The 57,671-nt window shown below is 67.9% G+C and carries 45 protein-coding genes and 1 riboswitch (2 of these 46 cut by a window edge); of the genes, 10 read left to right on the top strand and 35 right to left on the bottom strand.

All coding sequences use genetic code 11. The features are described 5' to 3' along the window. The 3 genes from QSJ34_RS10145 to QSJ34_RS10135 all read right to left on the bottom strand — a co-directional run. Window positions 1-316 carry the 5' portion of a methylglyoxal synthase gene (locus QSJ34_RS10145; RefSeq protein ID WP_285574678.1) on the bottom strand. It extends 164 nt beyond the left edge of the window, so only the first 316 of its 480 coding nucleotides appear in the window; its start codon is at window positions 314-316; its stop codon lies beyond the left edge, outside the window. Between the two features lie 67 nt (window positions 317-383). Then, the gene (locus tag QSJ34_RS10140) at window positions 384-1,157 is read right to left on the bottom strand and encodes an alpha/beta fold hydrolase (protein WP_285574673.1); all 774 of its coding nucleotides are present in this window, start codon (window positions 1,155-1,157) and stop codon (window positions 384-386) included. Further along, a complete protein-coding gene (locus tag QSJ34_RS10135; protein WP_285574668.1) occupies window positions 1,154-2,203 on the bottom strand; it encodes a M14 family zinc carboxypeptidase in 1,050 nt (349 codons plus the stop codon). The genes QSJ34_RS10140 and QSJ34_RS10135 overlap by 4 nt, the downstream gene beginning before the upstream one ends. 167 nt (window positions 2,204-2,370) lie before the next feature. On the opposite strand from QSJ34_RS10135, the gene QSJ34_RS10130 reads away from it, so the two are divergent. Further along, window positions 2,371-2,517 carry a hypothetical protein gene (locus tag QSJ34_RS10130; protein WP_285574665.1) on the top strand — a complete coding sequence of 49 codons (147 nt, stop codon included), beginning with the start codon at window positions 2,371-2,373 and terminating at the stop codon, window positions 2,515-2,517. A gap of 13 nt (window positions 2,518-2,530) precedes the next feature. Here the strand turns inward: QSJ34_RS10130 and QSJ34_RS10125 are convergent, their stop codons facing one another. The 15 genes from QSJ34_RS10125 to QSJ34_RS10055 all read right to left on the bottom strand — a co-directional run bounded on the left by QSJ34_RS10125 (window position 2,531) and on the right by QSJ34_RS10055 (window position 22,643). Continuing rightward, the gene (locus tag QSJ34_RS10125; protein ID WP_285574661.1) at window positions 2,531-3,379 is read right to left on the bottom strand and encodes an RMD1 family protein; all 849 of its coding nucleotides are present in this window, start codon (window positions 3,377-3,379) and stop codon (window positions 2,531-2,533) included. A gap of 50 nt (window positions 3,380-3,429) precedes the next feature. After that, window positions 3,430-4,032 carry a DUF4337 domain-containing protein gene (locus QSJ34_RS10120; protein WP_285574653.1) on the bottom strand — a complete coding sequence of 201 codons (603 nt, stop codon included), beginning with the start codon at window positions 4,030-4,032 and terminating at the stop codon, window positions 3,430-3,432. Window positions 4,033-4,055: 23 nt separating this feature from the next. Continuing rightward, complete coding sequence (locus QSJ34_RS10115; protein WP_285574651.1) at window positions 4,056-5,351, bottom strand: sensor histidine kinase; 1,296 nt, start codon at window positions 5,349-5,351, stop codon at window positions 4,056-4,058. Continuing rightward, complete coding sequence (locus QSJ34_RS10110; RefSeq protein ID WP_285574650.1) at window positions 5,348-6,700, bottom strand: sigma-54-dependent transcriptional regulator; 1,353 nt, start codon at window positions 6,698-6,700, stop codon at window positions 5,348-5,350. The genes QSJ34_RS10115 and QSJ34_RS10110 overlap by 4 nt, the downstream gene beginning before the upstream one ends. 42 nt (window positions 6,701-6,742) lie before the next feature. Beyond that, window positions 6,743-9,130: an ABC transporter permease gene (locus QSJ34_RS10105; RefSeq protein ID WP_285574648.1), complete on the bottom strand. Its 2,388-nt coding sequence runs from the start codon at window positions 9,128-9,130 to the stop codon at window positions 6,743-6,745. A 2-nt stretch (window positions 9,131-9,132) separates the two neighbouring features. Then, window positions 9,133-11,544 (bottom strand): ABC transporter permease, encoded by a 2,412-nt coding sequence (locus QSJ34_RS10100; protein ID WP_285574645.1) that lies wholly within the window; start codon window positions 11,542-11,544, stop codon window positions 9,133-9,135. Window positions 11,545-11,578: 34 nt separating this feature from the next. After that, complete coding sequence (locus QSJ34_RS10095; protein WP_285574642.1) at window positions 11,579-12,283, bottom strand: ABC transporter ATP-binding protein; 705 nt, start codon at window positions 12,281-12,283, stop codon at window positions 11,579-11,581. A gap of 56 nt (window positions 12,284-12,339) precedes the next feature. Continuing rightward, entirely contained in the window at window positions 12,340-14,715 is a 2,376-nt protein-coding gene (locus QSJ34_RS10090; protein WP_285574639.1) for an ABC transporter permease, read from the bottom strand. Between the two features lie 11 nt (window positions 14,716-14,726). Next, window positions 14,727-17,108: an ABC transporter permease gene (locus QSJ34_RS10085; RefSeq protein ID WP_285574635.1), complete on the bottom strand. Its 2,382-nt coding sequence runs from the start codon at window positions 17,106-17,108 to the stop codon at window positions 14,727-14,729. Window positions 17,109-17,118: 10 nt separating this feature from the next. After that, the gene (locus QSJ34_RS10080; RefSeq protein WP_285574633.1) at window positions 17,119-18,339 is read right to left on the bottom strand and encodes an efflux RND transporter periplasmic adaptor subunit; all 1,221 of its coding nucleotides are present in this window, start codon (window positions 18,337-18,339) and stop codon (window positions 17,119-17,121) included. Window positions 18,340-18,478: 139 nt separating this feature from the next. After that, window positions 18,479-19,273: a subclass B1 metallo-beta-lactamase gene (bla, locus tag QSJ34_RS10075; protein WP_285574630.1), complete on the bottom strand. Its 795-nt coding sequence runs from the start codon at window positions 19,271-19,273 to the stop codon at window positions 18,479-18,481. Window positions 19,274-19,345: 72 nt separating this feature from the next. Then, window positions 19,346-19,552 carry a hypothetical protein gene (locus tag QSJ34_RS10070; RefSeq protein WP_285574627.1) on the bottom strand — a complete coding sequence of 69 codons (207 nt, stop codon included), beginning with the start codon at window positions 19,550-19,552 and terminating at the stop codon, window positions 19,346-19,348. A 127-nt stretch (window positions 19,553-19,679) separates the two neighbouring features. Continuing rightward, window positions 19,680-21,521: a chloride channel protein gene (locus tag QSJ34_RS10065; RefSeq protein ID WP_285574625.1), complete on the bottom strand. Its 1,842-nt coding sequence runs from the start codon at window positions 21,519-21,521 to the stop codon at window positions 19,680-19,682. Beyond that, the gene (locus QSJ34_RS10060) at window positions 21,514-22,026 is read right to left on the bottom strand and encodes a MarR family winged helix-turn-helix transcriptional regulator (protein ID WP_285574623.1); all 513 of its coding nucleotides are present in this window, start codon (window positions 22,024-22,026) and stop codon (window positions 21,514-21,516) included. The genes QSJ34_RS10065 and QSJ34_RS10060 overlap by 8 nt, the downstream gene beginning before the upstream one ends. A gap of 98 nt (window positions 22,027-22,124) precedes the next feature. Then, window positions 22,125-22,643 (bottom strand): bifunctional adenosylcobinamide kinase/adenosylcobinamide-phosphate guanylyltransferase, encoded by a 519-nt coding sequence (locus QSJ34_RS10055; RefSeq protein ID WP_285574618.1) that lies wholly within the window; start codon window positions 22,641-22,643, stop codon window positions 22,125-22,127. 34 nt (window positions 22,644-22,677) lie between these two features. Between QSJ34_RS10055 and bluB the strand changes: the two genes are divergently transcribed. From bluB to QSJ34_RS10040, 3 genes are read left to right on the top strand one after another with little or no spacing between them, the layout of a single operon-like run. Further along, entirely contained in the window at window positions 22,678-23,310 is a 633-nt protein-coding gene (gene bluB / locus QSJ34_RS10050) for a 5,6-dimethylbenzimidazole synthase (RefSeq protein ID WP_285574614.1), read from the top strand. Next, window positions 23,307-24,809, top strand: coding sequence for a cobyric acid synthase (locus QSJ34_RS10045; RefSeq protein WP_285574609.1), 1,503 nt, complete (start codon window positions 23,307-23,309; stop codon window positions 24,807-24,809). The genes bluB and QSJ34_RS10045 overlap by 4 nt, the downstream gene beginning before the upstream one ends. 14 nt (window positions 24,810-24,823) lie before the next feature. Next, entirely contained in the window at window positions 24,824-26,176 is a 1,353-nt protein-coding gene (locus tag QSJ34_RS10040) for a cobyrinic acid a,c-diamide synthase CobB (protein WP_285574604.1), read from the top strand. Here QSJ34_RS10040 and QSJ34_RS10035 read toward each other — a convergent pair. The 12 genes from QSJ34_RS10035 to QSJ34_RS09980 all read right to left on the bottom strand — a co-directional run bounded on the left by QSJ34_RS10035 (window position 26,173) and on the right by QSJ34_RS09980 (window position 37,433). Beyond that, window positions 26,173-27,240, bottom strand: a complete 1,068-nt coding sequence (locus QSJ34_RS10035) for an aminotransferase class I/II-fold pyridoxal phosphate-dependent enzyme (protein WP_285574601.1) — start codon at window positions 27,238-27,240, stop codon at window positions 26,173-26,175. The genes QSJ34_RS10040 and QSJ34_RS10035 overlap by 4 nt on opposite strands. Continuing rightward, window positions 27,233-28,174 (bottom strand): adenosylcobinamide-phosphate synthase CbiB, encoded by a 942-nt coding sequence (gene cbiB / locus QSJ34_RS10030; RefSeq protein WP_285574597.1) that lies wholly within the window; start codon window positions 28,172-28,174, stop codon window positions 27,233-27,235. The genes QSJ34_RS10035 and cbiB overlap by 8 nt, the downstream gene beginning before the upstream one ends. A gap of 27 nt (window positions 28,175-28,201) precedes the next feature. Further along, window positions 28,202-28,801, bottom strand: a complete 600-nt coding sequence (gene cobO, locus QSJ34_RS10025) for a cob(I)yrinic acid a,c-diamide adenosyltransferase (protein WP_285574594.1) — start codon at window positions 28,799-28,801, stop codon at window positions 28,202-28,204. A 28-nt stretch (window positions 28,802-28,829) separates the two neighbouring features. Next, entirely contained in the window at window positions 28,830-29,681 is an 852-nt protein-coding gene (locus QSJ34_RS10020; RefSeq protein WP_285574589.1) for an ABC transporter substrate-binding protein, read from the bottom strand. Beyond that, window positions 29,659-31,608 (bottom strand): TonB-dependent receptor plug domain-containing protein, encoded by a 1,950-nt coding sequence (locus tag QSJ34_RS10015; protein ID WP_285574587.1) that lies wholly within the window; start codon window positions 31,606-31,608, stop codon window positions 29,659-29,661. The genes QSJ34_RS10020 and QSJ34_RS10015 overlap by 23 nt, the downstream gene beginning before the upstream one ends. 67 nt (window positions 31,609-31,675) lie before the next feature. Then, window positions 31,676-31,876: riboswitch (cobalamin riboswitch) on the bottom strand. After that, the gene (locus tag QSJ34_RS10010) at window positions 31,857-32,486 is read right to left on the bottom strand and encodes a histidine phosphatase family protein (protein WP_285574585.1); all 630 of its coding nucleotides are present in this window, start codon (window positions 32,484-32,486) and stop codon (window positions 31,857-31,859) included. It overlaps the preceding riboswitch by 20 nt. Further along, a complete protein-coding gene (gene cobS / locus QSJ34_RS10005; protein WP_285574582.1) occupies window positions 32,483-33,214 on the bottom strand; it encodes an adenosylcobinamide-GDP ribazoletransferase in 732 nt (243 codons plus the stop codon). The genes QSJ34_RS10010 and cobS overlap by 4 nt, the downstream gene beginning before the upstream one ends. Next, a complete protein-coding gene (gene cobT / locus QSJ34_RS10000; RefSeq protein ID WP_285574579.1) occupies window positions 33,211-34,278 on the bottom strand; it encodes a nicotinate-nucleotide--dimethylbenzimidazole phosphoribosyltransferase in 1,068 nt (355 codons plus the stop codon). Before cobT ends, cobS begins: the two co-directional genes overlap by 4 nt. Before the next feature lie 83 nt (window positions 34,279-34,361). Next, a complete protein-coding gene (locus QSJ34_RS09995) occupies window positions 34,362-35,612 on the bottom strand; it encodes an RNA polymerase sigma factor (protein WP_285574576.1) in 1,251 nt (416 codons plus the stop codon). A 19-nt stretch (window positions 35,613-35,631) separates the two neighbouring features. After that, window positions 35,632-36,192 (bottom strand): dihydrofolate reductase family protein, encoded by a 561-nt coding sequence (locus QSJ34_RS09990; protein ID WP_285574569.1) that lies wholly within the window; start codon window positions 36,190-36,192, stop codon window positions 35,632-35,634. Window positions 36,193-36,246: 54 nt separating this feature from the next. Further along, window positions 36,247-36,687, bottom strand: coding sequence for a YciI family protein (locus QSJ34_RS09985; protein WP_285574567.1), 441 nt, complete (start codon window positions 36,685-36,687; stop codon window positions 36,247-36,249). 92 nt (window positions 36,688-36,779) lie between these two features. Then, window positions 36,780-37,433, bottom strand: coding sequence for a cysteine hydrolase family protein (locus tag QSJ34_RS09980; RefSeq protein WP_285574565.1), 654 nt, complete (start codon window positions 37,431-37,433; stop codon window positions 36,780-36,782). A gap of 104 nt (window positions 37,434-37,537) precedes the next feature. Between QSJ34_RS09980 and QSJ34_RS09975 the strand changes: the two genes are divergently transcribed. Continuing rightward, the gene (locus tag QSJ34_RS09975; protein WP_285574562.1) at window positions 37,538-38,509 is read left to right on the top strand and encodes a GlxA family transcriptional regulator; all 972 of its coding nucleotides are present in this window, start codon (window positions 37,538-37,540) and stop codon (window positions 38,507-38,509) included. A gap of 38 nt (window positions 38,510-38,547) precedes the next feature. Here QSJ34_RS09975 and QSJ34_RS09970 read toward each other — a convergent pair whose 3' ends face one another. Then, the gene (locus QSJ34_RS09970; RefSeq protein ID WP_285574559.1) at window positions 38,548-40,293 is read right to left on the bottom strand and encodes an amylo-alpha-1,6-glucosidase; all 1,746 of its coding nucleotides are present in this window, start codon (window positions 40,291-40,293) and stop codon (window positions 38,548-38,550) included. A gap of 46 nt (window positions 40,294-40,339) precedes the next feature. After that, on the bottom strand, window positions 40,340-43,135 hold the full coding sequence (locus QSJ34_RS09965) for a glycoside hydrolase family 2 protein (protein WP_285574556.1): 2,796 nt from the start codon (window positions 43,133-43,135) through the stop codon (window positions 40,340-40,342). A gap of 721 nt (window positions 43,136-43,856) precedes the next feature. Here QSJ34_RS09965 and QSJ34_RS09960 point away from each other — a divergent pair. From QSJ34_RS09960 to QSJ34_RS09940, 5 genes are all read left to right on the top strand, one after another. Further along, complete coding sequence (locus QSJ34_RS09960; RefSeq protein WP_285574553.1) at window positions 43,857-46,862, top strand: TonB-dependent receptor; 3,006 nt, start codon at window positions 43,857-43,859, stop codon at window positions 46,860-46,862. Between the two features lie 122 nt (window positions 46,863-46,984). After that, complete coding sequence (locus tag QSJ34_RS09955) at window positions 46,985-48,451, top strand: aminotransferase-like domain-containing protein (protein ID WP_285574552.1); 1,467 nt, start codon at window positions 46,985-46,987, stop codon at window positions 48,449-48,451. A gap of 265 nt (window positions 48,452-48,716) precedes the next feature. After that, window positions 48,717-51,818, top strand: a complete 3,102-nt coding sequence (locus QSJ34_RS09950) for a serine/threonine-protein kinase (protein ID WP_285574549.1) — start codon at window positions 48,717-48,719, stop codon at window positions 51,816-51,818. A 70-nt stretch (window positions 51,819-51,888) separates the two neighbouring features. Beyond that, window positions 51,889-53,391: an aminotransferase-like domain-containing protein gene (locus QSJ34_RS09945; RefSeq protein WP_309568727.1), complete on the top strand. Its 1,503-nt coding sequence runs from the start codon at window positions 51,889-51,891 to the stop codon at window positions 53,389-53,391. Between the two features lie 116 nt (window positions 53,392-53,507). Then, complete coding sequence (locus QSJ34_RS09940) at window positions 53,508-54,857, top strand: TlpA family protein disulfide reductase (protein ID WP_285574543.1); 1,350 nt, start codon at window positions 53,508-53,510, stop codon at window positions 54,855-54,857. 156 nt (window positions 54,858-55,013) lie between these two features. Here QSJ34_RS09940 and QSJ34_RS09935 read toward each other — a convergent pair whose 3' ends face one another. From QSJ34_RS09935 to QSJ34_RS09925, 3 genes are all read right to left on the bottom strand, one after another. Continuing rightward, on the bottom strand, window positions 55,014-56,021 hold the full coding sequence (locus QSJ34_RS09935; protein ID WP_285574541.1) for an NAD(P)-binding domain-containing protein: 1,008 nt from the start codon (window positions 56,019-56,021) through the stop codon (window positions 55,014-55,016). A gap of 145 nt (window positions 56,022-56,166) precedes the next feature. Continuing rightward, entirely contained in the window at window positions 56,167-57,555 is a 1,389-nt protein-coding gene (locus QSJ34_RS09930; protein WP_285574540.1) for a M16 family metallopeptidase, read from the bottom strand. A gap of 95 nt (window positions 57,556-57,650) precedes the next feature. Continuing rightward, window positions 57,651-57,671: the 3' end of a M16 family metallopeptidase gene (locus QSJ34_RS09925; protein WP_285574537.1), read on the bottom strand. Its footprint extends 1,506 nt past the window's final position; only the last 21 of its 1,527 coding nucleotides appear in the window; its start codon lies off the right edge, out of view; its stop codon occupies window positions 57,651-57,653.

Genomic DNA, 57,671 nt, shown 5'->3' with positions numbered 1-57,671 from the left:
CGACATCGTGGGGCTGGGGCTCCATGGGATCCCACAGGAAGATCATCATGTCGATCTTCCCTTCGGCGATCAGCGCACCGAGCTGCTGATCCCCGCCCAGGGGGCCCGACTTGAGTTTCTGGATGGGCGGCACGGGCGCCGTGCCGAGGGCTTCCGCGGCGTTCCGCGCCAGCGCCTCCTCCACGAGGCGGCCCGTCGTGCCCGTGCAGATGAGCCGGTGCTCGGCGAGAATCGCATGATTCCAGGAGACCCATTCGATCATGTCCCGCTTGCGGTTGTCGTGGGCGACGAGGGCGATGGCCTTTTGGTGTTTCACGGAGCGCTCCCTCCTTCATCTTTCCAGAATCCGCGGGGCGCACGGAACGAAAGACGCCCCCCAGACCTCATCCGAGGAACGGAGGCGCCCAGGGATCCGTCGCCTCCATCCACTGGCGAATCCTTTCGAGGACCCAGGCGCCATCGTCCAGGGGCAGGTCATGGCCCGCCCAGGGGTGCACCGCCAGCGGACAGCCCCAGCGGCGCGCGAGGGCCTCGGAGCAGCGCGGGTCCACCAATCCGTCCCCCGCGCTCGCCAGCAGCAGTGTGGGCACCGACAGCACTGAGGGCGCGCGGAGCCGGGCCGCCGCGAGCAGCTGGCGCCACGCGTTGGAGAGGCGCACGGGCCGGGACTGCCGGATGGCGGTCCAAGTCTCGATCAAGCCCGGCGGCGGTGTGCCGAGCCGGCTCGTGAGGCGGAAGATGAGTTCCTCCCGCTCCCCGGGCTTCCGGACGAACAGGAAGCGCGCGGCCAGGGGCCAGGCCCGGGGCCGCATCCGCCGGTGCGGTGCGCTGACATTCCCGAAGCTCGTGTTGACGAAGACGCAGCCCGCCATTTCTTCGGGATGGGCCTCGGCCCAGGCCGCCGCGACCATGCCCCCCAGCGAAAGGGCCAGCACCTGATAGGGCGGCTGCAGGCCGAGGTCCGCGAGTTCGGCGCGGAGGTGCGCGACCAGGTCAGCCGGGCGCGTGGGGCTGGGCCGGTCGTGATGGACGCCGTTCCCCGGCAGGTCCAGCGCAACGGCGCGGGCGCCGGGCAGGGCCTCTTCGAGCGCCCCGGGGAAAGCCCCCCAGTGCCCCCGTTCGCGCATCCATCCACGCAGCAGGATCCACGTGCTCAAGGCCGCACCTCCGGAGATGCCTGCAGATCCCAGGGGAAGCCGGGATACCAGTGGTCCATGGCCCGGGCCCGGTGCTGCTCGCGTTCCGCGCCCGTGGGCAGCCAGCGCCGGTGGCTGGCGGCGGCCCGCGCGAAGAACTCCAGCAGGGGCACGTGGCGCCTCAGCACGCGCTGCTGGCGATGCTCGATGAGCGGATTGAAGTTGCCCAGCAGGGTGAAGAACTGCCGCGGATTCTTCTTCACCCAGCTCCAGGAGCCCATCTCCAGCGTCAGCGGCAGGAACACACGGCTGGGTTCTTCGAGCGACTGCAGGTAGAGGTGGTCCCAGAGATCGCCGTGGGTGAGGTACTGCAGGCTTTGGGGCTCGAAGATGTAGCGGTAGTTGCAGAGCGTCTCCTGCAGAAGGTCCCTGAGGGCGTGCATCTCGGGCAGGTGCGGGATGGGCGCGCGGGTGTGCGCGTAGGGAAACCAGATGCGGTCGGCCATGCCGAAGCCCGAGTGGCAATCCACCGCCACGCAGCAGCGGCGGCTCAGCAGCTCGCGGGATACCACCTCGCACAGGGCCCGGCTTTCCGCCTCCATGGGCTGGTCCAGCGCCCCGCGGAACCAGGGCATGCGCGGGCTGAACCGCTGTCCGCCGATGAGCCAGGGCACGCGCTCCTTCGACTCCACCGGCGCGTTGCGCATGAGGTCCACGCCGCTGGGGTTGGCCCGGGTGCCCAGCCAGGTGCCGCCCGGATTCACGAGGGGCATGAACACCATGCGCACCGAGGCCAGCAGCGCCTCGACGGTGTCGTCCCAGCGCAGGCGGCCCGCCAGGTTCTGCAGGTAGGCCAGCACGACTTCGGCGCCGATGCGCTCCAGACCATGCACGCCGCCGAAGAAGCCCACTGCCGGCGCCTGGGGATCGGGGTTGCCCACCAGCACCACGTAGACCGGCATCCGGTCGCCGCGGCATTCCACCTCGCACACGCGACGCGCCTCGAATCGGGCGCCGCCGGCCTCGATGGTGCGTTCAAGATCCTCAAGAAGCGGCAGGCGCGGCATGGTCCCGATCAGGTGGGGGATGGCTCTGAAGCCTAGCCCGGAACGCTCCTTCCGCGCCCGGCGATTTCACCCGGTTACACAAGCTTCACAGCGCGGACACAAGCCTCCGGGACGCGGCGCCTATAGTCGCCAGGTCCGTCGATGTGGACCCTCCGGGAGACCCCACCATGCGATCCCCCTCCGCCCGAGCCACCCTCCTCTCCAGCCTGGCCCTCGGCGCCGCCGTCCTCTGGGGCACCCGCGAATGGATCGCCCTTCTGAAGGCGCACCTGGGGGATCGGGTCCGCTTGGGGAAAAGGGCCCGGGCCGTCTGAAGCGGGACCTCCCTCAGGACCACAGCCCCAGGCGCGCCAGCAGGGGCTTTCCGAAGGCCAACAGGATTTCCGCCAGGATGAGCAGGATGATCACCCATTCCAGGCGCTGGTTCTTCCGTGTGTCCTGCAGGCCGAGCAGGGTCATCCCCGCGTCGTGGAGGTAGGCCAGCTTCTCCCGGATGGCACTCACCCGTTCATCCAGGTCGAACTGGTCGTACAGCGCACTGTCGAGGTGGGCGAGGGATTCGCTCTCCCAGGTTTCCGGTGGATCATCGAAGAGGGTGAGGTTGTCCAGCACGGCGGCGCGGACTTCCATGGCGAACCCCACGAGCCGGAGGACTTCCCGATGGGGGAGCAGCAGCTTGCCCGCGTGGCTGAGGGCTTCCACCACGGGCTGGAAGCGCCCCATGGCCTGGCTCACGGCCCCCTCGAAATGATCCAGCGCCACGCTCTGGGCCAGGGTGAGGCTGATGATCCGCAGCTTCTCCAGACTGAGTTCCTGCAGCCGCACCTCGCTGAACCCCACCGCGTCCTCGGGGGCCCCCACCTTCACCGCGAGGAAGTCCCGCGCCTGCTCCTCCAGGCGGTTCATCCCGGGCAGCGCCTTCAGCTCCTCGTGGATCTGGCGGATCAGCGGCTCCGGGCAATCCCAGAACACCACGCCGCCGAAGCGGGACAGGAAGACGTAGCTGCCCTTCTGGGGCTCCAGCACGAGGGGGTTGGCGCCGAGGATGGGATGGTGCGGATGCGCCGCGCAGAAGGCCTTCAGATCGATCTGGCCATCCACATAGTCCGCCTGGAGCGCGAAGGCCCTCGCCTCGCCCTCCAGGAGCATCGGATGGGATCGGAGGGTGGGGACCATGTCATCTCCAGGGGGCCCATGGAGGTTCAGGGTTCAGTGCCGGGGCACGCTCATCCGAGCACCTTCGCCATGACATCCGAATGCAGGTTCCAGTGGAGGAAGCCCGCCAGGCCGAAGAGGAAGCCGAAGCCCGCGAAGGCGCAGGCCACGCCGAAGAGCCAGCGCTTCTTCGTCAGGGCCGTCACGCCCGCCAGCGCTACGGCCACGCTCAGGCAGGCCTCGGCGAGGTCGAACTGATCGTCGTGGATGTTCATCGTGTCGTAATCCTTGGCCGCCTGCTCGGCCTCGGTCTTGATCTGCTCCTTCTCCTTTTCGTACTTCTTCGCCGCGGCCTCCAGGCCTGCGACCTTGGCTTCCACCTTGGCGCGCACCTCGGGCTTCAGCCCGGGATTCATCTCCAGCTGGGTCTTCAGCATGTCGGCGGAGTTCTCGGCGATGTGCTGCTTGGTGCCCTTGCTCTGGTAGTAGGCCCACTGATCGATGGCCTTGGCTTGGGCCTGCTGCATAGCCTGGACGACGTTGCCGTCCTTCACGTTGCACAGCGCCATGAAGGTGGCCACCACGGCCACGAAGAGCGCGATGAACCCGTTGAAGCGGCTTTCCGCCGCGTGCTCCTGAACCTCATCCTGGATCGTGTCGAGGGCTTCGGCCATGGGACCTCCTGGGCGGCATCAGTCTAGCCCTTCAACGGCAGACGCAACACCGCCCGCGCACCCCGCGGTTCGCGGTTGGCGAGGTGCAGGGAGCCCCGGTGGCCCTCGGCGACCTGCCGGGCCAGCACGAGGCCGATGCCGCTGCCGCCGGGCTTGGTGGTGAAGAAGGGCACGAAGAGGTTGCCGCTGGGGGGCAGGCCCGTGCCCTCGTCCTCGATGAGGAATTCGATCCAGCTCCCGGCCCGCCGCCAGCCGATGCGCACGCCGCCACCGCAGGTCAGGGCCGAATCCACGGCGTTGCGCAGGAGGTTGATGAGGGCCTGTTCCAGCTGATCCGCGTCGCCAGGGAAACCCATGGCGGGCCCCTCCTCCACCGCCACCGGCAGGCGCTGCTCCAGGGCCGCCAGCTTGTGGGCCAGCGCGCCGGCGTCCACCTCGCGGAGCTGCGGTTCCGGCAGACGGGCCAGCCGCGTGTAGGATTCCATGAAGCGGCCCAGGGCCTGGGCGCGCGATCCGATGATGGCGAGGCCCTGGGCGGCGTCCTCCTGCCACTCGGGCCCCTGACGTTCCAGCAGGGTGGCGATGCTGCCCGACAGCGACTGGATGGGCGCCAGCGAGTTGTTGATCTCGTGGCCCAGCACACGGATGAGGCGTTGCCAGGCCTGGCGTTCCTCCTCGCGCAGGGGCCGCGTGAGGTCCGATAGCACCAGCAGCTGATGGGGCCGGCCCGCCTGCCGGAAGGCCCCGCGGCGTCGTTCGAAGCGGCCCACGCGGCCCGGCAGCGCGAGGTCCAGCAGGCCCGGCCCCTCCTCCGCCAGGGCTTCCGCCAGACCCAGCTCCGCGGCGGGGCGCCCCAGCAGGTGAGCCTGGCGCTGCCCCAGGAAGGCTTCGCCCGCGCGGTTCACGAGCTGCAGGCGGCCCTCCTCGTCGAAGGCGAAGACCGCCACATCGATCTCTTCCATCACGGAACGCAGCAGGGCCGTGGCCTCCATGGCCTTGGTGCGCTGCTGCTGCAGCAGCTCCGAAAGCGTGTTCAGCTCGCGGAACACGTCGCCCAGCGCGTCGGCAGAGGTGGGCGTGCGCGCACGGAAGCTGTAGTCGCCTTCGCGGATGGCCGCCAGCAGATTGGAAAGGGTCTGGAGGGGGCGCTCCGCCAAACGTCCAAGCGCGCGCAGGCGCTCCACCGCGAGCAGCAGCGCGGCGCCTAGCGCGGCGCCCATCAGCCAGCGTGGCACGGGGGCCAGGCACAATCCCGCCGCCAGCAGCACCGGCAGCAGGGCCAGGAGGGCCGCGCGCTGGAGCGAGCGGGCGTGGTTCATCCCGTGATCCCGAGTTTCTGCATGCGGCGGTAGATGGCGCTGCGGCTGAGGCCCAGGGCTTCGGCCGCCAGGCTGGCGCTGCCGTGGCGGGCCAGGGCCTTGCGGATGAGCAGGGCCTCCATGTCATCGAGGCTGAGGTCGTCCAGCGAGGCCCGATTGGCATTCGGCGCGAGCAGGAGGTCTGATGCGGCCAGGGTCGACCCGGACGCCATGAGCACGGCCCGCTCCACGGCGTGATCCAGTTCGCGCACGTTGCCCGGCCAGGGCTGCTGCTCCAGCAGGCGCAGGGCGCCCTCCTCGAAGCCCGAGATGGCCTTGCGATAGCGCTTGGCGTGGCGGTCGAGGAACAGCGCCGCGAGCGGAGCGATGTCTTCGCGGCGTTCGCGCAGCGGCAGCAGGTGGATTTCGAAGGTGTTGAGCCGGTAGCGGAGATCCTGGCGGAAGCGCCCGGCGGCGATCTCGCTTTCCAGGTCGACGTTGGTGGCGGCGATGACGCGCACGTCGGCCCTCTGGGTGCGGCTCGAACCCACCCGTTCGAATTCGCCCGTCTCCAGCACGCGCAGCAGCTTGGCCTGCAGGCTCAGCGGCGCGTTGCCGATCTCGTCGAGAAACAGCGTGCCGCCGTCCGCCAGCTCGAAGCGCCCGGCCCGCCCTTCCCGCGCGTCCGTGAAGGCGCCCTTCACGTGGCCGAAGAGTTCGGATTCCAACACACCTTCAGAGAGGCCGCCCGCATTGAGCGTGAGCAGGGGCTGGGCCGCGCGCCGGGAGGCCGCGTGCAGGCACTTGGCCACCAGGCTCTTGCCCGTGCCGTTCTCACCGGTGATGAGCACGCCCGCATCCGAGGGGCCCAGGCGCTCCAGCAACTGCACCACCTGCTGCATGGCCTTGGAGCGCGCCACCAGGGGCGAAGCGCCCTCGCCCCGCAGCAGGGCGTTCTCGGCCTCCAGCCGCTTCGAGCGGTTCAGCGCCGAGGCCAGTTCCAGCTGGGTCGAGAGGGTGGCCAGAAGGCGAGCGTTCTCCCAGGGCTTGAGCACGAAATCCTTGGCGCCGCGCTTCATGGCCTCCACCGCCAGCTCCACGCTGCCCCAGGCCGTCATCACCACCACGGGCAGGGCCGCATCCACGGCGCGGATGCGCTCCAGCAGCTCCAGCCCCTCGCGCCCCGAGGTGGTGTCCTTGGAATAGTTCATGTCCATGAGCACCAGGTCCGGCGCCGCCGCCTCCAGCGCCGCCAGGGCAGCGACGGGCGTGGCCGCCAGGTCCACCTTGAAGCCCTCGGCCTTCAGCAGCAGCCGCAGGCTCTCCCGCACGTCGGGCTGGTCGTCGGCGATGAGGATGCGAAAGGGCATGAGCTAGTATCACTCGCTTCGCTTTGGCGTATCACCCGCTTATCACTCGCTTCGCAGCACGTCCGCCGGATTTACGCGGGCGGCGCGCAGGGCGGGGAGGAGGCAGGCGAGCAGCCCCGCGAGAAGCAGGGTGCCTGCGCTGAAAGCCAGGTCCAGCGCGCCGATCTGGGGCAGGCCCGGCCAGCGCCACTGGACGAGGCGCATGAGCGCCCAGACACCGGCCACGCCGATGCCGAGGCCCAGGGCCAGCAGGCGCAGGCCCAGACCCATGACGCTGGCGAGCAGGTGCTGCGCGGTGGCGCCGAGGGCGGCGCGGATGCCCATGTCGCGGCGGCGCAGGGCCACGTGCAGGTTGAGCGCCGCCCAGAGGCCGAAGCAGGCCAGCACCAGCGATCCCATGCCCAGCAGGCCGAGCAGGCGCAGGTTCTGGTGCTCCTGGTGCAGGGTCGCGGCCACGTGGTCCTCCAGCGTGATCAGCTGGTCCGGCTCGGCGCCGGGCTTCTCCTGAGCCAGGGCATCCTTCATCAGGCCGCGGAGGGCGCGGGCATTGCCGCGGCCCGCCACCAGCAGACAGCAACTGTCCATTTGAAGCCATTCATGGGTCAGCCAGATCATGGGCAGGTGGAAATCCGGATCGAAGCGCATGCGGTGATCCGCCACCACGCCCACCACCTCCAGGCGCTGGCCTCCGCCCATGTCGATGGGACGGCCCACGGCGGACCCGTCGGGAAAGAAGGACCGCGCGAGGGTTTCGTTCAGGATGACCTTGTCCTTCCCGTCCCGGTCCGTGAAATCCCGCCCCTCCACGAGGGGTACGCCCAGGGCGTGGAACCAGCCCGCGCCCACCATGGCCGCCGGAAGGTGCTCCATCTCGGTGCGATCCCCCCCGCGCAGACCGAACATCACCCGCAGGCCCCCCAGGGGCGCCGCGGCGCTCCGGGCCGCGAAGGCCACCTCGGGATGGGCCCGGAGGCGGGCCAGCACCCGCTCGGCCAGGCCCGGATCCTGAGGAGCGCTCACCTGCATGAAGGCGCGGTGGGCGGTGGGATAGCCCATCTGCGCCGCGCTCCGGAAGGCGCCGAGCGCCACGCTGGAGGCCGCCAGGAGGGAGAGGGAAAGAGCCACCTGGGTGGCCACGAAGAGGCCTCCGCCTGCCGACGTGGCGGTGCGGCCGCCCCGCGAAGCCAGGATCTGCGCCGGGTCCTGGCGGCGGGTGCGGAGCATCGGGATCAGGGCCGCCAGGAGCAGCGCGGCCAGGCTGAGGCCGAGGCCCAGGGCCAGGATGCCGCCATCCAGGGTGGGGAGGGTGGAGGCGTCGGAAGCCGCCTGGCCCGGATTCAGCATGAGCCGCCGGGCCAGGGCCAGGCCGCTGGCCAGGGCCACGGGAGCGGCCATCAGCGCGAGCAGCAACGCTTCCAGCAGCAGTCTGCGGGCCAGCGCGCCGCCACTGGCGCCGAGGGCATAGCGCATGGCGAATTCCTTTTCGCGCCGGCGGATGCGGGCCGCGAAGAGGCCCGAGGCGCTCACCACGCCGAGAAGCAGGGCCAGGCCCGACGCGGCGAACAGCAGCGTGCGCTGGGGGAGCACGCGGTTGAGCAGGGTCTGCTCACTGGCCTCCAGGCCCTCCAGCACGAAGGCGCGTCCCGAATCGCTTTCCGGATGCGCCTTCGCCAGGGCCGCACTGGCCACATCCAGCGCCGCCTGGCCTTCCGCCCGCGTGGCCCCCGCTTTCAGGCGGGCGGTGATGTGGAAGGCGGGGATCTCGCGGTTCGTGAAGAAGCCCGGTGGCAGGGCGGAACTCACGCGCATCAGGGACTTCATGGGCATCCAGAGGTCCTCCCGCTGGCCCAGCTCCAGGCCCTCGAACCCTGCCGGCCCCACGCCCACCACCGTGAACGGAACCAGTCCCCGTTCGGTGCTCACCGTGCGCCCGAGGATGGAGGGATCGCCCTGGAAGGCCGCGCGCCACAGCCGGTGACTGAGGACGGCCACCGGGGCGCCCGTGGCCTCCTCGTCGGCCGTGAAGGTCCGGCCCAGGCTCGGTCGGAGTCCCAGCGTGCGGAACCAGCCTTCGCCCACCATGGGACACGTGACGCTCACCAGCCGATCGCCCAGGCGCAGCCGGGTTTCGGACTCGTGGATGGATTCGGTCATGGCCGTGAAGGGCCCCGGGAAACCCTTCAGATCCTCGAACTGCGGATGGGAAGCGTTCCACAGTCCTTTCTCGCCCTTGGGCTGGACCTTGATCAGCAAGAGGTTCTCTCGCTCCGCCACGGGCAGCGGGCGCAGGAGCACGGTCTGCAGGATGGCGTGCAGCGCGACGTTGGCGCCCAGGCCGAGGCCCAGCACGAGCACGATGGGCAGGGTGAAACCGGGCGAGCGGAGGAGGGCGCGCAGGGTCTGGCGCAGGTCGAGCAGCAGGTTGGACATGGTCATTCCGATCGCAGGACTTCGGCGGGGTTCACGCGGGCGGCGCGCAAGGCGGGCATGAGGCAGGCGAGGAGGGCGGCGGGCACCAGCAGGGCGAGGACGCCGAGGTAGATGAGCGGCCCGGCCTGGCTGAGGCCGTAGAGCCACTGGGCCAGGGCGCGGCCCATGCCCCATCCGAAGACCGAGCCCAGGATCAGACCGAGCCCCACCATGCCGCCGGCGCCGGCGAGGATCTCCGCCACCACCTGGACGCGGGTCGCCCCCAGGGACATGCGGATGCCGATATCGCGGCGACGCTGCAGGGCGATCTGGGCCAGCACGCCGTAGAGCCCGACGGCCGACAGGAGCAGGGCCAGCACGCCGAAGGCGAAGAACAGGACGCTGGCCATGGCCTGGGTGGCCAGGTTTTCACGCAGGATGTCCTTCAGGGGCCGCGGTTCCGGCAGGGCCAGATCCAGGTCCAGGGCGCGGATGGCCGCCTTCACCTGGGCGGCGTAGCGGATGGGCGCCCCCGCCACCTTCACCACCACCACGGGCCCCTCGAAGAGCCTTTGGACTCCGGCGGAGAGGTAGAACTGAGGATCCTCCTTCTTGCTCACATCGTGCTCCGCCGTATCACCCACCACGGCCGAGACGGTGAAGGGTTCGGGAGGGCCGAAGTAGACCGGCCGCCCGATGGGATCCGCACCGGGCCAGAGCTTCGCGGCCAGGCTGCGGCTGAGGATGCAGCCCCGGGGCTCGGCCGGCTGGAAGGTCCGGCCCGTGAGGATGGGAATGCCCATGGCCTGAAAATAGCCCGGCGACACCACGTGGGCGCGGCTGTGGATGGCGCCGTCGGTGCTCGAGCCGTCGGGCCCGGGCGGAACAAGCCGGGCATAGCCCGCGTTGACGGCCTTCACGAAGGGCAGCGTGTCGTTGACGCCCACCTCCTGCACGCCGGGGATGGCCTTCAGGCTGAGCTCCAGCTGCTCGAGGAAGATCTTCTGGAGATCCTGCGTGTACTTCTGCGGCGGCAGGGGCACGTTCACGGTCAGGACGTGCTCGGCCTCGAAACCGGGGTTCGTGTTCCGCAGATTCAGCAGGGTGTGGATGAGCAGCCCGGCGCCCATCAGCAGCATCACCGACAGGGCCACCTCGGCCACCACCAGGCCCTTGAGCATGCGCCAGTGGCCGCGGGCGTGGCCTCCGCGGGATCCGGCGCGCAGCGCTTCCATCAGGTGCGAACGCCGGGCCATGAACCAGGAGAGGAAGGCCAGGCCGAGGCCCGTGAGCAGGCTCAGCGCCAATGCCGCGACCACCAGGGCCGGGTAGAGCTGGGCCTCCACGGGAATGGGGGAGATGTCCTTCATCAGCCAGCCGAGGGCCTGCTGCAGGTAGTAGCTGAGCCCGATGCCCAGGCCGCCGCCCAGCCCCGCGAGGACCAGGCTTTCGGCGAGGAAGAGCCGGCCCAACTGGCCCTGCCCCGCACCGAGGGCCTGGCGGATGGCCAGTTCCCGGCGCCGGGCCATGTCGCGCACCAGCTGCAGTCCCGCGACGTTGAAGCAGGTGATGAGGAGCACGACGGCCACGGCGCCCTGGAAAGTCAGCAGCACCTGTTTGAATTCGGCGGCGGCCTGCTCGAGCAGGCTCGACACCCGGAGGTCGAAGCGGGGGTTGCCCACGGAGGCGCCGATGCGCCCCGCGGCCACGTGGGCTTCCGTCTGCGCCTGCTGGAACGGCACGTCCGCACGCAGGCGGCCGATGGCCAGGAAGGTGCCCATGCCGCGGTTGTTCCGCCCCGCGAAGGGCGTGGCTTCAGGCGTGAAGATCTTGGAATCCTGGATGCGCTCATGGAACCGGAATCCTGCAGGCAGCACGCCGACCACCTGCACGGCCTTGCCGTCCAGCACCACGGTGCGTCCCAGCGCGCCGGGATCCCCGTGGAAATGGCTCATCCAGAAATCGTGGCGGAGGATGCCCACGGTGGCCGGCAGCACTTCCTCGTCGGGCCGGAAGACGACGCGCCCCAGAGCGGGCTTCACGCCCAGCAGGCCGAAGAAGTCTGCGGTCACCATGCCCACGTCCACGCGGAGGGGCTCGCCCAGGCCTGTGAGCGTACGGTTGCGCGAGGTGCAGGCCGCCATGGCCTGGAAGCCCTTGCCCGGGCCCCCCGTCGTCTGGGCCTGCACGTCCAGGAAGTCGGCCATGGTCATGGGACCGATCTCGCCCGTCTGGTTGTCCATGGGCTGGATCACCGCCAGACGCCCGCTGTCCGGGTAGGGCAGCGGACGCAGCACCAGGCGGTCCACGTGCGAGATCACGGCGAGGTTGGCGCCGATGCCGAGGGCCAGGCACAGGGTGGTGGTGATCAGGAAGCCCGGCGAGCGCAGGAGGCTGCGGAAGGATTGGCGGAGGTCGAAGAGCAGGGTGAACATGGGAGGCCTTTCGAGGAAAGGGCAGCGGAATGAGCTAGGCGGTGTGCTGCTTGCGGGCTTCCTCTTCGCTGACGACGCGGCCGTCGAAGAGGTGCACGGTGCGATCGGCCACGCCGGCGAAGCGGCTGTCGTGGGTCACCATGCAGATGGTGGAACCGCGCTGGTGGAGCTCCTTCAGCAGCTCCATGACGGATTCGCCGTTGGCGCTGTCGAGGTTGCCCGTGGGCTCGTCCGCCAGGAGGATGCTGGGTTTGCCCGCCAGGGCGCGGGCCACGGCCACGCGCTGCTGCTGGCCGCCGCTGAGCTGGCTGGGCAGGTGCCGCGCGCGGTGGCTCATGCCCACGTCTTCGAGCACGTTCAGGGCGCGGGTGCGCCGCTCCACCGCCGACATGCCGCGGTAGACGAGAGGCAGCTCCACGTTCTCGAAGACCGTGAGATCGCCGATGAGGTTGAAGCTCTGGAAGATGAAGCCGATCTCGCGATTGCGGATGCGCGCGCGGTCCGCCAGCTTCAGCCCCGAGGCGGGCTTGTTGTTGAGGACGTAGGTGCCACCGGTGGGCGTGTCCAGCAGACCCAGGATGGAGAGCAGGGTGGACTTGCCGCAGCCCGAGGGGCCGGCGATGGATACGAACTCGCCCTCGCGGATGTCGAGGTGCACGTCGGACAGGGCGTGGGTCTCCACCTCGTCGGTGGTGAAGACCTTCTTGATGGATTCGAGGTGGATGATGGGGTGGGACATGGGGACTCCGTGAAGAGGGAAGAGGACGAGGAAGGGGATCGTGGTGAATGCGCGGTCTAGTCGTCCCGCAGGGCCTCGGCGGGCGACATGCGCGCGGCGCGAAGGGCGGGCAGGAGGGCCGAGGCGAGCGCGGCGCCCACGAGGGTGCCTAGGGCCAGCAGGCTGAGCTGAAGGGGCGGGCTGGGCCAGGCGCCCAGGGCCTCGCGGCCCAGGCGTTCCAGCAGCCCGCCAAGGAGCACGCCCGCCAGGCTCGCCAGCAAGGCCAGGCGCACCGTTTCCTTCAGGATCTGACCGAGGATCGCCAGCGGCGACGCACCCAGCGCGGAGCGGACGCCAAACTCGGCCCGGCGCGCCGACACCGAGGCCGCCATGATGCCGAAGACGCCGCCCGCCGCCAGCAGGAGGGCCAGGGCCGCGAAGGCGCCGATGAAGGCGAGGGCCATGCGCTGGGGGCCCAACTGCGCCTTCAGGAGGTCTTCCATGGGCAGGTAGCGGTCCAGCGCGAGACCCGGTGCCGCCTCGCGCAGCAGGGCCTGCAGCTGAGCTCCGGTGGGCGCCGGGCCCAACGTGCGGAACACGAGGTAGAGATCCCCGTGCCAGACCATGCCCGACTGGGCCAGGGGCACGTAGAAGAGGGGCGGCGCAGGCTGGGCCGGGCCGAATTCCCGCAGATCCGCCAGCACGCCCACGATGGTGAAGGATTGGTCGCCGAAGGGGAGACGCCGGCCCACGACGTCGTCGGAACCGAAGGCCTCCAAGGCCAGGGCCCGCGTCACCAGCATCACCGGATCCGAACCCGCCTGGTCCGTGACGTCCACATCTCGGCCGCGCAGGAGGCGCAGGCCCAGGGCCTTCAGCAGGCCGGGCGTCAGGGCCCGGGCTTCGGGATCCAGGTTCCGGCCGTCGGGAAGGACCGTGTGGAGGTCGCTGCGGAAGCCGCTCATGGGCAGGCCGTTGCAGGCCCCCGCGGCCTGCACCCCGGGCAAGGCTGCGAGGCGCGCGGTGATCGCCTCGGCCAGCCGCGCGCGGGATTCCAGCGGCATCCGCCTGGCGGGCTGGATCTGGAAGCTCCAGACGCGCGCCAGGTCGAAGCCCGGATCCGCCGCCGCCAGGCGCCCCAGGCCGTGCTGCAGGGAGAGCGCTCCCAGCAGCAGCGCGCCTCCCAGCACCAGCTGCGCGCCCACGAACAGGCGCCGCGCCCGGCCCTGCCCGCCCAGCCGCGGCGCGCGTCCGCCCACGCGGAGCAGGGCCGCCAGCTGGTGTCCGGGCTGGGCCGCGAGGGCGCAGACCGCACCCAGGAGCGGGCCCAGCAGGGCCGCCCCGAGGAGCGAGGGCCCGTCGAGGGAAAGGCCGTCGAGCGCCAGGTCGGGAAAGCTCCAGCCGAGGATCCTCCCCGTGAGGCCCAGGCTCAGGTGCGCGAGCAGCAGGCCCCCGAGGGCACCGAGGCCGCCCAGCAGCGCGCCTTCGGCCACCAGCAGGCGCCGCAGGTCGGCCGGTTCGGCGCCGAGGGCGCTGCGCACGGCCATCTCGTTGCGCCGTCCCAGGCCCCGGGCCAGCAGCAGGGAGCCGGCGTTGTAGGCGGCCAACAGCAGCACGAGGGCCGTCGCCCAGCGCAGCAGGCGCAACAGCCGGAGCCCCTGCCCCAGCGCCTCGTCGACGAGGGGCGTGACGCCGTAGCGCACCTGGTCCAGCAGATCCTTCGGGGCTTCCCCAGCGAACAGCTCGCGAATGCGCCCCGCCACCTGGGCCATGGCCGCCCGGGCCTGGGCCGGGGTGGCGTTGTCCTGCAGGCGCGCGACCACCCGCAGGAAATGCGGGCCGTGGTTGTCGCGCCGCGCGGCGGTCCACTGGAAGGGCTGGAAGAGTTCGGTGCCCTGGGGCGTATGGAAGCCTTCGGGCAGCACGCCGATCACCTGGGCGCTGGCGCCATCCACGCTGAGGCTGCGCCCCACCAGGCCCGGGTCGGCGCCAAACCGGTCGCGCCAGGCGCGGTGCGAGATCAGCAGCGTGGACGGGGCGCCCGCCTCGTCGTCGGCCGCCGTGAAGCCCCGCCCCAGGGCCGGCTGCACTTCCAGCACGTCGAAGTAGTTAGCCGTCACGCGGTCCAGGCGGACGCGGACCGGCACTTCGAAGCCGAGGTTCGCGTGGGTGGGTTCCCAGGCCGCCACGCCCTTGAAGACCTGCGGAAACCCACGCATGAGCTGCAGGTCGCCCGTGGAAGGTGTGCCGTGGCGCTCCGGGACGGCCGCAGATCCGTTCCACAGGCTCAGGAGCCGATCGGGACGAGGCGCAGGCAGACTGCGCACCATCAGACTGCGGTGCAGGGCCATCATCCACGCGAAGCCGCCGATCCCCAGCGCCAGGAGGATCAGGGCCGGCAGCGCCGTGCGCGGTTCGCGGAGGAGGGATTTCAGCAGGGAAGCGGGTCGCATGGGGAATCCGTTCAGTTCTGGCGAAGGGCTTCGGCGGGCTGGATGCTCGCGGCGCGGAAGGCGGGGAGGAGACTGGCCGCCACGGAGCCCAGCAGCAGGACGGCCGCGGCGCCGAGCAGGCCGTTGGCACTGGAGGGTCGGGCCTCGGCGAGGACGGCCGCCAGCAGCCGCCCCGCGGCCAGGGCCCCGGCCAGGCCCGCCAGGATGCCGAGCAGGCTGGTCCAGAGGCCGCGTTTCAGCACCAGGCGGAAGATCTGGCCCGCGCTGGCCCCCAGGGCCGCGCGGATGCCGAATTCCCGCGTGCGCTGGGCCACGAGGTAGGCCAGCAGGCCGTGCAGTCCGGCCAGCGCCAGCAGCAGGGCCAGGCCGCCCGCGAAGCCCATCAAGCGCGTCTGGGTGGCGGTGGCTTCCAGCTTCGCGGCAATCACGTCATCCATGCGCCGCAGCCCCTTCACCGGCCACTCCGGCGCCACCTCGCGCACAGCGCCGCGGAGGGCCTGCAGGTTCATCAGGCGCGGGTTATCGAACTGCACGACGAAGGTGGTGGTGACGAATCCGGTGGGCGAGGCGAAGTAGGCGGTCATCTGGTGCCCGGCGTTCGCGGGGCCCGCGTTGCGCACGTCCGCCACCAGGCCCACGACGCGCACCCACTGGTCGTTCGGGGATTTGAACTCCTGGCCGATGGGATCGCTACCGGGCCAGAAGGTGCGGGCCATGGACTCGCTGACGATGGCCGTGCTGACCGGGGACGTGATGTCGGCGGAACCGAAGTCGCGGCCGCCAAGCAGGCGGATGCCGAGGGTATCGAAGAGCCCCGGACTCACGGTACGCATCTCCACGTACTCGTCCTGGCGCATGGGGTGCTCGTGGCTTTCGGTGGTGTAGGCCCATCCGAAATCGTCCACGGGCAGGAGGGCGATGCTGCCCACGCGGCTCACGCCCGGCACGGCCCTGAGCCGCGCCATCAGGTCCGTGGCCTTGGCCATGGCCAGCCGTTCGCCCGCCTCGTCCTTGGCGCTGGTGTCGCAGGTGAAGACCGCCACGCCCTTGGTGCGCAGGCCCAGGGGGGTTCCCGCCAGGCGCAGGAAGGTGCCTTCCAGGGACCCGAAGGAGGCCAGCAGCGTGAGGGCCAGGGCGACCTGGGCCACCACCAGGGCGACGCGCAGGCGTGGCGAGGCGCTGCGTCCCGCGCCCCGGCCTCCGGCGTTGAGGAGGCGGCCCAGGCGGATGCGGGAGATGAGCAGGCCCGGAATGGCGGCCATGCCCAGGGCCACCGCCAGGGCGGCCAGGGTGGTCCACCCCAGCAGGGCGCCGTCCAGCGCGAGGGGACGCGCCGCCTGCAGGTCCCGGCTCACGACGGGCCGCAGCAGCGAGAGCGTGGCCTGGGCCACGCCGAGGCCCGCGACGGCGCCCCCCAGGCCCAGCAGGAGCGATTCCATGAGCCGCGGCCGGATGGCCTTCCAGGCACTGGCGCCCAGGGCCAGGCGCAGGGCCGTTTCCTCCGTGGCCGCCAGGGCCCGGGCCAGCACGGCATTGGCCAGGTTGACCAGGGTGAGGATCACGAGCAGCCCCGTGGCCAGGCCGAGGATCGCGCCCAGCGTGCGCTGGGAGGCCCGCCGCACGGAGATCTCCGAGCGGCTGACCAGCTTCGTGATCGTTTCGGGCTCGCCGGGATGTTCTTCGGCCAGGCTCTGCGACAGCGCGTCCAGGCGCGCTTTGATCTGGGCCTCACCCACCCCGGGCGCCAGGCGCAGGTAGGTCGTCATGAAGCGGTTGTAGCGGCCACCCAGCTGGCTGGCCGTCGGCACCAGCGGGATGAACAGCTCGGCGCCACGGATCTGCGCAGAGGCCGGAAGCACGCCGAGAATCGGATGCTCGACGCCGTTGAGCCGCACCGTGCGGCCCAGCACGCCCGGATCGCGGCCGAAGCGCGAGGTCCAGAGCTTCTCGCCCAGCACCGCGCCGCGGGTGGTTTCCGCGCCCCAATGGAGCGAGCCCAGCAGCGGCCGGGTGAAGAAGACATCGAAGAAGCCGGGCGTCACCTTCCCCGCCATGACGATCTCGGGATCCCCCTCGCCGGCGAGGTTCATGTTCATGCTCGTGATGCCTTCCACGTCCCCGGTGCCCTGGAGCCGCGTCTTCAGTTCCTGGTAGAGGGGCCAGGAGTTCGTCACCTGCGAGCCCTTCCCCTCGCGGTCGGTCCACCACAGCGCGTGGATCCGCTGGGAATCCACGAAGGGAAGCTCCGTGAAGAAGACCGTCCGCAGGGTGCCCAGCGCGCCCGCCGTAGCGCCCAGGCCCAGGGCCAGCACGATCAGCACCGACACCGTGAACTGGGGCATGCGGCGCAGGTTGCGCAGGGCGAGGCGACATTCCTGAAGCAGGTGGTCCATAGATCAGCCCCTAGTGGATTCGGATGCGGTCGACGCCGTCCCAGGCGCTGGTGTCGCTGAGGATCACCTGGTCGCCGGGATGCAGGCCTTCGAGCACTTCGATGGTGCTCACGGAGGCCCGGCCCAGGCGGACCTTGATCCGCGTGGCCTCGCGGCCGTCGGGCGAAAGCTTGAAGAGCGACAGCGTGGCGAAGGACTGGGCCTGCACGGGTCGGCCCACCTTGATGGCGCGGTCCGCGTGATCCAGTTCGATGATGCCTTCCACGCTGAGATCGGGGCGGGCGCCCTTGGGCAGCGCGCCTTCGAGGCTCGCATCCACGGTGACGGTGCCGTTCTGCACGCTGGGGTCGATGCGGATGACGCGGCCCTGCACGATGCCGTTGCGCGTGTCCACGGCCACGGCCTGCCCCACCTGGATGTCCTTGGCCTGGGTTTCGCTGACCTTCAGCTCGGCCTTCAACGGCATGGGCTTGGCGACCTTTGCAAGGTTCGCGCCCGGCGCCAGCTGCTGGCCCACCTGCAGGGGCACCTGCTGCAGCATGCCCGCCATGCCCGCGCGCACATGCAGCGAGGCGGTCTGCGCCTGCTTCAGCGCGTACTGGGCGCGGGCCTGCTCCAGCGCGGCGCGGGCCGGCGCCAGCTGGCCACCCCGCCCCTCGAAGAGCGCCATGCGGGCCTCTTCGGTGGCGAGGCGCGCGGCGCAGTCCTCGTACTTCGCGTTGGCGCGCAGTACGTCGCTTTCGGACTGGAGCCCTTCCTTGAAGAGCTTCTGGTAGGCCTTCAGCGTGGCCGCCGCCTCCTTTTCCGCCGCGCGGGCCGAGGCCACGGTGCCCTTCTGGTTCAGGGCGCTCACGCTGTAATCGGATTCGGCGCGCTTGAGGCTCCAGAAGGCGTCCTGGGCCGACTGCTGCAGTTCGGGACTGGAGAGCTCGGCGATGATGCTGTCCTCACGCACCTCGGTGCCGGGGAAGAGGAGGATGCGCTCGACCTTGCAGGGCACCTGGGCCGTGATCATGCGCACGTCCACGGGCACCAGCGTTCCCGTGCCGCGCACCTGGAAGACCATGGCGCCCTCCTGGACCCGGTCGAGCAGCAGGCTTTGGCGGTCCACCTCCGGCGCCGCGGGCTTCAGCCGGCTCAGGCCGAAGATCAGGGCCAGCACGCCCAGGGCGGCCGCGCCCATCCAGAGGCGTTTGCGAAGGGGACTGCGCTTGGGAAGAACGATATCCATGACCGGGACTCCAGCCCGGTTCTCAGCCAAAGCGATGCCAGCTTTCAACATCCGCCATTTATGCAGTTAGCAAATCTGCCCCCACGACACCCGTCCCATTTCTGGGACGCTGTGTCCCAGGAGCGAGCTTTCGCCGAGCTCACTTCGCGGGCTGGGCTTCCAGCAGGCCGCGCGTGTGGGCGAGCAGATCCTGGCCCCCCGGGGCCCCGTGCCCGGGCACCACCCAGCGCGCCTCGGGGTAGCGGGCCTGGACCAGGGCCACGGCCCGCTTCCAGGAGACAGGATCGGCGTCCGCGAGGTTGCCCAGGCCGGTGCTGGCGGCCTCCTTGATGAGGCATCCGCCGAAGAGCACCTTGACGGAGGGCAGCCACACGACGAGGTTGTCCGGCGTGTGACCCGCGCCGGGAAACAGGGTCTGGAGCGGGATGCCGCACAACTTGCGGGTCTCCTCCGGCCCGAGGCTGCGCCGGGGCGCCTGCCGGTGATAGTCCGCCGCGAAACGCTGTGTGAGCGGAAGCCCGTAGGATTCGATGCCCCGCGCGTGGGCCGCCGACAGGCCGCCGATGCGGTCGGCATGGGCGTGGGTGCAGAGCACCGCGCCCACGGGACGCTTCAGCGTGTGGGCCGCCCAATCCAGCAGCAGCCGCGTCTGCGCCTCGGTGGCCGGCACGTCCACCAGCAGGCTTTCCCGGGGCCCGGCCACCAGCAGGGCGTTGGAGGACACGCGGCCGAAACCCTCCAGTTCGGAGGTGCTGGCGAGGATCCAGACCTTCGGGAGGAGTTCCGTCGCGCTGAGATCCGTGCCGATCTCCACCGTGGGGCCCGGGGCAGGCTGCGCCTGCGGGCTCAGGGAGGACCAGTCCTGGGGGCCTGCGGGCAGGGAGGCCGGGGCCAGGCCCAGCAGCAGCGCCAAGAAGATCCGCCTTGTGTCCACCCAGGTCCTCCGCAAGGTTGCCGAACCTCCATCCTAGGATGCGGCCGTCAAAGCCCGCGAGGGCAGTTCCGGCTACTTGCCTTCGGCCCCGAGGCGCAGGCTTTCCAGCTCCAGTTCCTTCATGCGCTGGGCGTGCTCCATCTCCTTGAGGCGCAGCTCCCGGTCATGGGCCAGTTCGGCTTCGCGCACCTTCCGCCAGATGGCGAAGCAGCCGGTGACGCCGGCCAGCAGGAAGGCGCCGAGGGGAACGATGTATGAACTCGACAGGATCTCTTGCATGGCGATCTCCGGAAAGCTCAAGGATGGCCACGTTTCGTGGGCCCCCAAAGCGGCTTCGGCCAGGCGGGGTCCCGTATCGGCGAACGGCCCGAGCCGCCCGGTGAACGGCGGCCACGGAGGTTCGCGTCTAGCCCCTCCGGGCCGGAACCAGGCTGCGCTCGGCCTTTTCGGAGGAGGCGAGCCTCGCCGCATGGGCCTCCAGCAGATCGCTGCGCGTGAGGATGCCCACGAGCTGCGCGTGCGCGTCCACCACGGGGAGACGGCCCACCTTCTCGCGCACCATGTGGTCCGCGGCCTCGCGAAGGGAATGCCCCTCGTAGGCCACGGCGAGGTCGCGATGGATGAGATCCCGCAGGGGCGAAGCCTCATCGTGTTGCGCCTCCAGCAGGTCCCGGCGCGTGAGCAGTCCGATCAGGCGGGTGCCCTCCAGGATCGGAAAGCCGTGGTGCGTCGCGCCTCCGGCGCCGGCGCCCATCCAGGCCCGCGCCTCGCCGAGGGTCTGCCGGGCGTCCAGGGTGACGACCCGCTTCGAGGCCGCCTCCTTCACGAGGACCTGGTCCAGGAAATCCGCCGAGTAGTCTTCGGGTACGCGGACGCCCCGCCGGGCCAGCTTCTCCGTCATGATGCTGTGCTTCATCAGCAGGGCGGAAATCAGGTAGGCCGCCGAGCAGCCGCCCAGCAGGGGCAGGAGGCCCAGGGGCTGAAGCGTGATCTCGAAGGCGAAGATGGCCGAGGCCAGCAGGGCCCGCGAAGCCCCGGCGAAGATCGCGGCCATGCCCACCAGGGCGCAGATGCGCGGATCCACACCCGCCTGCGGGAAGGCCGCGGCGATGAGACCTCCGGCGAGGGCGCCCAGAGCGCCGCCGAGGGTGAAGAGGGGCGCGAGCGTGCCGCCGGAGGTGCCACTGCCCAGCGAAACCGCCCAGGAGACGAACTTGGCCAGGCAGAGGGTCAGGAGGGTGACGCCGACGAGGTTCGCCGAAAGGATGGACTGGATGTTGTCGTAACCCACGCCCATGCTGCGCGGCACGAAGTACCCGATGCCGCCCACCGCCAGACCGCCGAGCGCGGGCCACCACATCCAGTGGATGGGCAGCCGCTCGAAGCTATCCTCGATCCAGTAGACGGCCCGCGTCACGCCCACGGAGGCCACGCCCACCAGCGCGCCGATGAGCACGTAGATCGCCAGGGCGATGCCACTGGGCGCCGACAGTGCGGGCATGGGAAAGACCGGCTGGATGCCCACGAGCGAGTAGCGCACACCCGTGGCCGCCACGGCCGCGAGGGCCACGGGGATGATGGAGCGCGGGCGCATCTCGAAGAGCAGCAGTTCCACCGCCAGCAACACCGCCGAGACCGGGGCCCCAAAGGTGGCCGCCATGCCCGCCGCCGCGCCCGCGGCCAGGAGCGTCTTGCGTTCCAGCGCCGTCGTGGACAACAACTGTCCAATCAGGGAACCCAGCGCGCCGCCGGTGGCGATAATGGGGCCCTCCGCGCCGAAGGGCCCGCCCGTGCCGATGGCGATGGCCGCGGACAGCGGCTTCAGCAGCGTGATGCGCGCCGGGATCCGGCTTTCATTCAGCAGCACCTGCTCCATCGCTTCCGGGATGCCGTGACCGCGGATGGCCCGCGATCCGTAGCGGGCCATGAGGCCCACGATGAGCCCGCCCGCCACGGGAATGAAGATCGCGGGCCAGCCCAGGTGATGCCCCGCCGGGGAGGCAAAGCTCGTGGACACGCGGTGGTAGTAGGCGAGGTTCGTCACGAGGCCGATGAGCTTGATCAGCACGTCCGCGAGGTAGCCCGCCACCACGCCGAGGCCCAGGGCGAGAAGCCCCAGGAAGGCCGTGCGGCCGTCGAGGACCGCCGTGACGAGAGGCACCCGGGCGTTCTTGAGGGAAGGCTCCAGACTCGGCGCCACGGGGATCCCTTCCCCGGACAGACCATAGGGTGAGGTGGGTTCAGTCACGTGCTTTCCCTTTCTTCGTCGTGCCCGCCGCTTCTTCGAAGAACATCGGCTGCGCCTCGGCATCCGCCGGCGCAAAGCGTTCCAGCAGCTCCGCGAGCTGGGCCCGGTCTCGTGTTCCCAACGCCGCCAGGCGCTGGATCAGTTGGCCCTGCACGGCGGGCGGCGCCGACTGCGCGAGGCGACTTCCGGCGGCGGTCGGGTGGATCACCAGGCGCCGCGCGTCTTCGGGGGAGGCCTGCTTCTGCACGAGCTGCTTCTCCTGGAGCTTGCGCACCACCACGGATACCGAGCTTTGATCCGTGCCCGTGCGCTCGGCCACCTCGCCCAGGCTCAGGCCCGGCTGATCCTGCAGGACCTGGAGCACGAAGAGCTGGGCGGCGCTCAGGCCGAAGCGCCTCTCGCAGGACACGGAGGCCAGGCGCAGGTCCCGCACGATGGCCCGCAGGGATTGGAGGATGCGCCGCGTGGCGGCGTCGGCCTTGGGGAGCTTTGTTTGGGATCCCATACATCTGGAATCCTAGCAGATCTCATCCGATTTCGATGTCCGGACAGAGGAACTTGTCAGAAACCCGAGAATCGGCTTCAGACACCGACTTCAAACGCCTATTTCAGGCGCAAGGGACAGCCCGCCACCAGCAGCCAGACCTCGGCGGCGGCGGCGGCGCTGCGCTGTCCCATCCAGCCCGCCAGATCGCGCCAGCGGCGGAGCTCGGCGGATTCGGGCACGGGGCTCCAACCCACTTCGTTGCCCACGAGGAGGGCGGGATAGGGCGCCTCGCGCAGGGCGTCGAGCAGTTCCTGCCATTCGCGCAGCAGAGCCTCGTCAGAACGATCCAGGCGGGCGGACAGCCAGAGGGTCTGACAGTCCAGAAGCAGGCCCGAGGGTGGCGGCTGGAGGCCCCGCAGGGCGCCGGCCACGTCTTCGGGAGCCTCCAGCGTCCGCCAGTCCGCGGGCCGCTCTTCCTTGTGCCGCCGCACCCGCTCGGTCATCTCCGCGTCGCGCGGATCGGCCAGGTAGGTGGCGGCAAACACGACGCCCGGGCCCCAGGCCGAGGCGCGCTCGACGGCGTAGCGGCTCTTCCCGCTGCGGACCGGTCCGGTGACATAGATGATCTCAGCCATGTTCCATTTAACCCTTCTCCGCGAGAATGGTGGAATGCACGCCTTTTCCGAAGCCTTCCGCGCCGAGCTGGATGCCCTTCTCAGGGCCCGCCGGGACGTGCGGCGCTTCCGGCGGGACCCCGTGCCCGAACCCCTGCTGCTGCACCTGCTGGAGCAGGCCAATCTGGCGCCCAGCGTGGGCCTGAGCCAGCCCTGGCGCTTCATCCGCGTGCAGAGCCCGAAGCTTCGCGCGGCCGTGGCCACGGCCTTCGAGGCGGCCAATGCGGCGGCGGCCTCGGGCTACGAGGGCGCCCGCGCCGAGACCTACAAGCGGCTCAAGCTGGAGGGCCTCGGCCAGGCCCCCGAGCACCTGCTCATCTGCTGTGAGACGGCGCCCGCCCAGGGTCACGGCCTGGGCCGCCAGACCCAGCCCCAGACCCTGCGCGACAGCGTCGTCTGCGCCATCCAGATCCTGTGGCTGGCGGCCCGCGCCGAGGGCCTCGGCATCGGCTGGGTGAGCATCCTCGATCCCCAGGGCCTGCGCGAAGCCTTCGACCTGCCGCCCACCTGGGAGTGGGTGGCCTACCTCTGCGTCGGATGGCCCGAGGCCTTCCTCGACATCCCCGAGCTGGAGGCCGAGGGCTGGGAACAGCGCCGCCCCCTGGCCGATGTGCTGGAGCGCCGTTGAACCCTGCCCACGATGCACAACTGGCTCGTGCGATCGCCGTGCTCGGCAGCGCCTCGGACGTGGGCAAGAGCCTCGTCGCCGCGGGCCTTTGCCGCCTCTTCAGCGACGCGGGCCTCGACGTGGCGCCCTTCAAGGCCCAGAACATGGCCAACCAGGCCGGCGTCACTCCCGAGGGGCTGGAGATGCCGCGCGCCCAGATCCTGCAGGCCCAGGCCTGCCGCCTCGCGCCCCACGTGGACATGGGGCCCGTGCTCCTCAAGCCCCTCAACCAGACCGGCGCCCAGGTGATCGTGCTCGGCCGGGCCGCGGGCATCCAGGAGGCGAAGGATTATTTCCGCGACACCTCGCAGCTGGCGGGCCTCGCGGACGCGGCCCTGCTGCGCCTGGCGGCGCGCCACGAACTCATCGTGATGGAAGGCGCCGGATCTCCCGTCGAACTCAACCTCATGGACCGCGACTTCGTGAACCTGCGCCCGGCGCGCCGCCTCGCGGGGGCCCTCGTGCTGGTGCTGGACATCCACAAGGGCGGCGTCTTCGCCCAGGCCAAGGGCACGCTGGACCTGCTGCCGCCCGAGGATCGATCCCGCGTCATCGGCCTGGTGGTGAACCGCTTCAAGGGCGACGCCTCGCTCTTCGAAGCGGGCATCACGCAGTTGGAAGCCATCACCGGCGTGCCCGTGCTGGCCGTCGTGCCCCACCTGGACCATGCCCTGGACGAGGAGGACCGTCCCTTCCGCATCCCCGTGGATGCCGCGGCACCCGCAGGCACGCTGAAGGTGGGCGCCCTGCTCTCGCCCCGCGTGAGCAACACCGAGGACCTGGCGCCCCTGCTGGCGGAGCCCGATCTCTACCTCACCTGGATCACGGATCCCAGGCGCGCGCTGGAGCAGGACCTGCTCATCCTGCCCGGATCCAAGGCCACGGTGGCCGACCTCGCGCACCACGCCTCCACGGGACTCGCCGAAGCCGTGCGCCAGGCTCACGCACGCGGCGCCTGGATACTGGGCCTCTGCGGCGGCTACCAGATGCTGGGGCAATCGCTGCTGGATGAAGCCGGCACCGAGGGCGGGCCTGCCTCGTGGCCCGGCCTCGGCCTGCTGCCCACCCGCACCGTGTTCCGCACCGAAAAGGCGACGCGGCCTTCGGATTTCGAAAGCCTCTGGCCCGAGGCGGGGCACGCGCTCTCGGGCTATGAAATTCATCATGGCCAGACAGAATTGGTGAATGCAGGCGGCTCGCCGCTGTTGATGGACATTGGCGCCGAGGCGGGCTGGCACGGCGAGCGCGCGCTCGGATCCTACCTGCACGGCCTCCTCGGCAATGATGCCTGGCGCGCCGCCCTGCTCAACCAGATCCGCAGCTCCCGCGGACTGCCCACCCGCGCCGTGTCCGTCGCCGATCCCCTGGAGAACCGCATCCAGCGCTGGGCCGAACACCTGCGTCGCAGCCTGCGGCCCGGGGCCTGGGAACGCCTGCTGGCGGCCGCGAGGCCCGCATGATGACGAGTCAACCCATGCCCGGTCTCGTACTGGCGGCGCCCAATTCCGGTTCGGGCAAGACCACGCTCACGGCGGGCCTGCTGACGGCCTTCCGGCGGCGGGGCCACGTGGTGGCGCCCTTCAAGGCGGGCCCTGACTACCTCGATCCCCTGCTGCACGGCGCGGCGGCGGGGCGCCCGAGCTGGAACCTGGATGGCTGGTTCATGGACGACGCGGGCCTGCGCGACGCCTGGGTGCGGGGCGGCGCGGGGGCCAACCTGGGCCTGGTGGAGGGCGTGATGGGCCTCTTCGACGGCGCCGATCCCGTCAGCTTCCAGGGCTCCACCGCCGACCTGGCGCGGCGCCTGGGCCTTCCCGTGGTGCTCGTGGTGGACGCCCAGAACGTCGCAGGCAGCGTGGCGGCCACAGTGCTCGGACATGCCACGTTGTGGCCCGACCTCCAATTGAAGGGCGTGCTCTTCAACCGCGTCGGCAGCGAGGGCCACTACCGCCTGCTGGCCGAAGCCGTGCACGCCCACACGGACGTGCGTCCTCTCGGCTTCGTGCCGCCGGACGCGCGCTGGCACCTGCCTGAGCGCCACCTGGGCCTCCACCGCCCCCACGATCTGCCGGATCTGGAGGATCGACTCGGTGCCCTGGCGGATCAGCTGGAAGCCACGGTGGATCTGGTCGCGATGGCTAAGCTCGCCACGCGCCCTGCTCCCGGAAGTCCCGCGCCAATCACGTCTCAAACCGGCGGCGACCTGCCCGTGGCCCTCGCTCAGGACGAAGCCTTCAGCTTCGTCTATGCCGACACACTGGACCGCCTGTCCGCCCTGGGCGTGCGCTGGGTGCCCTTCTCGCCCCTGCGCGATCCGCTGCCCGAAGGCGTGGCCGGCGTGTACCTGCCCGGCGGCTATCCCGAACTGCACGCCGAGGCCCTCAGCCTCAACCGAGCCTTCCTGGACGCCCTGCGCGAGCGCATTCACACGGGACTGCCCTGCTACGCCGAGTGCGGCGGCTACATGATCCTGGCGGACAGCCTGGAAGATGCGGAAGGCCGCGCCCACCCCATGGCGGGCCTCATCCCCGGGCGCGTGCGCATGACGTCGCGCCTGCAGCAATTCGGCTACAAGCAGCTGCGCCTCGAGCGGGACTGCCTGCTGGGCCCCGCCGGCAGCGAAGGGCGGGGCCACGAATTCCACCACTCCACCTGGGAGGGCAGCCTCGAATCGCCCGCCTATGAAGCCACGCCCCTCCGCGGCGAAGGGCGCCTCGAAGGCCACGCCGCCGGCAACTGCATGGCCTCGTACGTCCACCTGCACTTCGCCGCGAATCCTGCATGGGCCGAGCACTGGATGGCGCGCATGCGGGTCTGGCGCGGCTAGGGGCAGGTCGAAAGGAGTGCGTTCAGCCGCGGCAGCAGGCGTGCGTGGGCCGCCTCATCCTTCACGGCGAGACGGATATGATGGTCATCGAGACCGGGCCAGGCCTCGCAGGTGCGGATGAGGATGCCCTCGCGCCGCAGCGCCGACGCCAGCCGCGTGCCCCAGGGACCCGCGAGGCGCAGCAGGAAGAAAGGCGCGGCGCTGGGATGGACGAACACGCCGGGCAGGCCCTCCAACTGTTTCTTCCAGATGGGCTGGGTCTCGCGGAAAGCGGCGAGGCTGCGGGCTTCGAAGGCTTCATCTTGAAGGGCCGCCTCCGCCGCCAGCAGGGCGAGCTGTCCCACGGGCCAGCCCTCCTGCAGCGCCCGCATGCGGGCCGCCGTGGCGGGATCGGCGAAGGCATGGCCCACCCGCAGGCCCGGCATGGCGTAGAACTTCGTGAGGCTGCGCAGGACCACCGTGCGCGGGCGCGCCAGCCGACCCGGCAGCTGGGTGGCCCAGGGCGCGTAGTCCATGAAGGCTTCATCGAGCACGAGGGCGAGATGGGGATGGGCCTCCAGCCAATCGCGCAGTGCCGCGGCGTCCAACAGCTGTCCCGTGGGGTTGTGGGGATTGGTGAGGATGAGCACGTCCGCGTCGTTCAACTGGGCCGACAGGCGCACCAGATCCAGGGGCAGGCCGACACTCAACGGCAGGAGGTCGGCCCCCGCCGCCGCCACAGCCCGGGCCTGTTCGGAGAAGGCCGGAAGGGGCAGCGCCACCCGCCGCGGCGCCAGCGCGCGCAGGGCGAGATGCAGAAGGGCCGCCCCGCCTGCGCCCAGGACCAGGTGCTCCTCGCGGGCGCCATGGCGGGCGCAGAGCCGCGCCTTCAGGCCTGCGGGATCCGCGTCGGGATAGGCCAGGAGCGCTTCGGGCAGGGCCTGGCGAAGTACGCCGATCACGCCCGGCGGTGGACCCAGCGGGTTCAGGTTGGCGCTGAAATCCAGGATCGCCTCCGGTGCGACTCCCAGCTCGCGCGCGACTTCGTACACCCGGCCGCCATGGGTGGCTTGGCTCTCAGCCATGGAGCAGCCTCCCCAGCAGGGCCATCGAAAGGAGGGCCGCGAGGTTCACCCGCAGGCCCAGGGCCAGTCCCTCCCGCAGACGCGCCTCCTCCAGCGGTTTTTCGACGCGGCCGAAAGTCGGGCCCTGATGAGGCACGCCATCGTAGTGGTTGAGGCCACCAAGTTGCACGTTCAGCGCCGCGGCCAGTGCGGCCTCGCCCCAGCCCGCGTTGGGACTGGCGTGGCGCCGCGCCTCGCGCCAGGCGGCACGCAGCGGTTCCACGCGAAGGAAGACGAGCGCGATGAAGAGCGCCGTGAACCGCGCCGGCACCAGGTTCAGCAGGTCATCCAGGCGCGCCGAAGCCCAGCCGAAGTCCGTCCATGGCGCCTCGCGGTGGCCTACCATGCTGTCGAGGGTGCTGGCGGCCTTGAAGGCCCAGAGTCCCGGCAGCCCGCCCATGGCAAACCAGAAGAGCGGCGCCACCACGCCATCGCAAAGGCTTTCGCCCAGGGTCTCGAGGCCCGCGCGGACCACGCCACCTTCATCGAGATCCTGGGTATCGCGGCCCACCACGCGGCCCACGGCCTGGCGTGCGCACCCTAGGTCACCCGCCTCCAGGGCCTCCGCCACCCGCGCCACGGCCACCCGCAGGCTGCGGCCCGACAGCATCCAGGCGCCGAGCACTATGTCCACGACCCAGCCCCAGGGGCCCGCGGCACGATGCGCCAGCCACGCGGTTCCGCCCGACAGCAGGCAGAGCCCCAGGGCCAGCAGCAGGCCCAGGCCGCGAACAGCGGCCCGAGAGCTCATGACGCGCAGCACGACGCGCGAGGTGACGGTACGCCGCGCGCGGTCCAGACGCTGGATGATCCAGCCGAGGACGCGCACGGGATGGGGCCAGCCTTCGGGATCGCCCACCAGCTCGTCCAGCAGGCCCGCCGCCAGGAGAACCATCAGGATTCGCGCCTCAAAACTCGAGCCTCAAAACTCGAGTCCAGGCTGGGCCTGCACGCCGGCCGCGAAGGGGTGCTTGACCATGCGCATCTCGGTGACGAGGTCCGCGGCGTCGATGAGGACCTGGGGCGCGCCGCGACCGGTGAGCACCACGTGGAGGTGGTCGGGCCGCGCCGCCAGGGCCTCCAGCAGCTCCTCCACGGGGAAGTAGCGGTGCTGCAGCACGACGTTGAATTCATCGAGCATCAGGAAGCGCAGGTCCGGATCGGCGAGATGGGCCTTCACGATCTCCCAGCCTTCGCGAACGCGCGCCACGTCGCCCTCGCGGTCCTGCGTGTCCCAGGTGAAGCCGTCGCCGCAGCGGTCCCAACTCAACAGGCCTGGGAAGGCTTGCACCAGCGCGGTTTCCGCCGTGGGCTGGCTGCCCTTGATGAACTGCACGACGGCGCACTTGAAGCCGTGGCCCAGGCTGCGCACCAGCATGCCGAGGGCCGCCGTGCTCTTGCCCTTGCCGTTTCCCGTGTGGACGAGGAGGAGGCCGCGTTTTTCCGTGGCGCGGGCCATGCGAGCCTGCATGGCGGCCTGGAGCTTCTGCATGCGGATCTGATGAAGCGGAGCGTCGGTCATCGGAAACCTCTCGGATGGGTTCTGGTGATTAGCGGAAACGCTCGGGGTGCAGCGCGCGGGCGAGCTGCTCGTAGGCTTCCACGCGGCGGTGGGTGACGCAGCTCATGAGGTTGCGGGGCAGCAAGGCGCAGCGGGACTGGCGCAGCGCGGGCAGGGACCTGTAGGGGATGCGCTCCCGGTAGGGCGCCAGGCCTTCCTCGCAGCTGCGCCCCGAAACGACGAGCACCTCGGGATTCCAGGTCAGCACGCGTTCGGCGGGCGTGGGCATGTGGCCGACGAGGCCCGCCTCCGCCGCCACGTTGAGGGCCCCGGTGTGATCGCAGATGTCCTGGAAGGTCGTTCCGCGCCCCGCCGTGTAGCCGTAGATCGAGGGGCAGAGCACCCGCACGGGCTTCACGCCCTGCAGGCGCCGGGCCAGCGCCGTGGCCCGCGTCTGGCAGGCCTGGATGAGGGCCTCGGCCCGCTCGGGATGGCCGAGCTCCCGGCCCAGCAGGCGCAGGTTCGCGTAGCTCTCTTCGAGGGATTCGAAATGCTCGAAGCAGATCATCCGAATGCCCGCGCGCCGAAGCTGGGCGACGAGTTCGGCCTGCGAGTAGGAGGCCACCAGCACGAGGTCCGGATGGTGGCGCAGGATGGCCTCGGCGTCCTGGCCGAGCAGCTGGGGATGGCGCTCGGCCTCCTTCGCCGTGAGGCTGAAATCCCCGTTCCGGCTGAGGTGCGAGAGGGCCGCGATCTGATCCGGATCCGCCAGGGCCAGCAGCAGTTCGTCGCTGCCCACGGTCTGGGAGACGACGCGCCGCGGCGGCCCGCCGAAACAGGCCACCGCAACGAACAGGACCAGCAGGAGGGCCCGCATCTCAGAAGCGGTAGGCCGCTTCAAGGCTGACCGTGCGGGGCTGGGCGGGGTAGCCGGCGATGAGGGCGGCATCGTTGCGGCCGTCCATCAGGCCGGCCTTCCACTCGGCGACGGACCAGGCCCGCTGCAGTAGGTGCGCGCCGCGCAGCGTGATCTCCCAGGCGGGCCTGGGCTTGTAGGCCAGGGCCGCGTCGAGCTGGTTGAAGTGGGTGCGCGAGGCGCGGATGCCGTTCCCGAAGTTCTCGTACGACGCACCCGACCAGCCCCAGCCGAGGTCGCCGCGCCAGGCTCCGAGGGTGCGTGAGCCCTTCAGGCCGAGGCTCTGGAAGGGACGGCGGATGACGCCGCTGGTCTGGAGCTGCACCGCCTGGGGCGCGCGGGTGTCGCGGGCCTCCTGGTTGCGGTAGAAACCTTCCAGCAGGAAACCCTCCTGCCTGTAGCCCAGGGTCGCCTCGGTCCCCTGGATCCTCATGGCGCCTGCGTTTGCGTAGAGGTAGGAATCCAGGTCGAAGATCACGAGGTTGTCGTGCTGGGTGCGGCTGGCCTCCAGCTTGGCGTACCAGGGGCCGCCCTCCCAGGCCGCGCCCACCTGGGCGAAGCGGCTCTTTTCGCGGTCGAGGGCCTCGCCGCCGTTCTGCTGGTTGTACATCACGGCCGACAGGAAGGGCAGGCCGAAGGCCGTGCCCACGCTCGCATAGCTTCGGAAACCACCCCCCATCTGCCAGGTGGCGCCGAGGCGGCCCGTGAGGGTCGAGGCCTTCATCTCGTCGGGCTGCGGGCCCGCATCGACGAGGAAGGTCTGGCGGTCCCACTGCTGGCGCAGGCCCGCCGAGAGGCGCAGCGAAGGCACGGGCTCGAACCAGCCCTCCTGGCTGAGGCCCACATGGCGCCCCACGCCGTGATCCGTGCCGCTGGGGTAGCCCGGCGCGTAGCCGTGTTCTTCGTAGGCCGTCAGGGTGGTGGTGGCGCCCGTGTTCTCGCCGTGCCAGGCGAGGCTCGCGTTGGCCTGGTTGCGGCGGCTGTCATAGGGCGAGTAGGGCGTGTAGGGCGCCATGTAGTTGGGCTCCTGGCGGGCCTGGGTGGCCTGGCCCAGGCTCAGGTCCAGCAGCCACTGGTGGCCGAGGTCCACGCGCACATTGCCGATGACCTGCTCCTGTCGCGTGCGCGTTTCGCGATCTTCGGCGAAGACGCGGGGGAAGGTGCTCTTCGCCCAGGGGATGGGCACGCCCACGTAGGTGTTGCGGTAGGTCAGGGTGTAGGCCGCGGCGCCGCCATCCTGCAGGCCCAGGGCCAGGTGCACGCCCGCATTCCGGTAAGGGTTGGTGGCTTCCAGAGCCTGTTCTTCCGATTCCGCCGCGACCCCGGCGCGGAACCAGAGGCCCTGGTTGCCGCCGTAGCCGATCTCGGCCTGGCCGCCGCGCAGACTGCGCGTGCCCAGGGCGCCCTGCAGGCGGCCGCTAAGGCCCACGGCGGGTGCGGCGGTGTAGAGCGCCACGACGCCGCCCGCGGCCTCGGCGCCGAAGCGCGTGGAGCAGGGCCCCTGCTCCACCTCGATGCGCTCGATGCCCACGAGGCCGATGGAGGCGGGATTCACCGAGCCCAGGCCCGAGGCGTCCGTGAGGCGGAGGCCGTCCAGCAGCACCACCACGTCCTGGTTGCGGGCGCCGCCGAGGTTGAAGGAGGTGGCCGTACCGAGACCGCCGTTGCTCACGAGCTGGCCCGGGTACAGGGTCTGGAGCAGGTCGCGGAGGTTGGTCGTGCCCGAGCGGTCGATCTGCTCGCGCGTGATCACCTTCACGGGATTGGGCGTCTTCGCCAGTTCGACCGGCTGGCCTTCGGCGGTGACGGTGACGGTGGCCGAAGGTTCCGTGCGGCGTTCGGCATCGCCTTCCGGCGCGGCCGCGCCCAGGGTGCCGACGGCAAGCAGAAGGGTGAGTGAGGTCAGACGCATCATGTCTCCACGCATGAAGGTCGGGGAGACGGACGGATCCTAGGGATCCGAACCGCCCGCTCCCGCGACGGGGGTCTAGGTCCTGGACCGGTCTCCGGACTTGCGCGCGACAGGATCTTGGCGATCCCCCCAGCCTTCCCAAGAAATCTCAGTGGCTGGGCTTGCGGTCTCATCCCGGGGGATGGCGCTTACCGTTGCGGGGCAGTGCCGGAATCTCACCGGCTTCCCGAACATCACAGGACGCGATGTCAGAACCCCGATCTAAACACGGGGCTTTCCGGATCACAAGGCATTCCTGGCAGCACGTGGTTATGCCAGCACAGCCCTGCGCGCCCTTCCTCATCCACCTCCAGGCAGGTGAGGCCGAAGGGTTGCCAGACCACCTCCAACGCCCGTTCGCGAGGCTCGCCGAGCAGGTGCGTGAGGATCGCGCGCAGGGGCCCCGCGTGGGCGAGCACGAGCGTGGTGCGCGCGGGATCCCAGGCGCCCTCGAAGGCGCGCAGGGCACGACGCGTCACCGCGTCGAAGGATTCGCCATTCGGCGCGGGTGACTCAAAGGGTGCCTCGAAGAATGCGGTTGTGGCGGTGGGTTCCGCGGCGCAGAGTTCATCCCAGGGACGGCCTTCCCAAGTGCCGAATGCCTGCTCCGACAGATCCTCCAATACCGTGAGGGGAAATCCCAGGTCCTCGGCATGGCGGCGGCTGCGCTGAAGCGGCGAGCACAGCACACGCTCCGGATTCAGGGCCTGGAGGTGGCGCTTCACCTCGGGCCAGCGCGCCTCGCCCTCGGGACTCACGGGCAGGTCCAGCCTGCCCAGCGGCGCGCCGCCCTGGCTCGCGGTCGTGGGGCCGTGGCGCAGCAGCATGAGCCGCGTCAACGCGCGACCCACACCAGCAGGGCCGCGGCTTCCGCCAGCATGGCCGTGGCGCCCAGCGCGTCGCCGCAGTGGCCACCGAGACGCACCTTCAGGCGCCAGGCCCAGAGCAGGCTCGCCGCCGTCGCCGCGAGGATCGCGAGGGGAATGCGCGGAAGACTCAGCGCGTAGCCTCCCCCCGCGAGAACCAGCATGAGCGCCGTGCCGCCAAGCCAGGGGCCGAAGCTCCCGCGACGGTGAACTTCCTTCGCCAGCCCTTCGGCGATGGGCGAAAGCAACGTCAGCACGTGGAGGATGCTCCAACGTCCGAGGGCCATGGCCAGGGCGAACACGGGCACGGCGCGATTCCCGAGCGCCACCAGCAGGCTCCAGCGCAGCAGCAGCGCGCACACGAGGGCCATGCTGCCGTAGGCGCCGATGCGGCTGTCCTTCATGATCGTGAGCACCTTCTCCTTCGTGAATCCGCCGCCCAGGCCGTCCACCGCGTCCGTCAGCCCGTCCTCATGGAAGCCGCCCGTGAGCAGCAGGCCCGCCGCCACCGCCAAGGCCGCCGCGACGGTGGGGGGCCAGAGTCGGCAGCCCAGCACGTGGATCCAGCCCGTGAAGGCGCCCACGCCGGCGCCCACCAGGGGAAACCAGACCACGGCACCCTGGATCTCGTGGACTTCCGTGGGTCGTCCTGGCAGGGGCAGGCGCGTGAGGAAGCGGAGGGCCGCGAGCAGGGTTCTCACGAGGCGTCGGCGTTCGAGGCTTCGGGCTCCAGGGCCGTGGACACGCCGGCGCCCGAAAAGGTGGCCATCTCGCGCATCACCGCGCAGGCCGCCCGCAGGATGGGCACGGCCAGCGCCGCGCCGCTGCCTTCGCCCAGGCGCAGTCCCAGATCAAGCACGGGCTCCGCGCCCAACCGTTCCATCAGGCGGCTCGCACCGGGCTCGGCGCTGCGGTGGGACCACACGAGGAAATCCTCGAGTTTCGGATCGAGGCGCAGCGCGACGAGGGCCGCCGCTCCCGCGATGTAGCCGTCCACCACCACGGCCCAGCCGCGCGACGCGGCGCCCAGCATGGCGCCCGCCATGGCGCCGAACTCGGCGCCGCCGATGGCCGCCAGCACGCCGAGGGGATCCTTGGCGTCGGGTGCGTGATGGGCCAGCACCTGGGCCACCACGCGCACCTTCTGCGCGAGAGCTTCGCCCTGGACGCCCGTGCCCGGGCCCACGGCCGCTTCGGGGCTGAGCCCCCCGAGCGCGCAACAGAGCAGGGCCGCCACGGCGGAATTACCGATGCCCATTTCCCCGACGGCGAGCAGGGCGAAGGCGTGCTCGGGCAGGGAGGCCACCTCGTCCAGGCCCGCCTGCAGGCAGGCTTCGGCCTCCGCGCGGATCATGGCCGGGCCCTGCAGGGGATCGGCGGTGCCGCGCACGACGTTGCGTTGGATGACGCCCGGGAAGTCGCAGGGCGCGGCCACGCCCACGTCCACCACGCGGTGCGTGATGCGGTTGAGCCGGCAGAGCACCGAACTCGCCGCGCCGCCCGCCGCGAGGTTCGCCACCATCTGCGGCGTGACTTCGGCCGGATAGGCGGAGACGCCGTGCCGCGTGATGCCGTGGTCGCCCGCGAAGGTCAGCAGGAAGGCCGGTGGATCCTGGGGGCGGCAGGTCCCCGCGATGAGCGCCAGGCGCAGGCCCAACCGCTCCAGACCGCCCAGGGCGCCCAGGGGCTTGGTGAGGTCGTCCAGGTGGGCCTGGAAGGCGGTCCGCTGGGTCAGGTCGATGGAAGGCAGGGTCGGCAGTCGCATTCGAGCAGCCTAGGGCAGGCCCCGCCCCCTGTCATGCCCGAAGTCCCGAAGCGGGTCGCCGCCCTTGTTCCCCCAGACAGCGATCAGGAATCTTCCTGCAAAGAAGACAACCGCCCCTGCAGGAAACGGCGCACGGCTGGATCCCGCTGCAGGCCGATGGCCACCTCGTAGGCGTGGCGTGCCTCGGCGCGCTCCCCCGCCCGGGCCAGCAGGTCTGCGCGAACGGCCCAGTAGGGCTGGTACTCCACCAGCCGCGCATCGGCGGCCACCTCGGACAGGGCTTCGAGGGCCCGCGTCGGTCCCTCCAGCTCGGCCAGGGCCATGGCGCGGTTGATCGCCACCACGGGGGATCCCGTGATCGCGAAGAGCGCATCGTAGAGCCGCAGGACCTCCGCCCAGGGAGCTCCGCCCCTGAGCCGGCGGTGCACGTGGGCCGACTGCAGCGCGGCTTCGAGCTGGTACCGGCCCGGCGCGCCCATGGCGCCGGCGCGCTGAAGCACGGCCTCGGCCTCGGCGATCATGGGCGCGTCCCACAGGGCCGTGTCCTGATCGGCGAAGGGCACGTAGTCGCCCTGTCCGTCGCGCCGCGCGCGGCGACGGGCCTCCAGGTGCAGCAGGAGGGCGAGCAGACCGAGGGCCTCGGGCTCCTTCGGCAACAGGTCCACCGCCACACGCGCGAGGAACAGCGCCTCCTCCGTGAGCCCCCGCCGCTGCGCATCCGTTCCTGCGGGATCGGACCAGCCTTCCGTGAAGGCCGCGTAGATGGCCTCCAGCACCGCATCGAGGCGGGCGGGCAATTCCGTGCGCTCGGGAATGCGGAAGGGGATGGCCGCCCGGCGGATCTTCTCCTTGGCCCGGACGAGCCGCTTGCCCATGGCCGAAGGCGACATGAGGAAACCTGAAGCGATCTGCTTCGCGTCCAGCCCCACCACGGTCTGCAGCATGAGCGGCGCCCGGACGGAAGCCTCGATGGCGGGGTGGGCGCAGGCGAACATCAGCGCGAGGCGGCGGTCCGGAAGGTCGGCCTCCGCGGTCTCCGTGGCCGCGTCCTCGACCAGGATCCGCCACTGCTCGGCGGCCAGCTCGTCCCGGCGGCGACCGCGATACTGATCGATCATCTTCCGGCGCGCCACGGTCAGAAGCCAGCCTTCGGGACGGGCGGGACAACCCTGGTCTGTCCAGGCGGCCAGCGCGGCGGCGAAGGCCTCGGACAGCGCGTCTTCGGCCAGGGCGATGTCCCGCGTGCCCGCCGCCAGGCAGGCGATGAGCTTGCCGTAGCTTTGCCGCGCCGCGGTTTCGAGGGCGCGATGGGCCTCGTCTTCGCGCTGCGTCATGCGCGCCGCCTCGCCGCCGTCACCGCAGCGGCTCGAAGCTGAGCAGCACGTTGCCGTTGCCGAAGGCGCGCAGGTCCGTCCGCTTCAGCCGAAGCGGCGCCTGGAGCCCTCCGAACATCGGCGTGCCGCCGCCGAGGGCGAGGGCGTTGACCACCAGCTGGAAGCTGTCGATGAGGCCCGCCTCCGCCAGCGGCGCGATGAGGCTGCCGCTCCCGAAGATCATCAGGTCGGGCCCCGGGGTCTGCTTCATCCTCAGGACTTCCGCGACGGGATCCGTCTTCACCAGCCGCGTGCGGTTCCAGGTGGCCCGTTCAAGCGTGCGCGAGAAAACCACCTTCGGATTCCCGTTCATCGCTTCGGCCACCACGGGCATCCGCTCCAGGGCCATGGGCGTCGGCCAGAAGGAGGCCATCAGTTCGTAGGTCCGCCGGCCGAACAGGAACTCCGCTTCGCCCTGGGCGTTGCCCGCCACGAAGGCGTTCCATTCCTCATCCTGCTGGTGGGCCCAGCTCATGTCGCCCTTCGCGTCGGCGATGTAGCCGTCCAGCGACACATGGTTGAACACCCTGAGCTTGCGCATGTCTGCTCCTTGATCGTAAGCACCGGAAGGAAACGGATCGAATCGGTGCAGGCCTCAGGTGTCCGAGCCTTGGATCTGCTGGATCAGGGTGGCAAGATCCACGTTCATCACCGGGCGCACTTCCACCACCCCGTGGCGCACCGTCGGACAGCGGGCGGCCCAGGCGATGGCCGCATCCAGGTCCGGCGCCTCGATGAGGTGAAAGCCGCCCAGCTGCTCCTTGGAATCGGCGTAGGGCCCGTCGAGCACCTGGAGGTCGCCCTCCACGGTGCGCAGGGTCGTCGCCGACGCGGTGGGGTGGAGGCCCAGGCTGTGCTTGAGCACACCGGCTTCCGCCATGGCCTCCAGATAGGCCTTGTAGGCGCCCAGCCACGTCACCTGCTCGACCTTGGTCAGGGCGGTCCAGCCTTCTTCCCTCACATAGTCCAGAAGCATGTACTGCACCGGAACCTCCTTGTCGAACCGCGGGGGCCCCATGCCACCCTTCACCCTCATGACGCTCCACGGTGCCCCGTTTGGACAGGTCGGAACAGTTTTTTTTGGGCTGCCCTTCAAGGCTCAGGCCGGGCACTTTCGGGACGATCCGGTCAGGCGGGAACCCCCTGGCGGCGCCGCGCGCGCTGGTTGGAATCGAAGATCGTCTCGACGGCCGGCGCCGGCGTGTTGTGGCTGACGGCCTCGATCCAGGCCTCCGTGCTCATCACCGAGGCGAAGCGGGACTGGAGCACGACGGAGTAGACGCGGTGGATCTCTTCGGCGCTGGCGAAGCCCGCGCGATTCTCGTAGGGCACGGCCCCGGAGGCGTCCTGGAGGAACTCGGCCTTCAGGCCCGCGCTCTCCGCCTGCTTGAGGGTGGAATCGTCGCAGTTCTGGGTCATGTAGCCCACCACCGTGATCGTGTCGACGCCCCGGGCCTTCAGCCACGCAGCCAGGTCCGTGCCCGCGAAGGCGCTGGGGAACGCCTTCTCGACGTAGTGATCCCGCGGCCTGGAGCTCACGACCTCATGCAGCTCCCAGGCCGGGGTGCCCTTGACGAAGACCGGCGCCGAGGGCGGCGCGGTGTGCTGGACGACGACGATGGGAATGGCCGCGGCGCGGGCGGCATCCATGGCCCTTCCGATGTTGGCCAACGACTCCTGGATGGGCGGGTATTCGATCAGAAGGCCGCCGGTGACGTACTCCTCCTGAACGTCGATGACCACGAGGGCGCGCCTGAGGGAAGGATTGATGGAAGGGTTCATGGGAGGCTCCTGAAAAGGTCCGGGACGACCGGACGGCGTCAGAGTGGGTTCAGCGCCCCCTTCCCGAAAGTGGCCCGAAGGACAATCTTCGATAGAATTGGGCCATGGCTCCAGAAACGCCCATTCCCCCCTGCAACCTCGCCGTGATCGCCTTTGATCGCATCAGTCCCTTCCACCTCTCGGTGCCCTGCGCCGTCTTCGAAGCCCGGCCCGATCTCGGCGTGCCGCCCTACAACCTCCGGGTCTGCGGCGCGGAGCCGGGGCCGCTACGCACCTCGGCGGGCTTTGAGATCCGCACGCGGCATGGCCTGGGGGCCCTTTCCTGGGCCGATACCATCATCGTGCCCAGCTGGCGGGATCCCCTGGAGCGCCCGCCCGAGACCCTGCTGCGGGCCCTGCAGCGGGCCCACGCCCGTGGCGCGCGCATCGTGGGGCTCTGCCTGGGCGCCTTCGTGCTGGCCGAGGCGGGCCTGCTCGACGGCCGCCCCGCCACCACCCACTGGCATTGGGCGGATCTGTTCTCCCGCCGTTTTCCCCAGGTCCGCCTCGACGCCGACGTGCTCTACGTGGATGACGGCGAGGTGCTGACTTCGGCGGGCGCGGCCGCGGGCATCGACTGCTGCCTGCACCTGCTGCGGAGCCGCTGCGGCGCCGAGGTGGCCAACGCCGTGGCCCGCCGCATGGTGGTCCAGCCTCACCGCCAAGGGGGCCAGGCCCAGTTCATCGAGCAGCCGGTGCCGCCCTCGCCTGAGCTCAATCCCTTCACCGAAACCCTGGCATGGGCGCGCGCCCACCTGGACCGGCCGCACTCCCTCGACAGCCTGGCCGAGCGCGCGCGCATGAGCCGACGCTCCTTCACACGCCGCTTCCAGAAGGAGACCGGAACCACCGTCTGGAGCTGGCTCATGCAGCAGCGTCTCGCCTTCGCCCAGCGCCTGCTGGAGACGACGGATCACCCCATCGACCACGTGGCGACGCTGGCCGGTTTCGGATCCGCCGTCTCCCTGCGCCTGCGCTTCCGCGAAGCCCTCGGCACCGCTCCCATCGCCTACCGGCGCAGCTTCCGGGGGAGATGAGGGGCGGACCTGGATGGGCGCCCCTGTTCGAGAAAGCCTCAACGCAGGTAGTCGTGGGCGAAGAGCAGGTCCACGGCCGCCGTCCAGGCGTAGCCCTTGCAACAAAGCGGCTGGCCCGTCAGCGCATCGTAGTTTTCGTAGTGCCCGCCGACGCGCTGGACCATGTCACTGAAGCGCCGGGCGATTTCGCGGGCCAGATCCTTCCGTCCCCCGCGCGCCAGACCGTCGACCAGGATGAAGGTCGTGGGCCCCCAGATGGGGCCGCGCCAATAGCCGTCCGGAGTGTAGGCGGGGCTGGTGGGCGCCTCCGTCGCCGGGCCGAAGGGCGTGAGGAAGCGGGCCTCCAGATCATCCGCCAGGCGATTGAATACCGCCTTGTCCAGGTGCTCGCCCAGGATCAGCGGCATGTAAGGCAGCAGACAGGCGGAATCCGTCTTGGCGGCGTGCGTCGCCTCCTCCCTCACGGTGAAGGACTGCCCGTTCCAGAGTTCCTTCATGAGCAGCTTCTGATGGGCGACGGCGCGAGTCTCCCAGCGCTTCGCCTCTTCGGCCTTGCCCAAGAGCCCGGCGATGTGGCCGAGGGCCTTCATCTGGAGCACCAGGTAGGCCTGCAGATCCGGGGATTCGTACTTGGCCTTGGGGTTTCCCAGGACGGTGGCATTGTCCCAACCGCTCTCCCAGCCGCTGTGCTCGCCACCGTAGGCCGGCAGGCCGTTCTGGTCGAGGTCCCGCTGGGCGAACCAGAACTCCGTCCACTTCACGAGGGGGCCGTAGACGCGCTCAAGCTGGGCCTGCGTGAAGGCGTGGCGCTTCATGAGTTGCATGAGCGTCCAGCCGTGAATGGGCGGCTTGGAAGCGCCCCGGTAGATCTCGTCGGGAAGCATGCGATCCGGCAATTGTCCCTTCGCATCCATGTTCGCGAAGGGAATCATGAACTCGTCCAGGGCCGCATCCAGGTCCGCCATGCCAAGGGCCTGGGCCACGAAACAGTGGTCCCAGGGCCACTCCGAATTCATGTGGGCCTTGGCCTCCAAGACCGCGGGCGTCACGAAGACATCATCCTTCGGCGCGTAGAGGCTCCAGAGGTTCCACCAGGCCGTCTCGGCCATGTGCGTGCGTTCCGGCGCCACGGCCGGCATCTTGGCCCGCCAGCTCTCCCAGCCCTTCTGGATCGCCGCCACGTCGTGATCCGGATCGACGGCGAGGGGCGCAGGTGCCTGGCCGCGAAAGAGGCGGAAAGCCACTCGAAGACGTCCATCCACGGCCCGCAGGACCCAACCCTTCCCCTCCCGCTCGGCTCGCCCCTGTTTCACTTCGATGCGACAGGTCCAACCTTCGGATTCGAAGGCGATCTGGCCGGGCGTCTCCATCCGCGAGGTTGCCAGGTCCAGGCCCTCCTTCACGGCACCGATTCGCAGGTCGAAGCCCCGCCCGTCCACCACGGTGTCCAAGGGGCCGACGAAGTAGGCCCGCGCCGAGGGCGCCCCTTCCCCACCGGCCCTGATCGAAAGCTCGCTCGCGCTCGCCGCGAAGGCCACCGGGCGCGCCTTCCCGCCCTGCAGAAAGGTCAGGTCCAGCCACTCACCCCGGGTGTTGTACATGCGGGCGAAGTAGTAGCGCAGCGTGGCCGCCTGCTCCGTGGGGTAGAGCGTCATCCAGGATTCACGGCGGCTGAAGTAGGTGTGGCGCAGATCCACGGAAAAGGGGTGGCGTGCCTCTTCGGCCTGCAGGGACAGGAGGCCCAGGAATCCGGCGAGAATGGCTGTGGTCTTCAAAGCGTTCATGGTGTCCTCATGGGATCAAGGTTGGGTCACGGAGGGATCCGGCGATCTAGCGCGCCAAGACGCAGGCGGCGCTGGCGTTCCAGGCCTCCAGCTGGAGATGGGGAACGGTCAGCGGCCCCGGCTTCAAGGGCGTCAGGCGGACCGTCAGGCGCCGCTCCTCGCCGGGGAGGAGGCTGAGGTGGTTGTCGCTGTAGGCGGCCCGGAAGGTCTCGTCCTCGCCGTCCAGGCGCAGCCTCGCATCGAAGAGCGGCCCCGATCCGGGGTTGCGCAGGGTGATGCGCCAGACCCTCGCCTCGCCCGGCAGGGCCTCCGCCCTCAGGTCGGGTTCGACCCTGGGCAGCTTCTGGCATTCGTCGAGGATGTTTGCGTAGTGGGCGAATCGGTTGAAGCCGCGGTCCTTCGCCTGCTCGGGCGTGGCCTGGATGGGCGTCGTCGTGCGGGCCGCCATGGGATAAAGCAGTTCGCTGATCAGGGTTCCCGCCGCGTCGCGCAGGCGCACGGCCAGCAGGAAGCTGCGGCCTTCCATGTTTTCAGGGATGCGCCAGGTGTGCGTCAGCACGGGGCGGGAGGCGTTGGCGCCCACGTCGCCGGAGCTCTCCTGACGGTCCAGCAGGTGGCCCTGCAGGTCCATGAGGATCGATTCCACCTTCAGGTGCGACTGAGGCAGATCGAGGTCATTCAGCAGGCTCAGCGCGGCCTTGAAGGTGGCGCCGGGCTTCCACAGGTAGGTTTCGAAATCCGCCGCCACGTGGAGGGGCCTGCAGGCGCGGCGGGCGGCGTAGTAGGCGGCCTTCGGCGTGCCGTACCAGTCCACGAGGGACCATGAAGCGCAGGGGTAGGCATCGTTGAACTGCCAGATGAGCACGCCGCTGTTCTGGAACTTCTTCGAGCGGCAGAACTCGATGTTGAAGCCGTCCGCCAGAGCCTGGGCCATCTGTGAGTGGCGGATGTACTCGGCGATGCCGCTCGCGGGACCGAACTCGTTGGCGTAGCGGTCCTGTTTGGGCAGGTGACTGAAGTTCACCTGGTAGGAGCCGCGGTATTCGAGCCACTGCGCGTCCACGGGCCAAAGCTTGTCATCGGGTGTGAACTTCCGGTAGTTCTCCAGCACGGGCAGCGCGTTCAAGCCCGCCTCGCTGCGGAAGGGCCGCACGCGGCGGTATTCCGTGTAGGGCGCGAAGCGATGCCAGACACCCCAGTAATGATCGTCGCCCATGTAGGGCGAGGCGCGGTGGAATTCGCGATCCGGATCCTCGGCCTTCACCACCTCGCCCAGGCGGTCGATGAGATCCTTCACGCCCTTGTCGTCGGGATCGAATTCATTGCCGCCGCAGTAGTAGGTGAGGCTCGGATGATTGCGGATGCGCCGCAGGGCCGCACGCGCCGCCTGGGTGAAGCGGTCCCGGTCGATCCCGGAGAAGTCGCTGCTGGACAGGAATTCGAACCAGTTGAGCAGGCCCTTCTCGTCGCAGAGTTCGTAGAAGTCCTCCGTTTCGAAGAGACCCCCGCCCCAGACGCGGAAGAGGTTGAAGTGCGCGTCCCTGGCCAGGTCCAGCAGGTGCGCGTAGCGCGCCCGGTCGAGGCGCAGCATCTGATCCGCGGGCACCCAGTTGCTGCCCTTGGCGAACATCTTCTTGCCGTTGATCTGGAAGGTCCACGGATAGGCCCCCACCACCTTGCCCAGGTGCTGCACGGCCACCAGGTCTGTCGAACTGGCGCCGGTCTGAACGCTGTCGGCCATGCTCTTCAGGAAGGCCTCGGTGTTCTCATTGGCCACGATCTTCAGCTCGCGGATGCCGAAGGAGGTGGTCGCCGATTCGCTGGGTCTTCCGCCGCACAGGACCTTCACCTCGCAGGTGTAGAGGTCCGGGTCGCCCATGCCGTTGGGCCACCAGAGGCGCGGCGCGATCAGATCCACCTCGAAGCGCGCCTGCACCGTGGCCCGGGGCGCCAGGCGCAGGGATTGCCGAAGGAAGCGCGATTCCCCATTGAAGGTCTTCGGCTTCAGGGTGGCGATGAGGGTGGCCTCCTGATCCTGGTCCGTCGTGTTGGTCGTCTCCACCTGGATGTCCAGGCGGGCGTCCGGGCGGGCGGGATCCCCCTTCAGCGTGCTGCGCACCGGAATGAGGGTACTGCGCGCCGGCATGAGGGTGCTTCGCACCCAGGGCCGCTCCACGCGCAGGGGCCCGCTCACGCGCAGGCGCACGGGGCGCCAGATGCCCGTGACCACCATGTGGGGCGCCCAGTCCCAGCAGTAGAGGCTTTGGCTGATAACGTGGCGCTGGGGGCGGTCCGGCTGCAGGTCGTACTGATAGCCGCGCACGAGGTTGCGCTGGGTCGCGTCCTCGGGGGCCTCCAGGCGCACGGCGAGGTAATTCTTTTCTCCATAGCGCAGGGCCTTCGAGACCGGGAAGGCGAAGGGGTTGAACATGCCTTCCATGCGGCCCAGGGGCTCGCCGTTGAGCCAGACCTCGCCGCGATAGACGATTCCGTCGAACACCACGTCGATGCTCTGGCCCCGCAGCGCCGCGGGCACCGTGAACGCCTTGAGGAACCACCACTCTTTCTCCTCGGTCCAGAGGCTCCCCTCGTTGTTCGTGCCCACGTAGGGATCCGGGATCTCTCCGGCCTTCAGCAGAGCCGCCCGCTCCGTCGTGGGCACCGTCACGTTCAGGAAGCCCGCCTGGGAGTGGCCCGGCCGCTGCACCCCCTTCTGGACGCCCATCCCCCGCGTGAAGTCCTTCATCTTCCAGGGGCCGTTGAGATCGATATCCGCCGCCCGGAGACTCCCCCAGGAAGTCAGGACGATCAACAGGCCCACCGACCAAGCACGAACGCGCACGGGATCCCCCAGGACATCTTCTGATATATCAGGTCGGAGCCCTCACGACGACTGATGTCGAAGTTCCCTTCGATGTCGTTCGATCGAATCTAGACTGTATTTTTAAATATCACGCAGCTTGCGAACCCAATTATTTTCCCGCATGCCGCTCCCCCTTCGAGTGGAATGCTGGAGAAACCTTCGGCAATCGAAATGAACCAACACAAAGGTTCCTGGCCTCTGCCTGTCCTTCCGCCCAGTACCGAAAAGCGACGGCCAGGCTCGTCCACTTCGAAGGACGCTTTGAGCATTCGGCGCGGCTGATTCGTCCGAAACGAGCGTTCATCGCACCAAGTCCACCAGGGGTGCAGCGGGCCTAGCGGTTCGTCGGTCTCCACCCCTGGCGCTCAGGTCCAGAATGGCTCCAGCCCGCTCAACCCGCCCATCGTGACTTGAATGAACCCCGACTCGAGAACCCTGCTCGACCGCGACGTTCAGAGGCGCCCGTTGAACCGGACCAGTGCCCTTTCTTACATCCGGACCATCCCCGCCTTGGAGGTTGAACTGAGAATTCCTGAATCGTTCTCTGAAACCCATCCCATTACGTCAGCACCGTTCCGCTTCTCGCCACGATGCCCACTCAAGGCTTCGTCCGAGAAGCCTCCCATCTTAAAGGAACCCATCCATGCGCCGAACTTTCCAACCCTTATCTACCTTGGCCGTCCTTCTCGTCGGTGGGCAGATGCTCATGGGGCAGAGCCTGCAAACGGGGGCCCTGATCGGCGTCGTGAAGGGCGCCGATGGCCAGCCCATGGCGGAGGTCCAGGTCCGGGCCACATCGGGCCAGGTCGGTCGCACGGTGACCACCAATGGCAAAGGCGAATTCCGTCTGCCTCTGATGAACCCGGGCGCCTGGACCCTGACCGTGGTCCGCCAGGGCTTTCAGACCAGCACAGCCAAAACCACGGTCAACGTCAATGAAACCCTGACCATCAATTTCCAGTTACGTCCCGTGGCCGAGGTCACGGTGGTCGTCGTGGGACAGGCTGGGGATTTGGACGTGACAACCACCCAGACCGCCACCAACCTCACGGCGGAGACCCTCTCCAAGATCCCTTCGAACATGACCAGCCTCAATGCACTGGACGGCATCATGACGACCGTTCCCGGTGTCCAGAGCGCCGGGAACAACGTGTACTACATCGGCGGCGCCACCCACGATCAGAACCTGTTCGTGGTGGACGGCAACATCACCAACCAGACCCGCACCAATCAGGGGAGCGGCGGAACCGCCTTGCCCAGGGGTTTCACCACGAGCACGCTCGCCGTTTCGCTTCAGCCACCGAAAGAGTTCATGGAGAACGTGGAGGTTGTCACGGGCGCCTTTGGCGCCGAGTACAACGTGCTGGGTGGTGCCATCAACGTCCTGACCAAGTCCGGCACCAACAATTGGTCCGGCAGCGCCTTCTACGCGACGAACTTCCCCAACTCCATCGCCAAGCCCAAATGGCAGGCCAACGCCCGCCCGTTCCCGGATACCGAGCCCCTCCCCGTGGACAAGTACCACCGTTACGGAGCCACGGTGAGTGGCCCCCTCGTGAAGGACAAGCTCTTCTTCTTCCTCGGCTACCAGGGATTCAAGGACAAGCTGCCCCCGAGCACGAACGGAGGCACCAACTGGAACGGGCTGGCCTCGACGAACCGAACCACGGATGGTCCCGATCTCGTTTCACTCAAGATGAACTGGTTCCTCACCCAGGACCACCAGCTCGTGCTCTCGGCGACCCGCGCCCACACGGAGCAGAACGACGGACATCAGTACCCCGCCGCCAGCAGCTGGTCGGCCGGAACCCTCGATTACGGCACCAACCACACGGCCACCAGTCAGACCGTCAACCTCACCTGGAACTGGCTGGTCTCTCCCGAGCTTTTCCTCGTGACGAGCCTCGGGAAATACACCAGCCCCAGCCGGGTCACACCCAATGGGGCCGCGCCCGGCGCAGCCACGTATTCGGTGAGTGACAGCCGCTACTGGATCGACGGGCCCGGCCGGACCGCCGCGAACATCCCCAGCACCCCCGAAATCTGGACGTACATCACGGGCACGGGCACCAACGGCGGCCAGTACTCCGACAATCCCAATACGCAGTTCCGGGTCGATCTCACGTGGTCCCACGGCACCCACCAGGTGAAGGCCGGCTACATGCAGCAGGATGCCAGGACGGAGGACCGTTCTCCCGCTTCCCTGTCGACCTCCATTCGCAATGCCGTCAACGGGGACACCTACAGCCCGTATGGGGATTACCGGGTGCTGGACCAGTCCTGGTACGGGCCCACGAATTCAGTCATCAAGGGCTACTTCAAGAGCTACTACTTGAAGGATCTTTGGGAAGTCGTGCCCGGCGTGCGGGTGGACGCCGGCGTGCGGTACGACCCCTCCCGCATGGTGGGCGGATCCGGGTCCTTCGATGGCGTGGAACTATCCAAGTACGCCAATTTCGGCCGACAGCTCCAGCCGCGCATCGGCGTCACGTGGGATCCGAACAACGATGGCAAGACCAAGATCTACGCCCACTGGGGCCGCTTCTTCGAAACCCTGCCGATGAACTCCGTCAGCTGGGCCAAGGCTTCCACGTCGTCCCAGAGCGGCTGGGCTGCGGGTCACTGGACGTACAACCAGGACTACAGCAACGGCCAGAGCCCCTACACGATCCTGACCAACCCGGCCACCGGCCAGCCCTACGCACCGGACTACGTTCAAGCTTCCGGGACCGTTGGCAAGCCCCTGCCCCATGCCTCAGACATCCGTCTCCCCCACAAGGACACGCTCACCCTGGGCGGCGACTGGACCCTTCCCAAGGGCTGGAGTGCCGGAACCACCTGGAAGTACTGGACCATGAAGGACGTGCTGGATGACAGCTACTTCCTGAACGACGACGGCACGAGAGCCTTTCCGGTCCTAGCCAATACGAAGGTCACGTGGAACCCCCGCTCCGGGAATGTGGATTTCTACGACCAGAACGGGGTGCTCCATACCTGGAACAGCCCCTATCCGAATCCTGTGGACAAGTTCGTCAGCCTCAACCTGCACGCCCGACACCAGGGGGAGAATCACTTCCTGTCCGTGGACTACACCTGGACCCACCACTACGGCAATTACCGGGGATCGGGCATGAACATGGTGGCCGCCAATACCGGCAGCAACACCGCCATGGGCGTCAATTCGAACGCCACCTCAGAATTCGACTGGAACAAGACCATTCAATCGGGCAACTACGAAGGCAGCCCGGTCCACGAACTGAAGGTCGTGGGCAACTACACCCTCTCCCTGTGGGGCCAGAAGGTGGACCTGGGCCCCACGCTCACCTGGCACTCAGGGTATGGCCTCACCTCAGGACAGTCGCTGGGCAGCCTGTACCTTGCCAACATGGCCGCCTGGTTCACCCACGGCCTGAATCCCTTCCTGAGCGCGAACGCAAGCAATCAGCGCGATGACATGGGCCATACGCCCTCCACCCTCAACGTGGACCTGAACCTGAGCAGCGCCCTTAAGGTGGGCCGCCGCGTGACTGTCACGCCCAGCTGCAGCATCACGAACCTCTTCAACACCCGGCCCATCACCGGCTACTTCACCCAGAGGGCGACGGGGTACTTCATGAACGTCGCACAGCCCGATCCCAACTTCGGACTGCCGCGGTACTGGGTGGATGGGCGCGCCGTCACCGCGGGCGTGTCCGTGACTTTCTAGTCGCTTCTGTTCGTGTCATCGCACCCCGGGGCGGCCCATCTGCCCCGGGGTGCGACGTGCATGGAACAGCCACGGATCCGGGGACTGACAACAGCGCCAGTTCTATTTGAAAGGCATCAAGCATGACCAACGCCTTGAGCAATTCGATGCTCGAACCTGAGATGGCGAGCCCTCTGTACATCCAGCTCCGGAGGCGAATCCGCACACTGATCCAACAGGGGCTGTGGAAGCCCGAAAGCCAGCTTCCCACGGTGTCGGAACTGGCCCGCCATCACGGCGTCAACCGACTCACGGTGTTGAAGGCCTTGGCAGGTTTGAAGCATGCAGGATGGGTTCAGACCTTCAATGGGCGAGGAACCTTCGTCGCTTCGAAACTGCCCGAATTCCAGGGCGGGAAAACGGCCAACCACCACCCCTTTGAAGGGTCATCCGCGACCGTCCGCAAAGGGGCTGTCGGCTCGTGGATTTGCGAGACTCTGGAGCAGCCACAGGATTGCGAATTATTGAATTTCTCGGCCGAAACCGCCCCCCCCGACCTGCTTCCGCATGACGCACTCCGGAGCATGACAAGGCAGGCCCTCCGGGAACTGGGACCCGAACTTTGGCAATATTCCGAACCCGCTGGCTTTGCGCCCTACCTTGAGGCCGTCGGCCGATGGTTGGCCAGCCAAGGAGAGCCGGTTGAAGAGGGTTGGGGAATTCGGGCGATCCCCGGTGCCCAAGCAGGATTGGCTCTGACCCTGGAAACCTTCACGGTCCCCGGGGACCGCGTGCTGGTCGAAAGCCCAGGTCAGGCGGGTCTCCTGGCACTGGTTCGGGCCCTTGGACGGGAAGCCGTCCCCATGCCTTTGGATCAACATGGCGTAGATCCCGATCGCCTCGAGTCCATTTTGAAATACGTCGATGCAAAGGTTCTATTCACGGTACCGACATTCCAAAACCCCACCGGAACGATCCAGCCCAGGGGGCGGCGAGAACGCATCCTCGCCTTGACAAGGGCCCGTGGCGTCCTCGTCGTTGAGGACTCCACCTATGCGGACCTTCGCTTTTCAGGCCTTCACCATCCGTCCAATCGGCAACTGGATGGTTCGGATCACGTCATCCAATTGGGCAGTTTCTCAAAATCCTTGGCCGCTGGATTGCGGCTTGGCTACCTGATCGCAAAGGAGCCCCTTCTCCGTCGAATGGCGCCCATTCAGGAATCGCAGGCCATCGCATTGGCGCCCCTCACGCAAGCCGTCGTGGCACGGTTTCTTGATTCCGGCGGCTTCCGCCGTCATGTGGGTCGGTTGCGCCGCACGATCAAGGCTCGCAAAGAGGCCATGATCGAAGCCGTCGTCACGCACTTTCCACCCGACACCCAGATCTCCGAACCCAAGGGAGGGCTGCACCTTTGGGTCGTTCTCCCGGAGGATTGTTCTGCTGTCGATCTGCAGGCCAAAGCCCTCAAGCGCGGCATCAGCTTCGCACCTGGGCCGCTATTCTTCCCCGATGGCCGCGGAACCAACTGCCTTCGGCTGAATGTCTCTACGTGCGATCCGGCGACCACTCGCCGGGCGATCGAACACTTGGGTCGCTTGATTCGTTGAACCTGGATTCCGCAATGCCTGATCTCAAGCAATCGGATATTCACGCATCGCTGCGCCAGGGGCCGCCCCCTGGAACGACATGGAGTATCCTTCCATCGTGTTCTCCCAAGACCTAGAATCCAGGATTCTCCAGGAGGCCCAGGCTCGTGGTCTCGTGCAGGATGTGAAGCCAAATGAGACGCCTCGGGGCGAAGCACAAAGCACTGCGATCCCAGGAACCAGCCTCTGGGGAGACCGGCTGCTTTCGCTCGTGGGCACGAGGCGGTTGACCGAAGAAAACCTGAGGTCCCTCGCCTGGGATGCCATCGGCGGCGAGGTCGGATCCTGGGTCGACCCGCTCTTTCAAGGCCCCACACCCGTTGGTGATCTGCCGGGCCTGGGGGACCGCTACCGGGACCTCGTGCTCATTGGTGAAGGGGCCACGGCGCAGGTGTTCAAGGCCATGGACACGCTGCTGCAACGCCAGGTCGCCCTCAAGGTTCTCAAGGACAAAGATGCCACAGCGCTCGCGGAGGCGCGCGCCCAGGCGCAGGTGGAGCATCCAAATGTTTGCCGGATCTACGAGGTCGGGCAGAACTTCATCGTCATGCAGCTGATGGAGGGGGCCACCCTGGCCCGGCTGGCCCCGACCCTGGACCTGACGTCGAAGCTGCGGCTCATGCGGGACATCGCCCAGGGGATTCACGCGGCCCACCAGCGGGGTCTGGTTCATTTGGATTTAAAGCTCAACAACATCCTGATGCAGGCCGCTGCGGACGGAACCTACCAACCGGTGGTGGGCGACTTCGGAATGGTCCTGTCGCACGCCGCAGAGCGTTTCGATTCATGTCCCATGGGGACACCCCCCTACACAAGCCCTGAGCAACTCGCAGGGGATGTTTCCCGCTTGGGTCCTCACACGGACGTCTATTCGCTCGGCGTCATGCTGTACGTTCTGATCGCCGGATGCATTCCGTTCGATGCCATGGATTTCAAGCGCCTGCTCGAATGCATCTCCCAAGAAGATCCTGTTCCCCTTCGACAGCGCGTGCCGAACGTCCCGAGAGATCTGGAGGCCGTCGTTCGCCGCTGCATGCAGAAGAACCCCGATGCACGCTACGGCTCTGCAAGGGAACTGGCCCTGGAGCTGGATCGGTTCCTTGCCGGTGAGGCGTTATCGGTCATGGGTTCCTCCTGGCTCTATCGGACAGGGAAGTGGATCCGCCGGCACCGTCGGATGGGGTGGGCGATTGGTCTGGGGTTGACGGCGCTCCTGGTCAGTTCCGGGTTCGGAATTCAGTATTCCCGGTACGTCTATCAACGGGCGGAATGGGACCACCACTTCCAGAAGCTCCTTGGAGATATGCGCAGCCTGCTGGACCACGCCTATCGACTTCCGGCCCATGACATCGAGCCTGAACTGGTCCAGGCCAGAACGATCCTCAAGACCATTGAAACGGAAATGAAGAGCAATGGTCGCGCTTCCAAGGGGCCAGGGTACCTGGCCCTAGGTCAGGCCATGCTGCTCCTGAATCCCCAGGATCCCGCTGCCGCACGCCAATTCCAGACCGCATGGGACCTGGGATTCCAGACGGAAGGCGCACGCACCTGGCTGGCGTTCTCCCTTCTGGGGGCCTTCCGGAAAGCACAGACCGATGCCTGGACGGTGCAGGACAAAGTGGCCGCAGAACGCATTCGAGACACCGCGCGGCAACAGTATCTGGAGCCTGCACGCCGAATGCTGCAGGGCCGCAGAGATTCGGACCAGGCTCGCCTTTCTCACCTGGCGGAACAGGCTGAGGTTTGGGCCCGAGAGAACCCTGATCCCGATCGGGCCATTGCGCTCGCCAGAATGTATCGCGCCCGTTTTCCTGACGATCTCGACGGATGGTTGGAAGAAGTGGATGCCCTCACTCAAAAGGCGAATCAACTATGGAGGCGCTCCGCCGATGCCTCACCTGCGTGGCCGCCCCCATGTGATACGGAAGTAGGCCCGCTTCGGGAAAGGATCGGACACCTTTTAGAGCAGGCGCTTCGGATTGCCCCGAGTCATCCCGGAATCTACATGCGGCTGGCTCGGGCCAGCCTCATTCAGATCCGCCTTCCGACCGAATCCCTCTTGGATCGTGAGGCCGTGCTGGAGCAGGCTCGAAGGTGGCTCGACCAGGGGCGGAGGGTTTCGGCCCAGAATCTAAGTCTCAACGCGGTATATGCGGGCTATCTCTGCGGGGAGGCTCTGGATTTCAGATTGAGCCGCGGGTTAAGCCGGGAGCCGATTGAACGGGAATTCCGCGCATTCATGCGCGACAGTTTCGCCACAGGAAACGGCGAGCTGGTGGATCAACTTCTGTTCTCGATCCTCAACTACACCCAAACCTGCGAGTGGCATGGACAGGCTTCCCTTGAGTTCGAGAACGAGGCACTGCACCTGTTGAAGGAGCATCCAAGAGAAGGATCTCTGCAGCTTTCAGCCTTGCGCATCCTTCCTGTTTTTTTGTTGAAGGCTGGGCAGTTCGCCCTCGAGCTGGGTGGTGACCCCACGCCATATCTGGCGTTTGCGGGCGAATCCGGCGATTCGGGGGCGGGGGACCGCGCCGACGTGCAGCTTCTTCAAATGAATCTGCTTCAGGCGGATTACCTGAACACGATCGGTGCCGATGCCTCTGGCCCGCTTCGGCTGGCAGAACACATCTGGCAGGAACGCGCGCGTGCCTCTTCCGAGCATCAAACCGAACTTGAATTGAGGTTGCTTCAGGCTAAGGTCTTCGGGCGGACCGAAGACTGGGAGGCACTTGACGCTCTCCTGACTGGGATGAGGTCTGATCAAGGACAGCGACCCAGTTCGCAAGGGCTTGATTTGCTCACGAAAGGAAGCCTTCTCCTCGCCCGGCATAAACATGACGTGGGAGAAGACGCCGTTCCGCTGCTCCGGCTCACGCGAGGGTCCCTGGAAGCGGCCATGCGGAAAGCATCCGCCCCGGCACTCCTCAACCTGAGGCTGCGCATGGCGGAACTCTGCTTGATCGAGAGCCGGGTCACCGAAGGGGCCGCGGAACCTCTCCGCAAGGGCCTGGAGGAGACGGATCAGATCCTGCAAGTCATCCGTCCAGGCAGCCAGGACAGGGCGGCCCGTGCCATCCGCACCCAGGCCAATTTCCAGGGCTTGGAGGGGCTGCCACACCTGGGGCGGGTGCTCGCCATGCGGGGAGAATTGCTCCTCGCTTTGGCCCGGGTGGAAGCTCCAGAAAAGAGGCGCCGTTGGGCGTTGCAGGCCCAGGAGGCCTTCGTGGACGCCATTCATCGGAATGGGAACCTGCGGAACCCTTTGGCCCCGTTCATCCAGGACGCCCACAGGCTTGCCACCCAGCCCGCCCTGAGAGGAGGATGAACCGGACCACCCATCGTTTCTGTTCCCGGACCACTGGCGGTGCTGACTCACGGCGATCCTGAATGATTGGATGAATGGCTCTCCAAGCCCGAATTTCCTGGTTCACATGCGCGCACGCGACCTGCTTCTCACCCTGGATGATTCCCCGGAACTTTCGTTGGGGCAGCGAATCGTGAACGCGCTGCACCGGGCGATCCTGGAGGGCCGTCTGACACCCGGCACGGCTCTACCTGGCTCACGTGTCCTGGCGGATCGGCTGGGAGTCCACCGGCAGACCGTGGTTTCTGCGCTCCAGGACTTGGAAGCGCAAGGTTGGCTGGTGACGCTCCCCAACCGCGGGACGTTCGTGGCGGAAGAACTCCCCTCACAGGCCAAGCGTTCCAGGGTTGCGGAACCAACGCAGGGCTCGACCTCGGTCGGCTTCGATCTCCCCAGCCTGCTGCAGCCCGTATCCACCCATCCATCTGGGGCCCTGCTCCTCGCCGATGGTGCCGCCGATCCGCGCCTGGCGCCGGCGGTCGAATTATCGAGGGGATATCAAAGGGCCATGCTTCGCCATGGATCCAAGCTGCTCCAGGATCGGGATCCCCTCGGCACGCCCCTCTTGCGCGAGACCCTGGCTGCCTGGATCTCAGAGCGCCACGGCATCCGCGTGGAGCCGGAGCGGATTCTCATTACGCGGGGCAGCCGGGGGGCCCTGAACCTCGTGGCGCATTCCCTGTTCCGGCCGAACGATCTCGCGGCGGTGGAGAACCCCGGAAATCGAGGGGCCTGGGATATCTTCCAGCGGGATGCTCGGTTGGGCCTCAGGCCGGTCCCCATCGATCAGGAGGGTATGGATCCCATCGCACTGGAAGAGCTGCTGACGCGGGAGCGGATCCGGCTCCTCTTCCTCATGGCCCGCAGGCAGTTCCCTACGGGGGCGAGTCTTTCGCGGAAGCGAGGGGCTGCGATCCTGAGCCTGGCTCAAAAATACCGCCTTGCCGTGGTCGAGGATGATTACGACGGCGAGTTCACCTACACGGATCAGCGCCCGGAACCCTTGCTGGCCCAGGACACCACGGGACAGGTTCTCCATATCGGATCCCTCTCCCGCCTGCTGGCGCCTGGCCTTCGATTGGGCTACATGGTGTTCCCGGCCGCACTCTCGCCCATTCTGGCTCGCGTGAGGCGCAACCTCGACGAGCATGGCGATCCCGTGCTCGAGTGGGCACTGGCCGACCTCATCCGGGATGGGGAGCTCGCGCGGCACCTTCGAAAGACACGAAAGATCTACATGTCACGGCGGGATCACCTGGTGGCGCTCCTCCGAGACAGATTGGGCGACCACCTGGACGTCGATGTTCCCGAAGGAGGCATGGGGCTCTGGATCCACGTGCGACCAGGAATAGATCCCGACGCATGGATTCGCTCCGCCCGCGCCCATGGGCTTGTGCTCAATTCACCTTCCCACTTCTTCCTCGGAACCCCCGAGCCGGCCTTCCGCATGGGATTCGCCCAGGCAAACGAAGGCGAGCTTCAGGACGCTGTCGAACGATTGGCAAGGGCGCTGACGGCGATTCAGGGCAGCTGAAGGATGCCCTACCGGCCCGGTTTGCATTGTTCAAACCGGACCAAGGGTGTGGGCGTGAAAAGGACCAGGATGAGAGCCTCTCGATCCCTTTGAGGGCCCATCTTCTGGAGACACTCATGACCTCACATCTGTTCAACAGCCGACTGGCTGTGGCACTGGTGGCCGCCGGCCTGCTGGCGGTCCAGTTACCCGCCGCGGAGTCGCCGAAAGCTTCCCCGGCTCAGGCTCAAGCGGTGACGCTGAAGGTGGGCGACCACGCACCGGCCTTGAAGGTCTCTCGCTGGGTGAAGGGCCAGCCGGTCGAGGCCCTCAAGAAGGGAGAGCTCTATGTCGTCGAGTTCTGGGCGACCTGGTGCGGGCCCTGCAAGGCGGCCATGCCCCACCTCACGGAACTGGCGAAGAAATACGCGGGCAAGGTGACCTTCATCGGGGTGAACATCAAGGAGTCTGGAAGTCCCGAAGCCGTGGATGCCAAGGTCTCCAAGTTCGTGGAGGGGATGGGTGACAAGATGGGTTACACCGTCGCCCAGGACACGCGCGACAGCTTCATGGACAAGACATGGATGAAGGCGGGGGGGCATGAAGGCATCCCCCAGAGCTTCATCGTGGATCGGGAAGGCCGCATCGTCTGGGAGGGACATCCTACGGAGCTGGACAAGTTCCTGGAGAAGATCGTCGCGGGCACGTTCAAGCTCCAGGAGGCCAAGGCGGATGTCGCCGCCGTGGCGCAGAGGGCCAAGGAATGGGAGACCGCCTCCAAGGCCTTCGAGCCCTTCGATATCCCCATCAGGAAGGCGCTCCTGGCTAACGACTGGGCCACGGCACTGCGCCTCTGCGACGAAGCCGAGAGCAAATACCCCGACTTGAAGCGGGTGCATCAGATGGCGAAGCCCCTCCGCATCCAGGCCCTCGCCGGCTCGGCCCCCGACAAGGTACAGCCCTTGCTGGAGAAGGATTTCACAGAACCCTCGGTGCAGTCCTACATGAGCGCGGCGGGAGCCCTCCTGGCACTGCGTGAGAAGGGCCGCCGCTGGAATGAGCTCGGCCTGGCCTACCTGGACAAGGCCGCCGCCCTCGATACGGACAAGGGGAAAGACTACGACGCCTGGCGTTTCCCCTTCCTGATCCATGTGGACGACGCCCGGGCCCACGCCATCTACGAGGCGGCCAAGGCGAAGGATCCCCAACGTGCGAACGAGTTGATCAACTGGATCGAAGGCGAAGGCGTGAGCAAGGCCTGGTTGGAGATCGCCCGGGTCAATCTGGAGGAGCAGACGAAGAACCCCGCGATGGGCATCGGTCCCTTGGGCAACCTTGCCAAGGTCTACTTCTACCTGGGCAGGGTGGAAGAGGCCATTCAGGCGCAGGAGAAGTGGATCTCCTTCCTGAATGGCAAGAAGGCCCCGGCGGCCTACGTGCTGGATGCCGAGGCGGCGCTCAAGAAGTACCAGGCAGCCAAGAAGTAGTTCTGCCAGTGCAGGCGACAGCCTTCATGAAAGCAGCACGGGGCCCTCAGGATCTTGACTGAGGGCCCCATTCTTGAAGCACTCTGAGATCTCGTCCCTTGATCCCATTCCTTGATCAGCAGATTCGCCGCCCCGCCCAAGACGGCGGATCGCATTTCAGCTGGGCGGATGACACGAGAAGTGGCTCTGGCAAAGGCCTCCCCACACGACCCGATGTCCCGAATTGAAGGCCTTCACAAGGGTGCCCTTCCCGCCGGCAACCAGGTCGCCCGCCAAATAGAGCCCCCGCTGATTGGTCTCACCACGATGGTCCACGACGGCGTGCTTTCCATCCAGTTGGATGCCTGCCTGTTGGAGGAAACCCAGAGGCGTGGATCCTCCGATGGCGTAGACCACGTGATCAGTGCAAAGACTCCGGCCATCTTTGAAGATCGCCTGGACCCGTGGGGCCACTCCGGTATCCAGGACCATCCGGATATCCGCCTGCATCCAAACCTCGGCCAGACCACGCCCCTGGATCTCCTCCAAGATCCGCCGGTTGACTTCATTGGCGCGCGCGAAGACGTTTCCGCGGTAGGCCAGCACCACCGGATGTTTCCTGTGCAGAAAGTCCACATATTCCAGGGCCGTGTTGCCGCCTCCCACGACAAGGATGCTTTCACCTTCGGGAAGAGGTTGGGTCAGGTCGAAATGCACGTTTCTCTTGAGCGACCCGGGTAGCGGATAGTCCGGGCGGTTGGGGCGGCCGAAGACACCGATGGCAACGACAACGGTTCGGGCGAGGTAGGTGTCCATCCCAGCCGTGTCCACCTGGAACCGGCCGTCCTCTCGACGTCGGATGGAAGTCACCTCGGTGTCGTACTGGATCGGAAGCGCAAAGTCTCGGATGTAATCATTCATGGTTTGAAGCACGGTTTCACGTGATCCATCCTCGATGCATACCCTTCCTTCGCAAGGAACATCCTGGCCCAGGTAGACCTTGTCGACACGCTTTCGCGGCGTGTAGAGCTGCTCGAGCGTCAAACTGTGCGTCGGCCCCTTTTCGATCACTTTCATCTGCTCGATGCCAGCTCGGCGCGCTTCCACGGCGGCGGAAAGCCCGGCTGGCCCCGCCCCGACGATTAGAAGGTCCAAGGTGCAGATCGAAGTCACAGGAAGTCCCATCTTAAAAGTTTCGTTTCTGTAGCGATGGGTGTTCAGCCGATCGGAACAGCGTCTCGATCAATCAGCTTTGGTAGATGTCCGAAGCTTTTGGGCCAAGATGTTTCTATATCCTGAACACCGAGCGTTCCAACAGACCAGATCCCCTCTATTTTGAATCTACGATTCGGTTCGTTTCGGGATCCCGAAGTGACAGTCGCCGAAGCGGCAGGTTGGCAACGTCTTTGAGCAGGCCTGGATGATCCTTCTCGTCCCCGGCTTCGACTTCGGCTGCTTTCCCAACGACCAGGATCACGACACGGGTAGGATCCAAGTATTTCTTGGCGACCCGCAGAACCTCCTCTGCTGTAACGGATTGGATTTTTTCTCGATAATTCACCCACCAATCGACAGGCCAGCCCTCCATCCATTCTTCTGCCAAACGGTTGGCCACAGCCTGTTTATTTCCCCACTCAGATGGGTAGGCTTGGACGATGGCATCCTTGATCACCTTTAACTCGTCGTCAGCGACAGGACTGCGCCTGATCAGGTCGATCTCATCGAGGATCAGCCGCAGGGCATAGGGAACCGAACGGTTTTTGGTCTGGAGGCCGCATATGAAATCACCAGTCCAATAAGTGCCTGGGCTGACCCTGGTTTCCACCCCATAAGTCAGCCCTTCGTCGGAGCGAAGGTGCTTCATCAAACGACTTGAGAATCCACCGCCACCTAGTATTTGGTTCATCACCACCGCAGCGTGCCAGTCCGAATCCGTGCGACGCAGGCCGGGGATAACAATTCGAACGGTACTTTGGGGGACATTCTTGTCCACGACGTAGATGCCCGGTTGCCGAGTGTGCTCCGGGGCAGGGACCTTCCGGCTGATCCGGGCCTCACCCATCGGCTTGAGGCGTCCAACGGTTGCATTCAGGATGTCGAGCATGGTTTTCTTCTCAAACCTTCCGGAAACGGCAATCGCCATGTTTCCGGGATGCATCAGGCCCTGATGGAATGAACGGCAATCGTCCCGAGTCAGCGAATCCAAGCTTGAAGTAGTCATGGCGGCCGTTGAATAGTGATTCTCCCCGTTCAGCAGATACCCCAGCTGGTAGTTCGTGATGCTGCTCGCGCTGTCATTTCGGGAATCCAGACTCTTCCGCATATTCATTTTTGCTAGGTCGATGCGATTTTGGGCGAAGGCAGGTTGAAGCAATACCTGCATGAAGAGATCCAACCCTTCCTTCAGATCCTGTTCCATGAACCGCATGGAGATAGAGCTGCTTGAGTCATCAATGCTGGTACTAATGGTCCCTGCCAGGAATTCGATCCGATCATCGAGCTTGTCAGCGGGAACCTGCATCGTTCCCCCAGCACGCCAGAGTGATCCAGTCAGTTCGGCCAGGCCCTCCTTGCCCTTGGGTACCAGGTAACGCCCGCCTCTGATTTTTAGATTTAGGCGGATAAATGGAGCCCCGTGTGGATCAGGGGCCAGAAAGACGGGGATTCCGTTGTCCAGTTTTCCTTCGAATTCATGGCTGCGTGGAGCCTGGAATGCCATCGGTTTATAGACTAGCTCCTCCGGTCGTATCGGAATGGATTGCCCAAATAGGGTCGAGACGGAAAATGCCAGATTGAGACAGACATCTCTAAACATTATTTGACCTCATGTTCCTT

Origin of the sequence: Geothrix limicola, from assembly GCF_030268085.1 — a bacterium.
In the GTDB taxonomy this organism is placed as follows: domain Bacteria; phylum Acidobacteriota; class Holophagae; order Holophagales; family Holophagaceae; genus Geothrix; species Geothrix limicola.
The sequence above is the reverse complement of the archived record's forward strand: the minus strand, read 5'-3'. Positions and strand labels throughout refer to the sequence as shown.

Excerpts from the sequence above, each read along its gene's own strand:
- QSJ34_RS10060 (WP_285574623.1), bottom strand. The coding sequence starts at position 22,026 with ATGGGATCCCAAACAAAGCTCCCCAAGGCCGACGCCGCCACGCGGCGC.
- QSJ34_RS10040 (WP_285574604.1), top strand. The coding sequence starts at position 24,824 with ATGCCCGGTCTCGTACTGGCGGCGCCCAATTCCGGTTCGGGCAAGACC.
- QSJ34_RS09970 (WP_285574559.1), bottom strand. The coding sequence starts at position 40,293 with ATGAACGCTTTGAAGACCACAGCCATTCTCGCCGGATTCCTGGGCCTC.
- QSJ34_RS10055 (WP_285574618.1), bottom strand. The coding sequence starts at position 22,643 with ATGGCTGAGATCATCTATGTCACCGGACCGGTCCGCAGCGGGAAGAGC.
- QSJ34_RS09960 (WP_285574553.1), top strand. The coding sequence starts at position 43,857 with ATGCTCATGGGGCAGAGCCTGCAAACGGGGGCCCTGATCGGCGTCGTG.
- QSJ34_RS09975 (WP_285574562.1), top strand. The coding sequence starts at position 37,538 with ATGGCTCCAGAAACGCCCATTCCCCCCTGCAACCTCGCCGTGATCGCC.
- QSJ34_RS10090 (WP_285574639.1), bottom strand. The coding sequence starts at position 14,715 with ATGCGACCCGCTTCCCTGCTGAAATCCCTCCTCCGCGAACCGCGCACG.
- cbiB (WP_285574597.1), bottom strand. The coding sequence starts at position 28,174 with ATGGTTCTCCTGGCGGCGGGCCTGCTGGACGAGCTGGTGGGCGATCCC.
- QSJ34_RS10100 (WP_285574645.1), bottom strand. The coding sequence starts at position 11,544 with ATGTTCACCCTGCTCTTCGACCTCCGCCAATCCTTCCGCAGCCTCCTG.
- bluB (WP_285574614.1), top strand. The coding sequence starts at position 22,678 with ATGCACGCCTTTTCCGAAGCCTTCCGCGCCGAGCTGGATGCCCTTCTC.
- QSJ34_RS10115 (WP_285574651.1), bottom strand. The coding sequence starts at position 5,351 with ATGAACCACGCCCGCTCGCTCCAGCGCGCGGCCCTCCTGGCCCTGCTG.
- QSJ34_RS10125 (WP_285574661.1), bottom strand. The coding sequence starts at position 3,379 with ATGGTCCCCACCCTCCGATCCCATCCGATGCTCCTGGAGGGCGAGGCG.
- QSJ34_RS10095 (WP_285574642.1), bottom strand. The coding sequence starts at position 12,283 with ATGTCCCACCCCATCATCCACCTCGAATCCATCAAGAAGGTCTTCACC.
- cobT (WP_285574579.1), bottom strand. The coding sequence starts at position 34,278 with ATGCGACTGCCGACCCTGCCTTCCATCGACCTGACCCAGCGGACCGCC.
- QSJ34_RS09985 (WP_285574567.1), bottom strand. The coding sequence starts at position 36,687 with ATGAGGGTGAAGGGTGGCATGGGGCCCCCGCGGTTCGACAAGGAGGTT.
- QSJ34_RS10085 (WP_285574635.1), bottom strand. The coding sequence starts at position 17,108 with ATGGACCACCTGCTTCAGGAATGTCGCCTCGCCCTGCGCAACCTGCGC.
- QSJ34_RS09990 (WP_285574569.1), bottom strand. The coding sequence starts at position 36,192 with ATGCGCAAGCTCAGGGTGTTCAACCATGTGTCGCTGGACGGCTACATC.
- QSJ34_RS09945 (WP_309568727.1), top strand. The coding sequence starts at position 51,889 with ATGAATGGCTCTCCAAGCCCGAATTTCCTGGTTCACATGCGCGCACGC.
- QSJ34_RS09930 (WP_285574540.1), bottom strand. The coding sequence starts at position 57,555 with ATGGCATTCCAGGCTCCACGCAGCCATGAATTCGAAGGAAAACTGGAC.
- QSJ34_RS10080 (WP_285574633.1), bottom strand. The coding sequence starts at position 18,339 with ATGGATATCGTTCTTCCCAAGCGCAGTCCCCTTCGCAAACGCCTCTGG.
- QSJ34_RS10120 (WP_285574653.1), bottom strand. The coding sequence starts at position 4,032 with ATGGCCGAAGCCCTCGACACGATCCAGGATGAGGTTCAGGAGCACGCG.
- QSJ34_RS09940 (WP_285574543.1), top strand. The coding sequence starts at position 53,508 with ATGACCTCACATCTGTTCAACAGCCGACTGGCTGTGGCACTGGTGGCC.
- QSJ34_RS10070 (WP_285574627.1), bottom strand. The coding sequence starts at position 19,552 with ATGCAAGAGATCCTGTCGAGTTCATACATCGTTCCCCTCGGCGCCTTC.
- QSJ34_RS09955 (WP_285574552.1), top strand. The coding sequence starts at position 46,985 with ATGACCAACGCCTTGAGCAATTCGATGCTCGAACCTGAGATGGCGAGC.
- QSJ34_RS10105 (WP_285574648.1), bottom strand. The coding sequence starts at position 9,130 with ATGTCCAACCTGCTGCTCGACCTGCGCCAGACCCTGCGCGCCCTCCTC.
- QSJ34_RS10015 (WP_285574587.1), bottom strand. The coding sequence starts at position 31,608 with ATGCGTCTGACCTCACTCACCCTTCTGCTTGCCGTCGGCACCCTGGGC.
- QSJ34_RS09980 (WP_285574565.1), bottom strand. The coding sequence starts at position 37,433 with ATGAACCCTTCCATCAATCCTTCCCTCAGGCGCGCCCTCGTGGTCATC.
- QSJ34_RS10135 (WP_285574668.1), bottom strand. The coding sequence starts at position 2,203 with ATGCCGCGCCTGCCGCTTCTTGAGGATCTTGAACGCACCATCGAGGCC.
- QSJ34_RS10130 (WP_285574665.1), top strand. The coding sequence starts at position 2,371 with ATGCGATCCCCCTCCGCCCGAGCCACCCTCCTCTCCAGCCTGGCCCTC.
- cobO (WP_285574594.1), bottom strand. The coding sequence starts at position 28,801 with ATGACCGACGCTCCGCTTCATCAGATCCGCATGCAGAAGCTCCAGGCC.
- QSJ34_RS10035 (WP_285574601.1), bottom strand. The coding sequence starts at position 27,240 with ATGGCTGAGAGCCAAGCCACCCATGGCGGCCGGGTGTACGAAGTCGCG.
- QSJ34_RS10110 (WP_285574650.1), bottom strand. The coding sequence starts at position 6,700 with ATGCCCTTTCGCATCCTCATCGCCGACGACCAGCCCGACGTGCGGGAG.
- QSJ34_RS09995 (WP_285574576.1), bottom strand. The coding sequence starts at position 35,612 with ATGACGCAGCGCGAAGACGAGGCCCATCGCGCCCTCGAAACCGCGGCG.
- QSJ34_RS09935 (WP_285574541.1), bottom strand. The coding sequence starts at position 56,021 with ATGGGACTTCCTGTGACTTCGATCTGCACCTTGGACCTTCTAATCGTC.